The sequence below is a fragment of the Paenibacillus sp. J2R1T-4 genome (assembly GCF_059692235.1).
The window spans coordinates 115344-156612 of record NZ_JCAUBA010000018.1; the positions used below are offsets into that span (position 1 = coordinate 115344).

Genomic DNA, 41269 nt, shown 5'->3' on the forward strand with positions numbered 1-41269 from the left:
GATAAGAAACAAGGAGGAATCGATTGATTTTGAGAACGAGAAAATTGTCGCTAATTCTAGTAATGGGAATGACCCTGTTGGTTACAGTTCCGAGTACAGGGTTCGCCCTGACTGATAAAGAAATAACAGAGCAATTGAATTCGATTAACAAAAAAGCGGCAGAAGCTAGCAAGAAGCAGCAAGAAGCGGAAAAGCAGTCGAAGGACGTGGCTCAGCAAAAGCTTCAAGAGACCAAGAGTATTGAAGCGCTTTGGAAGCAGATTGAGGACCAGAACGATCAGTTGAAAGCTTTCAACGCTCAGACTGAACAAGTTACCGGTGAACTGATGGAAACGAACAAACAACTCGTGCAGGCAGAAGAGCGGGTTTCTTCCAGGGACAATATGCTGAAGTCAAGAATTCGGTTAATGTATACGAACGGTTTCGTCTCCTATCTCGAGGTGCTGATGGATTCGACCAGCTTTGGGGATTTTCTGGATCGTTACCAAGCGCTGAAATCGATAGTAAATCAAGATAAAGAAATATTAGCGGCTAACAAAAAAGATCGTCAGGCGGTTACGGTGAAAAAGGCGGAAGTGGAGACACAGCTTGCCCAAGTGCAAGCTCTCACGACACAAGCCGAACTGCTTAAAGGTACATTAGTAGCAAAAGAAAAGGAAAAAGAAGTTGTCATTGCGAGCTTGAGCAACACAGAGAAGCAGCTTAAAGGTATAACGGATGCGCAACGGCAAGAGTCGGATCGCTTGTACGAGCAGAAATCTGCATTAATCAAGCAACAAGAAGCGAACAGGGCTAAAGCAGCCGCAGCCGCTGCATCATCATCCGTAACAGCTTTCACCGGCGGCATCCTGAATTGGCCATTGCCGGGAAGAACTACCCTTTCATCCGGTTTCGGGTACCGGGTCGACCCTATTAACAAATCCGATGCCAATCATACAGGTATTGATATTCCTGCCCCTGCCGGGACGATTATTTATGCAGCCGAGGCAGGCACCGTTATTATTTCTGGGTATGTGAATGGTTACGGGAATACAGTAGTTATAGATCACGGCAGTATTCAGACATGGTATGGTCATATACGTAACGGAGGGTTGCTCGTGAATGAGGGCGACCAAGTGAAACGGGGCCAGAAGATAGCAGAGGTTGGCTCAACAGGCCGTTCGACAGGCAATCATCTGCATTTTGAAGTGCGTAAGAACAATGTACCGACTAATCCGCTTCCTTATGTTGGCAAGTAATTCATCCCATAATGTTGCGATATTCATATATATTACGGCCTGACTCATAATTGGTACATGCCTGTCATACAATAGGAAAGTCCATCTAATTGAAGCGGGTATGAAGGGCGGTGTGAACCGAGAATGTTTTTGAGAGGCCGCAATCTAGTTGTATTTATAGCGTTTTTGTTGCTGGGGATGTTCGCTAGCAGCATTTTGACGCTGACCATTGTAAGTCCTTCTGGCTTAGCAGACAAAGCTAAGGGATCTCCAGTTGTGAACTCAGGGTTTACAGCCGCTGAGTTGAAGAAGCTGTCTACCACTTATGATTTGATTCAACAAAATTTCGTAACGGAAGTGGACAAGTCCAAATTGATTGATGGAGCGGTCAACGGCATGCTGGCATCGCTAGACGATCCTTATACGACTTATATGGATCAGAAGGAAGCGGAGCAGTTCCATGATGTGATCAACTCCACCTTTCAAGGAATTGGCGCGGAAGTGTCGCTAGAGGATGGCCGAGTTAAGATTGTTTCACCCATTAAAGGATCACCGGCCGAGAAAGCAGGTATTCTAGCGAACGATATCATTCTTTCTGTGAACGGCGAGAAGCTTGATGGCTTGAAACTAACAGAAGCGGTGAGTAAGATTCGCGGTCCTAAAGGCTCCCAAGCCAAGCTGCAAATTATGCGCTCAGGCATGGATGCTATTGAAGTGATCGTGGTGCGGGATGATATCCCGGTGGAGACCATTTACTTCGAGATGCTGGAAGGTCAAGTCGGCAAGATTGAGATCCGCGAATATGTGCAGCATACTGCGCAAAAATTCAAAGAAGCGCTCAAGAAGCTGGAAGACCAAGGTATGAAGGGTCTAATTATCGATGTTCGGAATAATCCCGGCGGATTGTTTCCGGCTGTAATCGAGATGTCAGAGCCGTTCATCCCTGCCGGCAAAACTATTGTGCAAGTTGAGGATCGCGATGGACAGAAGCAATCCACGGTTTCAAAGGGGACGGGTAAGAAGTATCCGGTGGCGGTTCTAATTAATAACGGCAGCGCCAGTGCTTCCGAGATTATGGCAGGAGCTCTTCAAGAAATGGCAGGAGCGAAGCTTGTAGGGGATAAGACGTACGGTAAAGGCACGGTACAGATTACGTTCGAGAAAGAGCTTGGTGACGGAAGTAACATCAAGATGACGATTATGAAATGGTTAACTCCAAACGGCACTTGGATTCACAAGACAGGAATTGCGCCTGATATAGCTGTAGAGCAGCCCGCTTTCTTCAAGGCAGCTCCATTTAGCAAGAAAACAGTATTGAAACAGGATATGACAGGTGATGAGGTCAAGAACCTGCAGATCATACTCGAAGGTATTGGTCAGGCGCCAGGGCGTACAGACGGGTATTTCAATGACAAGACAGCAACGGCAGTAAAAGCTTTTCAGCGTGCGAGCAGCCTGCCTGTTACAGGAGAAGTCGATGAGAAGACCGCGATCAAGCTGGAAGAAACAGTCTCCAAAGAAATTCGCAGTCCGAAGAACGACTTACAGTTGAAATCAGCGGTTGAATACTTGCAAGGTGTTACTAAGAAGTAGAGAAGTCGGCTTTAACTCAAGGGAACAGTTGGAAAATTGCAAGTGAGGGCAGGATAATCAACCATTTGCGTCGAAAATAGGGAAGAGGTCAGAGTGTTCTGATCGACTTCCTTTTTTTTGTTGTAATATGCATGTGTAGAAGGGGATACTCCTATGGATTTGACGTTCACTATTCTCGATCGGCTGTTTCATGCGTTTGTACAAGGATTGATTCAGCCGTTTTATTACATCGGTATTCTCTTTGTTATTTTTCAATATCACAAACAGATCCAGCTAGAACGGAAGCTGTTCTCAACCCGGTTGCATTCGTTGATTGACACGACCTGGCGCACGGTTCTTGGTGGGATTGCAGCTGGGTTCTTGGGTTCGGTTGCAATGGCTTTCGTTGGGGCGACCTTAACACAAGAAGCGGTGTGGTGGATATGGGGCGTTTCAGTGGTTCTAGCTCTATTCCGGATCCGATTTCTCTGTATGGCCTATGCAGTAGGCATGCTGGGTGTACTTCATGTCATTGCAACCTTGTTCTTCGGTGCTGATGAAGGGGGTGCGTTTAGCGGCATCCTACATTCTCTTCAGGAATTACCGATTCCAGCACTCATTGCCCTTGTGGGTATTCTCCATCTTATGGAGGCCGGATTAGTCAAGTGGCAAGGCACTAGAATGGCAATGCCTCTATTCGTGGAGAATAAACGAGGGAGAATGGTGGGCAGCTATCGCATTCAGCAATTCTGGCCAGCGCCTTTGTTCTTGTTAGTCCCATTAGCTGGCGGAGCTTCTGCGCCGTTACCTTGGACACCTTACTTCGGGGGGGACTTGTGGGCAGCGGGTTGGACGATAGCGGCCTTTCCCGTCATTCTCGGCTATGCAGAATCGACACTCTCACGGTTACCGCAGACCAAAGTAGCGGAGAGTGCCAAGCGGCTGCTAATTTATTCGATTCTTGTGATTGGACTTGCAGCACTTACAGAATGGCTTTCCCCTTTGATTGCACTTGCTTCCTTCTTGGTGATAGGTTTGCATGAAGCGATCATTTGGTTAGGTAATCAAGCAGAACGCAAAGAAATGCCGCGTTATGTTCATGGGGATAAAGGGTTAACAATCCTGGCAGTATTGCCGAACGGGCCAGGTGTCGAGATGGGTCTTGAAGCAGGCGAGGTTATTCTCAAGGTTAACGGAGCTCCTGTGAATACACGCATTGAGCTGCATCAGGCATTGAGCTTAAACCCTGCGTATTGCAAATTGGAGGTTCTTAACCTGGAAGGACAAAGTAAATTCGTTGGTCGAGCTTTGTTCACTGGAGATCATCATTTGTTGGGCGTAGTGCTGTGTCCGGACGATAGCGTTCGTTATTATGTTTCCACGGAAGAGAGCAGCTTGATTGGGCTGTGGAAGAGGTCCTGGAAAGGCTCTAGAGCTCGAACGCATTCGGGAGAGACGATTTAGATTAAGTGTTGGTTAGGTGTTGAGGGAAGGGAGACGGGAGTGTCTCTCTTCTTGTTGTTTTTGCTTACGCTTCGATTTGCAAGATAGGTTTAATGAGTGTATAATGGATGGGAACAAACATTCGTAAATGTCCAAATCCAATAGATGAAAGAGTTGACGCCAGGGTGAACAATGATAACAAGGAGATTGTCGTCAATCCCCAGTTGTTTGAACTGATTTCAGAATATGAACCAAAAGGTGACCAGCCCCAAGCTATTGATCTGCTCGTTAAGGGCATACTTGAGGGCAAGAGGGAACAGACTTTACTCGGAGCAACAGGTACGGGTAAGACGTTTACAGCTGCCCAGGTAATAGCCAAGCTGAACCGACCGACATTAATTATCGCCCATAATAAGACGCTTGCTGCTCAGCTATGCAGTGAGTTTCAAGAGTTTTTCCCCAACAATGCCGTATCTTACTTCGTCAGCTACTACGACTACTACCAGCCTGAAGCTTATATAGCCTCCTCAGACACTTACATCGAGAAAGATTCCAGCATCAATGATGAGATAGATAAGCTTCGGCACTCGGCAACAAGTTCGTTATTTGAACGCAGAGACGTAATCATAGTAGCAAGCGTATCTTGCATATACGGCTTGGGATCACCGCAGGAATACAGGGATCTGGTCCTGTCTCTTCGTGTGGGTATGGAACGACCCCGCAATCAAATTCTTCACATGCTGGTCGATATTCAGTATCAGCGTAATGATTTGAATTTTGTTCGCGGGACGTTTCGCGTTCGCGGGGACGTCATTGAGATTTTCCCAGCTTCGCGCGGTGAGCAAGCAATCCGGGTTGAATTGTTCGGGGATGAGATTGAGCGCATCACGGAGATTAATGTGCTTACCGGCGAGATTCTGGGAGAGCGAGATCATGTGGCGATCTTCCCGGCGTCTCACTTCGTAACCCATGAAGATCGGATGAAGCTCGCTCTTGTCGACATTGAGCGTGAGCTGGAGGAGCGGCTTGCCGAGCTGAAGGAGAACGGGAAGCTGCTGGAAGCGCAGCGATTGGAACAGCGTACACGCTATGATATAGAGATGATGCAGGAAATGGGCTTCTGCTCCGGTATTGAGAACTATTCAGGACCGCTCACGTTCCGGGAACGCGGGGCTACTCCATATACATTGATGGACTATTTCCCAGACGATATGCTCATTATGGTAGATGAGTCCCACGTTACATTGCCGCAGATTCGGGGTATGTATAATGGAGACCGCGCACGTAAGGAAGTGCTAGTTGAGCATGGCTTCCGGCTGCCTTCCGCATTGGATAACCGTCCATTGCGCTTTGAAGAATTCGAGAAAAAGATCAGTCAAGCTGTATACATTTCGGCAACACCAGGGCCTTATGAGCTCGAGCATTGCCCGACTATGGTGGAGCAAATTATTCGGCCGACTGGCCTGGTCGATCCGCATATTGAAGTGCGTCCGACCAAGGGCCAGATTGATGATTTGATTGGCGAGATTAATGACCGCATCAGTAAGGATGAGCGGGTGTTGGTAACAACACTCACTAAGAAGATGTCAGAGGATCTGACCGATTACCTCAAGGAGCTCGGCATTAAGGTTCGTTACTTGCATTCGGACATTAAGACACTTGAACGGATGCAGCTTCTGAGAGATCTCAGACTGGGTGTTTACCATGTTCTAATTGGAATTAACTTGCTCCGGGAAGGCTTGGACCTTCCAGAGGTATCGTTAGTCGCCATATTGGATGCTGACAAGGAAGGCTTCCTTCGCTCAGAGCGATCCTTAATTCAGACAACGGGTCGCGCAGCTCGGAATTCAAGCGGCCATGTTATTATGTATGGGGACAAGATTACGGATTCAATGGATAAGGCGATTCGGGAGACCAACCGCCGACGTGCGATTCAAGAAGCTTATAATGAGAAGCATGGGATTACTCCGCAGACGATTCAGAAGAAGGTTCGCGATGTGATAGAAGCGACCAAGGTGGCTGAACAGAAGGCGGATTACTTAGGCAGCTTCAAGGAAGAGAAGATGTCCAAGAAGGATCGGGCTTCACTCATCGAGCGACTTGAGCAGGAAATGAAGGAAGCGGCCAAGAACCTGCAGTTCGAGCGAGCGGCTGAGCTAAGAGACGCCGTGATGGAGCTCAAGGCGCTGCAGGCGTAATTGTTGGATATTGAAAGGATGATAGCTGTGGGACACGATCAAATCGTGATCAAAGGAGCCCGTGCTCATAATTTAAAAAATATTGATATCGCTATTCCGCGGGATAAATTTGTTGTTTTGACCGGACTTAGCGGATCAGGCAAATCTTCGCTTGCTTTTGATACGATCTATGCGGAAGGCCAGCGCCGATACGTAGAGTCTCTGTCCGCTTATGCCAGGCAGTTTCTAGGTCAGATGGATAAGCCGGACGTCGATTCTATTGAGGGCTTGTCACCGGCAATATCGATTGATCAGAAGACAACAAGCCGTAATCCGCGATCTACAGTGGGTACCGTTACGGAGATCTATGATTATCTTCGGTTGCTGTTTGCCCGTATAGGCAGACCGCATTGCCCGACTCATGGGATCGAGATTACTTCACAGACAGTAGAGCAAATGGTTGACCGCATTATGGAGTACCCGGAGAGAACGAAGCTGCAGATCTTAGCCCCTCTTATTTCCGGTCGTAAGGGGGAGCACACGAAATTACTTGCGGACATTCAGAAGCAGGGCTTCGTTCGCGTAAGAGTTAATGGAGAGATCCGTGATCTCTCGGAGAAGATTGAGCTTGATAAGAACAAGAAACATTCCATTGAGGTTGTCGTCGATCGGATCATCGTGAAAGATGATGTGCACAGCCGCTTGGCTGATTCTCTGGAGACGGCCCTTAAGCTGTCTGAAGGACGAGTTCTTGTCGATGTGATGGAGCAGGAGGAGCTGCTATTCAGTCAAAAGCTCGCTTGCCCAGAGTGCGGGTTCAGTATTGAAGAGCTTGCGCCGCGAATGTTTTCTTTCAACAGCCCGTATGGAGCATGTCCAGATTGTGATGGACTTGGTGTTAAGATGATTGTAGACCCCGACTTACTTGTCCCTAACGCAGAGTTGACGATTGATGACGGGGCATTTGAAGCATGGGCAGGCAGCACATCGAACTATTACCCGCAATTCTTGGCATCCGTTTGCCAGCACTACGCAATTCCACGTGACGTACCCATCTCTTCGTTAACAGCCGAGCAAATGAAGAAGCTGTTGTATGGAACAGGCGGAGAGAAAGTGCGATTCCGTTATGAGAATGATTTTGGCCATACGAAGGAAGCGATGGTGCCCTTTGAGGGTATTGTCCGCAATCTGGAGCGTCGTTACCGAGAGACCGGCTCTGACGGGATCCGTGATTATATCGAGCAATATATGAGCGCCAAGCCTTGCCAGAGCTGCAAAGGGCAAAGACTCAAGCCTGAGAGCTTAGCTGTGACTATCAACGTTAAGAATATTGCTTATGTAACGCAGCTGTCGATCGGAGAGGCATCTGAATTTTTTGATTCATTGACACTAACGCCGAAGGAACAGACGATTGCTCACCTTGTATTGAAAGAAATCAATGCACGTCTCGGCTTTCTCGTCAATGTTGGACTTGACTACTTGACACTCAGTCGTGCTGCAGGGACTTTATCTGGCGGCGAGGCGCAGCGTATTCGTCTGGCCACGCAGATCGGATCTAGCTTAATGGGCGTGCTCTATATTCTGGATGAACCGAGTATTGGTCTTCATCAGCGTGATAACGACAGGCTCATACAGACATTAGAGCATATGAGAGATCTAGGGAATACGCTCATCGTCGTAGAGCATGACGAAGATACGATGATGGCAGCAGATTACATCATAGATATTGGTCCTGGTGCAGGCATTCACGGAGGACAAGTGGTGGCCGCCGGAACTCCGAAGGAGATCATGAATGATCCGAATTCCTTAACTGGACAATATTTGTCAGGTAAGAAGTTCATCCCGGTTCCATTGCCTCGCCGCAAGCCGAACGGGAAGTGGTTGGAGATTCGCGGAGCTAAGGAGAACAACTTGCGCGGCGTGAACGCCAAATTCCCGCTTGGGGTGTTCACTTGTGTAACAGGGGTATCGGGTTCCGGCAAGAGTACGCTCATTAACGAGATTCTATACAAAACACTCGCCCGTGATCTCAACAAAGCAAAGGTGAGACCAGGAGAATACAAAGAGCTTAAGGGTATCGAACATGTCGAGAAAGTGATCGATATCGATCAATCCCCGATTGGACGTACACCACGCTCGAATCCTGCTACTTATACCGGATTGTTCGATGATATTCGGGATGTATTCGCGAATACTACAGAGGCCAAGGTCCGCGGTTATAAGAAGGGCCGGTTCAGCTTTAACGTAAAAGGCGGACGCTGTGAAGCATGCCGCGGTGATGGGATCATTAAGATTGAGATGCACTTCCTGCCCGATGTATATGTGCCTTGTGAGATTTGCAAAGGCAAACGATACAATCGTGAGACACTGGAAGTAAAGTATAAAGGGAATACAATTGCTGGCGTGCTTGAATTAACCATAGAAGATGGCTGCGAGTTCTTCAAGAACATACCGCGTATTCATCGCAAGCTGCAGACACTGTTGGATGTGGGCTTGGGGTATATGAAGCTAGGTCAACCGGCAACTACACTATCAGGCGGTGAAGCTCAACGTGTGAAGCTGGCTGCAGAATTGTATCGACGCAGTACCGGGAAGACTTTATACATCCTGGATGAGCCTACGACAGGATTGCATATCGATGATATTGACCGATTGCTAATCGTCTTACATCGCCTTGTAGATAGCGGAGAGTCTGTGCTAGTTATTGAGCATAATCTAGATGTTATAAAGACAGCAGATTATATTGTCGATCTTGGACCTGAGGGTGGGAATAGGGGCGGCTTGATCGTCGCCGCTGGAGCACCAGAAGACGTCGTCAAGGTGCCGGAGTCATACACAGGCAAATACTTGAAGCCGATCCTGGAGCGCGATACTGCACGTACCGTGCAAGCTCAGGGGACTGATTCGACAGAAGCAAAGGCTGCCGCTAGCAAGAAGGACAGCAAACAAAAAGAGAATGCAGTAGTGTAAATTAGCTAGCTTGCGTTCGTCGAGTCCAGTTTGTGTTAGAATTCAAGGAGCCGCAAGGCTCCTTTGCTATATCTCTCATATAAAGGAGGAAATCATGTATATACAAAAGCTTCTACAGGAAGAGGCATTGGAAATCTACAAGTGGAAGTATCCGGGTATATATGCCTTCTATAATTCAAATGAATCCGAAGAAGGATTAAGAGAACTTATGGAGAATTCGTATTATTCTGTTAGGAATGAGCAGGATGGGCTTATAGGGTTTTTCTGCTTCGGATCTAGCGCTCAAGTACCAAGCGGAGTTAGGCAAGGTCACTATACGGGTGAAGATCTAATAGATATTGGACTTGGCATGAAGCCGGAATGGACTGGAATGGGAAGAGGCCCTATATTTCTTGAAGTTGGGCTAAGTTGGCTAAGAGACAATCCTCATCCCCCACACCAGGTACGCTTGACTGTAGCTGATTTCAACGCGCGAGCCAAAGCTCTGTACAAGAAGGCAGGATTTAAGGAGATCGCTTCTTTTGAAAGTAACGGAACCTTATTCCTAATTATGACGCGCAGGTTATAGAAGAAGTGTAACCCTGTCACTGGTGTGAGGAAGAGACATTGAATTTCCGCAGGGCTGCTGTTATAAATATTGGAAGGGAAGGACATCTTATACTTAATGAAAGACGGTTCAAATGGTGACAAACTTGTTAACAATAGAGAAAGGACTTGCAACCGTTGACGATGCAGGATAACATAGATGAAGATGAGTACACTGTGTAATAACTATAAGGGGGTCCCTGGCTATGTTCTTAGCTGAAGAAGCTGCTCAGACAGCAAGCCGTTTCCAGACATTTGATATTTTTGTCATTTTGTTTACGATTGTTCTTGCTATCGCGTTGTTGCGCCTGTTGGCGGCACCGATCAAAAATAAATTTGCCATTGGCTTCGCTGCGGTAAGTTTGATTACGTTCTTAGTGATGGATGTTCTTATGGTGAAATACTGGTTAAGTTAAGAATCATTTTACAAGTAAATCAAACAAGCCTACTGGTAGACGCACTTCTGTGCTATACGGTAGGTTTTTTTGTTTTCTAGGCTGAAAAAATGACACCGCTTTCTATTGACAGGAAACATACAGTAGGTATACTTCAAGCATAGGTATTATACATGTATGATAATAGGCGGAGGTAGAGATCAATGACGGTATTTGAAGCGCAAAGCCAACAGTATAAAGAAGCAGGAACACCTTGCCGGAATTTCAACGTATTAGCATCAGCCGTAATTAAAGACCCGCGGGATGGAAGGGAGAAGCTGGTCCTCTCTAACTTTGCTGCAGGACAGACGGGCAATCTAATCTTCATAGACACCTTGACGGGAGAAGGGGAATCACTTGGATTACCCGGGGACGATGGCGCGTGGGGATTAGTCAATTGGTATGACGAGAAGTTAGTTGTGGGGACTTGTCCTAACCATGCATACTTGCACTGTCTGGATCTAAGAACAAGGGAATGGACGGAATCTCTCAAGGCAGAGGGAGAGAAGTATTTTTGGGATATGACACTAGGTTCAGATGGGAAAATATATGGAGGAACCTGGCCGGGATGTTCCTTGATCTGCTATGATCCAATTCAGCATACATTGGTTAACTTGGGCCGAGTATCTGACAATCCGAACAATCAATACAGCCGTCCGGTAAATGGCAAGCTCCCTGGCTATATTTTATTTGCTGGTGGTTATGATCAACCCTTCTTAAAGGCATTTCATATCGAGAGCGGGACATTCCGTGACTTTGGTACTCCTGGATTTGTGGTAAAAGAGGTTAATGAGAACTTCATCTGTACTTTCAAAGGGGATGAACTGGAATTCTACGATCCGCTTACGTTTGAGAGATTGGCTCATTCAGATGAACTTGCAGAGAAATTGACAGGCAAACAGATTACATTCCCGAATGGGAAAAAGATACGGGCGATCCCTCTATCTGGCGGCCGTTGGGCAGGAATAAGAGGACAGGATTATGTAATCATTGATAACCTGGACGAGGTCCCAGAATTGAAGCGAATTCCAGTACCTGCGCCAGCAACACGTATTCATACGATTATGGCGGATGCAGAAGGGAACATATGGGGAGCATGCGGGTTCGGTCAAACTATATTCCGATTTAATCCTGCTGACGGTTCCTATTGGAATTCTTCCTCTGTAAGCGATTCTGGCGGAGAAGTATATGGAATGCGATTTGTGGAAGGGAAATTATTCATGTCTGCCTACGTTGGCGGCGATCATATTGTGTATGATCCAGCTCTGCCCTGGGATCAAGTGAACAATGTGAATCCGAGAGCCCTTCGGTCTGTAAGTCCGGATTATGTGAGGCCAGAGGGTCGGACAGTCATTGGCCCAGATGGCGGGCTGTGGACGGGTTGGTCAGCTAAATATGGCACATATGGCGGAGCATTGTCTCGTATCCAACCCGATACTCTCGAGGTAAATGTCTGGAAGGATCAGGTCGAAGGTCAGCAAGTTGCAGGAGTCGCGGCAGATCAGCAATTCATATATTTCACGACTAATGGAGGAGCCAGCGGCTTGCCATATCAAGAAGTAGCCTGTCACTTCGGAGTGTGGCATCCTGAGAAGGGACTTGTCCATACCGTTCAGCTGGAAGCAGGAATGCGAACCGGCAATGCAATATTGGCCGTTGGAGGCAAAGTATTCGTAGGCGTCGGCAACGAGATCCGCGTGTTCAATCCGGAGCTGATGGCATTCGAGGAGCAGCGCACGATCCCCGTAGAGCAGCCATGCAGTTGGCTTGTAGCTACATCACAAGGGGAAGTCGGGGCTTTCAGCGGTAAGCGGTTATTATTGCTGGAAGCGTCAAGCGGGATAGTGAAGCGTGAGGTCCAACTGCCTGGCCCTGTAAAGGCGGCTACAGAGCATCCGGATGGGATTTATTTTGCAGTGGAATCGGTGCTTTACAAGCTGGAAGGGTAACTCTTCAGAGACTAAGGGAATAGTAGTGAAGCAAGGAAGCGGGATGCAGGATGTCCGCTTCCTTACTTGTTAAGCCCCAGTTCTTCCGACCGTTCCTTACAAAGGCATACAATCATAGACCGAGCAACCCTTTATAAATACGCAGCACCGTATCGGAATTGCCGCTGTACACCACAATCGCCATCAATACGATGATTTGGGTTATCGCGCAGCGGAAGTAGAAATAGGCGGCAGATACTTTGCGCCGTTGAACGAGTGATTGATGCAGGATATTTTCCAACCCAATCCACAACCCGTGGTACACCCCCCACAGCAAATACAACCAGCTGAATCCGTGCCATAGCCCGATCAGAACCATAATGAGCAGAGAGACACCTGCTGCCGCCCATCGGGAGGACAGCTGCCGCGAGAAGATCATGAAGATATGGTCGCGGAACCAATCCCCCAACGTGGCATGCCAATTTCTCCAGTATTGCGTCAAGGTAGGAGAGAGGAAAGGTTGCTTGAAGTTTTCAGGAATGGTATAGCCCATTAACCGTCCGAACCCGATAGCGATATCGGAATATCCGGAGAAATCGAAGTAGATCAACGCATAAAACCAAACCATCAAGAACAAGCTTCGCATCGGGTCGAGATCTTGCTCAAGCACAGATTTGAACACAACGGTCATGCTTGCAACAAGAACAACTTTTTTGAACAACCCGAGGATGATCCGTTTGACCCCAGCCTCAAAGTCAGCCGCTCCAACGGTATAAGGCTTCTTGGAATCCGCAATAAAATCCCGGAATTTGAGAATAGGCCCGGAAGTAAACGTAGGGATGAATAACAGATAGTTGACGTAATCGAGGATAGGGGCGCGTCCATCCCGTCCAACATAGTAGGCGAAATAGAACGAATCTATTACTTTTAACACGGTATAAATAAGGCCGAAGGTATAGATAACGTCAAAATAAGCATGCTCGAATACACCCATCCACAGTAGCCGGACAGCTACAACCGCACCAATATTGAGCGCTATAAGTGAGAGGAACCAGAACCTGCGCCAAGATCGCACATTACACAGGAATACATAAGCTCCATAGTTAAGTAATGTGTAGGCGATGGAGAAATAGAACAGCTTCTGGCTAAAAACTAGCAAGAAGCACAGATTGAAGGCCAGTACGAGCACCCGTTTATTCGGTTTCCAGAAGCGGGTCAGCATCAAGACGGCGATCATGCCGAACAGAGCGACCAAGGCGTACATATTTAACAAATAGGACATGCAAAAGCTCCTTCTCCATGAAAAAGCAAAGCTGTTTGTGCTTGGCAGCTACTTTGGAACCGGTCAAAGATCAGAATCCTTCATAAATAAACAACCCTTTACCCGTAAAGGCAAGGAGTACAGCGATCAACATAGCCAAATAGAAAATTACTTCGACGAGCTTGCGGAAGACTTCAGCCATGTGTCCACCTCCCGGGTAAATTGCGGGGCGCCGGTTTCCATGTTCAGGTGCACCAGATCGTGAAACTTGTCAGCTGTATAGCGGTCAGAGACATCGAGCAATGGAATATTGGCGGCTTCGGCTGTGCGCCGGATATGCTCTTTTAGCGGATTCCAATAACCCGGATGCGGATAGGCCGGATCTGGATTGATCGGCATGATGACGAGCTTAAGCGGAAGTTGATGCTTCTTGCTATACTCAACGACCCAGTCCAACGCGGCGAGATTATCCTTCATATCATCCAACGTCATCCAGTTAAAAAGCTTTTCGTAGCGTTCCCAGTCAGATCTGAGCATGTCAGGCTTACTTGGCCCGTAATAATGCTCTTTATCAATCCAACGAGGCTCATAGGTTTGCAGGTCAAGCTCGCCGTGTTTCACGCCTTTCCAAGCGTTCACTGCCAGCTCCTTACCTGAGTCTTTGAAATAATCCCGATAGAAATAGACATAAGGCTGATACCAGTGCTTGAACCAGGGATACGTGTTATCTGTGGTTAGCTGATCGAGCATCGTATGAGCGTCAATACCAACAACGAGCTGTCCTTCTACCTCATAAAGCCCCTGGCGGAGAATTTGCTTCAGATCGGTCAGCTTGCCATAGGCAAGCCCCATCTCCACGAGCTGCACCTGAGCGGCCTGTTCTTCCATGTAGGCTCCGGTAACCGCTGAATTTCCATAAAAAACGGGACCCGAACGATCCCATTGGTGGTGATACAACGTCTTGGTAAAATCATTCTTATAGAAACGCAGGGAGGAGGACATCGGATCCCATAACGAGAGCAGCACATCGAACAGCACGAAGCCGGCTAGCAACAGAAGAATAAAGCTGTTTGAGCTAAGCAGCCCTCGTATAGAGCTCCAAACGTTATGCTTACTCTTATTCTCCGGGTCTGGTTTCGCGTTAGGGCCCTTGTCTTTGCCGCTGCTTTTACTTCGGCTGCGGCTTTGAACACGGCTCAAAGTGACGTAAGTTTCCGTCTGATTGCTTGATCCTGCCCCGTTTGGAACGATTGGAGTCGGATCATTATCTGAATGGTTGGACATGGTTCTCACTCATTTATTAGATCGATTTGGATTGCCAAGCCTTGTATTGCTCGCGGAAGGTAACCGGCCAATGCTGCTCCTCAAGACCATACTGGGCAAGGAAAGCGAACACCCATCGCTCAATCCCAAAGCCAAGACAGCCGGTTGTTGCCGGACGTTTGCCTGTCTTGATGTCGAATGCCGTACCGAATGCCGTACTATGGAAGTTAACCGAGCTGCAAGCGATCGACTTGTTGATGTGCGGTATCGTAAGCCTCATCTCGTATTTCATTTCTTGGTTACGTTGGAACGATGCCTTGACTTGAAAATCATTGGTGAAGAACGGATCGTTTGCATTCTCAATTACACAATCGAGCTCCCATTCTTCCGCCAATTGCTTCAGATGTTCAACAGCTTTCAGGCGATTCTCGCGGACAAACTCTGGTTTGCCAACAAAAATAACTTCCCTCATGCTGAAATCCAGCAGTCTTCCAAAGTCCTCATGGTTATGTGATTCATATCGATGGCATTTGGCAATCGCAGTTGCAATAACACCATCCCCATCCAATACTTCGCCCTGCAGACCTTCATAGCAATGATAGCAAGTGGAAGGATTCATAGCGAATTTCGGTTTTGGCATATTCCGGTTCAAATCGAGCTCTGCATTAGGCTTCCAGCCGCCCGATTCCCGAATCGATTGAGAGAATGCCTCAATTACATCAAGATCCTCCCGCAAGTGAGAGAGGAAGTGCAGATGCTCTGGGAAGGAGGTGAAATGATTCGTTTTATCCAGGGTAGTCAGATGAATAACGGCTGGATACGTCTCTTCCTTGGCACCGAAAGCATGCGCGATCTTGGTTACGAAAGAATAATCGAAGAATCGCATCAAGCTGGAGAAAGGCTCACGGAACAGGAATAGCCCCGCCTCTAGAACTTTAATCGTCTTCTTATCCACCAGCTCAGCCATGATGTCGCCTTTGTAAGGCATAGGACCTTTGCGCTCGTATAGGATGTGTTCCTTGAAGCCGAAGTCCCCTTTGGAGAATCGTTCCTTTAACCGTTCCACTTGAGCGACAATGTGATCATTGCCGTTCTCCGAGCGATGTACAATGTGGAGGTCCGTTCCGTCCAGCCAGATTTTCTCAATCGCTTCGTCTACAAAAGAAGAGGCGTATTTAAGCTGCCCGTGTTGGTTAGGATCAAGGCCCTGCAAGGAGACCGTGCATTCCATTTGCTTCGTTTGCTCCATGATGGCCTTACCTCCCTGTCTTTTTCACGATGAACTCGGCAATTTCTCGAATAGTGTTGAGCGAGTATAACATCAGATCTTGATTGGTGACTTGCAGGTTATAGGTTTTCTCAATATGGGCAATTAACGCGGTGGCGCCAATGGAATCAATATAACCGTAGTCGAACAGATGGACGTCAGGCGTGAAGTCACTGTCATCTGCTTCGACCTCGTAACGTGTGCGTATATGTTGTTCTAGCTCGTGCAGGATGGAGTCCATTATTCGTTAATCCTCTTTTCTACATTTATTAATTGTGGTTCTATTCTTTGTGCAACGTGATTGAGGTCATATCACCGAAATGTGTAACGATGTAATTGTAATTATTCTCCGCTTCGCTGGAATCAATCTTCAGATCGTTCCCTTCAATTCGCAGAGGAGTCGGACTGAATATTTTGATTTGCTGCATGCCTTCCGATAAAAGGTTAATTGTCCATTGGCTGTCGCTCTTCTGGATCTTGATCGGCACATTCGATCGCTCTACGTGCATAGTCGGATTGCTCCAGTCTACGGACACGGAAGTCGTTCCCTGCAGGCCGACGTACATCTTCTTATCATTGGTCAACACAATATCAGAGCTGGTTCCAAAAGGGATGTTGGTGTAATTCTTGCCAGGTTCGAACATAACCCCGACTGCATCGCGATACTCCTTCACCATGTCGACAGGCACATTGCTGTTATCGGCCTTCACGGAAAGGGTGAGATGCTTGCCGTTGCCGAATCGGTTCCTGGCTGTGTCGATCAAATAAACGAGCCAGCTTCGACTCACTTGAATGTCACTCTTCATAGCGGCCATTGTAGCTCTAGCCATCTGAGGCTCGGATACGAAGTTATAATCGTACTTCGAACGCAGCTTATCGAAGAATTGAGCGAATTCGGTCAATTCATTCAGCTTAATCTCGTCTTGGTATTCAATATGCTCGAAATAATCAATCGGCATATCCAGCTTGGCAAAAGAATAGAACAAGTCGGAATTATCTTTCTTCGGATCGAGCGGATTAAGTTTAAGCTTCATCCCTGGTGTATGAAGCAGCATCGGGTGCTTGAGAGCCTCATCCTTGAGCAGGAAAGGGAAGCCCCATATGAAATCCTGTCCCCATTGCGGATCGAATGGATCATTCGGGGGCTTAAAGCCGAAATTAAACCAAATGTCAGCTTCATTCTCGTTCCGCAGCGTCTGTAATTGATCGCTGTTATTGATCCGCCATGTATGTTGATTCGTGCCGGTAAGTGTCCAAGGGATACCTAGGGCGGCGAACGCTTTGCGGTGCAGGTCGATTTCTTCCTTCTCCTGCTCGGCGCTTACGTAGTTGTGCATGAACAGATGCGGATACAGCTCCAGCTTGTTCTGCTTGGTATAAGCTATAAAATCATGGAGCTGTTGCTTGAAAGGAAAGTCAGGATCATCGATCGCAACAGGCTTGCTGTATTCCACTTGACCGACTACCAGATCCTCTTTGCCGTCATGATTCAGATCCATCCACACCGGCACCGAGAATTGACCGCCGACAATCGCCTTGCTGCCCATCTGGTTGCTAGTCTTGCCTGCGATCGGCCCTTGCTCGGCCCAACGATCCAATCGGTCGAGTTGTGTATAGACGAGCACGTCGCCTTCACTGTTGCCGATCGCCAAGTCCGGCTTGCCATCGGCATTCAGGTCTTTGATCGACGGAGCGGCGTATTTCGCCGGAATGTCGACGAGCGTGACGCCCGCTTCGAACCGCAGCGGCGAGCCCTTAATGCCGCGGTACAGCGTCACGCGGCCGTTCTGATCACCGACGACGAGGTCGGTGATGCCATCGCCGTTGACGTCGCCGAGTGCCGGCGCCGCGTTGCCTGCCGTCGCCGAGATGGGCGACGTCGCCGTACTGCCAGCGCGCTTCGCGCTGAGCGCCACCGGCGCGGCGAACACGCCGCCCGGCCGCTGCAGCGCGGCGAGCACGCGCCCGTCGGCGCCGCCGACCACGAGGTCGACGCGGCCGTCGCCGTTCAGATCGCCCGCGGCAATCGCAGCATAGCCGCTCGACGCGCGCAGATTGCCTGCGGCGCCAGTGCCTGTGGCTAAGCGCACAGGGGCGCCGGCCGAGAAGGCGTCCGGATAGGCCGCGCCGGACGGCACCTGCTGGGTCGACGTCTTCGCGCCGACATTACGAAACCAAGTGACCGTGCCGTCGCCGCTTCCGGCCACCAGATCGAGCTTGCCATCCCCGTCGAGGTCGGCAAAAGCCGGGTAAGCTCGATAAGGGAGGCTGAGCTTCATCGCAAGCTGAGTTTCCTCTCCCTCCACCGGAGGATAACCTGCCATATACAGCAGTTTATCCCCGCTCAGGAGATGGGTCCCGCTCGAATAGAAAGAGTTCGGGAACTCCCCGACGAACTCAGGCTTGGCGGTAGTGCCTGTATTCAGATGTACAACGATTCCTTCGTACCATTGCCACCAATTGAAGGAGGAACGAATCAGGGAGAAGGATGGGATCTGATTATAGACTTTCAACAGTTCCGCCCAATGAATACCTTCTTGCTTCTGAAATCCAGGCAACGCCTCAAAATGATTCTGGAACGCCATCGCCGGTCGGCCATAAGGACCGTACACTTTCTTCAAGCTATACCCCAAGGTTTCTTTGGATACAAAGGCTGCATATTCGCTTCTAAGCAGATGATTCGCTGCCGCAAAGGAAAAGTTGAAGTAAGGCTGCAGAGGCAATCCGGTTTTGAAATCAAAATAGTTAGCCCTTATGCGTGTCTGGATCGATTCATCGTGAAGCGTTGTCTTCTGGGCAAAACCATCATTGGGGTTCATCCCGCTCTTCAGGTCGAATCCAGTAATGAAATAACGGTTGGGCAAAAAAGCGCTTGTCATCATTACGGTGCCTTGGCCGACCCGATTCAAAGTGACGATGGGCTTGCCCTGAAGAAGCACGATCGGTTCAGCCGTCGTCACAACTAGAGTTTTTCCCCATTTGTAGCCTGGCATGAGGTTTTTCAGGGACATGTTAACCGTAAACACATTCTCTACAAAGCCGTTAGCAAATTCATGGAATACATCCTGAAAGCCTTGCAGATGCTCATCCACCTTCGGGTAAGTAAAATCAGGCTTGTCAATGGTCGGTAATTCAGCTGTACCGGATCCGCCTAACAGGTCGGCTGGAATAACGTCAATAAGCTCATGATCAACGTATAAATGACCGCCTTTCTCCACGTAAGTGCGGAGCATGGCTATATCTTCTTGTAAAGTGGAGCTCTGGATGAGTGAAGGATCGAGTACGATAGCATCATAGGATCGCAGCTTGCTTGCACCTAACTCCCCCAGCTGCCAGCGGTTCAACTTAAGATTGGGTACGAGTGATTGTTCGAAATTGAGATAGGCAGCCTGGTCATAGTCTGAACCACCAGTCGCATAAAGAATGCGCACTTGTTCATCCCTTTGACCGAACACCAGAAACAGACAGGCAGCGGCGAGCAGGATCCCTATGAGCCCTAATATGGCTTTCTTAGAGAATGGCAATGAAATCCCTGCTTCTATTAAGTATTTGTGGTTTGCAATATTGTCATTATAGCATTAGGATCGAGCTTTGTTAACATTTGACGAAATAGAGGAGGATATTGTCAATTGATGATGGTGAGCTTGTAAATGGCTTTTTGCCCGTCTTTTCTGGTACACTAATCTATATAGAAGAAACGGTTTGAAACGATGGAGGCTGTTGAAGTTGAGTACACCAGTTATACGCAAGGAACATATAGAGCTGCTGGCACCAGCAGGAGATTGGGATTGCATGAGAGCAGCTGTCGCGAATGGGGCTGACGCGATCTTTTTTGGCGTGGATAAATTCAATGCTCGCGTGCGCGCACACAATTTCACGATGGACGAGCTACCGGATGTGATGGCATTTTTGCATTTGTACGGGGTAAAAGGGTTCGTCACCTTCAATATCCTCGTATTCGAGGAAGAGCTGAACGATGCCAAGAAGCTGATTGATGCTTGTATCGATGCAGGAGTTGACGCGGTAATTATACAAGATCTGGGGTTAGTGAAGCTGATCCGGGAGATTTCGCCTGACTTCCCGATCCACGGCTCTACTCAAATGACGATTACTTCGCCTGAGGCAGTAGAATTTACCAAGCCTTTTGATATTGAGCGAGTTGTACTTGGACGGGAAAATAACCTGAAGCAGATCAAGCAGATTGGTGATCAGGCCAAGCTGCCGATGGAAGTGTTCGTGCATGGCGCGTTGTGTGTTTCCTACTCCGGCCAATGCTTAACCTCGGAAATGTGGGGCGGGCGCTCGGCTAATCGCGGGGAGTGCGCACAAGCCTGCCGCCTGCCCTATGACTTGATGGTTGACGGTGTGCAACGGCCTATGGGCGATGTAGCCTACTTGCTGTCCCCGAAGGATCTGGCTGCGCTTGAGCTGGTACCCGAGTTAATTGAGGCCGGTGTTACTTCTTTCAAAATCGAAGGGCGCTTGAAGTCGCCTGAATATGTAGCGAATGTGGTGGGCAAATACCGCAAAGCGATTGACGCTTATTTCGATGGTCGGGACCCTCAGCCGTCCAAGGAAGAGCTTCGCGAGCTGGAGCAAAGCTTCTCGCGGGGCTTTTCATACGGCTTCCTTAAAGGGACGAACAATAAGCAGTTGGTGGAAGGCACCTTTCCTAAGAGCCGGGGTGTGTTCTTGGGTCGTGTGAAGCAAATTTTGCGCGACGGTGTGATTGTTGAGCTGGAGGCGCCGGTGAAGCGCGGCGACGGCATTGTATTCGATGCGGGCGATCCTACCCGTAAGGAAGAAGGCGGCCGAGTCTATGACGTGCGCCGCAAAGGGGTGAAGCTCGAGGGTGAAGCCGAAGGCGGCATCATCGAGCTCGTGGCAGGTCGCAACGACGTCGACCTGAAGCGGGTTCATGTGGGCGATCGTGTCTGGAAGACGAGCGACCCGCACTTGGACAAACGTCTGCGTCAGACGTTCGAGACCGACAAGCCGTACCGGGTATTCCCGGTGAAGGTGAAGGTCGTGGGTTCACTGGGCCACCCGTTGAAGACATGGTGGACCGATACAAGGACTGGATTCGTCACGGCGGTAGAGTCGGAGCTGCCTCTGGTTCAGGCGGAGAAACGTCCGATGGATCGGACTTTGTTCGAAGAACAATTCGGTCGCTTAGGCGGTACGGTATTCGAATTAGCCGAGCTGGATGTGGAGCTGCAGGGCGATTTGATCGTGCCCATGCGCGAGCTGAACCAAATGCGCCGACAAGCCGTAACGCAGCTGGAGGAGGCACGTCAGAAGCCTTACCCTTACACGAAACGGTCCGTAGATGTGTATGCCGATGCGATTCATTCAACGAGCTCATCAAGCCTGATAAGCTCGACAAGCTCCACATCAGATGCTCCTTACCTGATTGCCCTTTGCCGAAGCTTGGAGCAGGTGAAGGCTGCAGGGGAGACGGATGTTCCGTGGATTTATGCGGATTTTGAATTCATTAAACAATTTCCTGCCGCTGTAGAAGCAGCCCGTGCTGCTGGCAAGCGAATAGCGCTAGCGACACCGCGCATTCATATGCCTGGAGAGCTGGGGTACTTTAAGAACATATTGAAATTACGCCCAGACGGCGTGCTCATTCGGAATACGGGGGCCATGTATGCCTTCATGCAGCATCGGATGAATCATCCAGATGAGTTCCAGCCTGAGTTGATTGGCGATTTCTCATTGAACGCCACGAATCATAAGACAGTCGATCTATTTGCAGCAGCAGGCTGCAAGCGGATAACGCCATCCTATGATTTGAATATTCAGCAGATGGTCGACCTGCTGCAGCGCACCGATACTTCCTTGCTAGAAGTCGTGCTGCATCAACATTTGCCTATGTTCCATACCGAGCATTGCGTGTACTGCACGTTCCTGAGTGAAGGAACTGACTATACGAACTGCGGCCGTCCTTGTGAGGATCATCGAGCATCGCTGCAGGATCGTGTAGGTATGTCCCATCCGGTGCGGGTTGACGAAGGCTGTCGCAATACGGTATACAATGCGATCGAGCAGTCCGGAGCGGAATATGTGAGCAACTTCCTGGAGCTCGGAGTGCGGGTCTTCCGCATAGAATTCCTGGAGGAAGAGGCCGACAAGGTGCGCGAGGTATTGGATCTGTACAGTCGAGCGCTGCGAGGCGACATAAGCGGCACGCAAGTATGGCGCAAGCTTAAGGCGACGAATCAGTTGGGCGTGACGCGAGGGCAATTAGTGAAATAAGCGAGTGTATAGAGGATTTGCGGTCAAAAAGAGGGCGCTGCTAACGATAGATGACATCATGTCCATCCATCATGAGCAGCGCCTTTTGTTTTTACCGAATAAAAGGACCCTTCCGCCCCGACAACAAATCATCAAACGCCTGCCTTTGCGAAGGGAAAAGATTGTCTGGCAAATCCTGCAAAGCAAAAAACTGCAGCCCAGCGGTCTCCTCATTTATCCCATTTAATTCTCCTTCATATTCATTGCATATAAACATCATTTTTACTAGCGATAGTTGATCTCCATTGGCTAACGTTTTTTGTTGCGTTTGACCGGAATAAATGCCGAAGAAGTCCATGCTTTTCAGCTTCAGCCCCGTCTCCTCGTAAGCTTCTCTGCGAGCCGTTTCTTCTACGGACTCGCCTAACTCCATAAATCCGCCTGGGTGTCCCCATGTATGGCTATCTGCTCGCAGTTGAAGAAGAACACGCCCTTCCTTATCGAAGATAAATGCCCCTGCGGCCACCATAATGATCGGGCTATGACCAACCATGTCTCTAACATAAGTAATATAATCCATCCTCATCAGCTCCTCCGTTCACGTTATCTAGTTGAACCTATTGTACAGGATAGTTAGCAAAAGTAGGCAAATACTCTCCATCTAGTTCATTCACATTTTAGACACATATTTTTAAGCTTATTTTCAGTTTCGTTTAAGGTAGGCTTATTGTTTCGCTTGTATATTGGGTGGAAAGATAGATAAAGAAATAACACAGGGATAGAGATTCAGAGAAACCAGCCATTTCCGGGGATAGCAAAGTAGAACAGGAGGGTGAACGTGTGTTAGAAGTCAATCAAGTCAGTAAGCTGTATCAGAATGATCGCGGGGTCCACAACATCGATTTCTCCATGACCGGAGGCGAGATTGTAGGTTTTCTCGGGCCTAACGGCGCGGGTAAAACGACCACAATGCGCATGATCACGGGTTACCTGAACCCGACCAAGGGTTCGATTCACATCGACGGGTTGTCGATGGCGGAACATCCGCGTAAAGCGCGCAGCAAGATCGGTTATTTGCCGGAGACACCGCCGCTCTATCCAGAGATGACGATTGTATCTTACTTGAAGTTCGTTGCCGATTTGAGGGGCGTACCCGTAAGAGAGCAGAGGCAGCGTATCGGCGAAGTTATTGAGAAGTTAGGGCTGCAAGGACGCGAGCGGCAAATTATTCGCAGCTTGTCCAAGGGATACAAGCAGCGGATCGGCTTGGCACAGGCAATTATTCACAAGCCCGACCTGCTTATTATGGACGAGCCGACATCTGGTCTTGATCCGAAGCAGATCATTGAGATTCGCGCGCTTATTCGGGAGCTAGGCGAGAATCATACCGTTCTGCTCAGTACTCATATTCTGCCTGAGGTCAATGCCATCTGTAATCGGGTGTTAATTATTAATCAGGGACGAATCGTGCTGGATGATCATCCGGACAACATATCCAACTCCATGAGCGAGACATTCGAGCTGAAGTTGGAAGTGCGCGGGCCCAGGGAGGACATTATTCAGGAGCTGCAGAGCCTTTCCTCTATTGGAACAGTGAAAGAATTGGAAGCGGAATCTGGATCAGGCACATTCGTTGATCCCACTATTACTCGCTTGCGAGTAGCCGCGAGCGACCAGACTGATATTCGTGAAGCGGTATTCTTCCGCATGGCGGAACGCGGTTATCCGATTCTCGAGATGAAGCGGGAGAGCTTGAGTTTGGAGGATGTATTCCTTAAGCTGACTACGGATGAGCCAGCGGCTTCTTCCAATGAATCTGTTGAAGTGAACAGCGATTCGGAGGTGGGAGAAGATGCGTAGAACGATAGCGATATGTAAAAAAGAATTGCAGATGTATTTTTACTCTCCTGTAGCTTATGTGGCGTTTGCGTTTTATTTTGTCATTTCCGGCTATTTTTTCAGTATGAATTTCCTTGGTTCACAGGTCGTAGATGTACGGATGCTCTCGGGGAATACAATGGTTGTTTTCCTATTCGTCATCCCGTTATTGACCATGCGGCTTGTTTCCGATGAGCTGAGACAAGGGACCGACGAATTGCTTCTGACTTCGCCTGCCGGTATTGGGGAGATCATTGTCGGAAAGTATTTGGCGGCTCTATTAGTGCAATTGATGTTAGTCGTAGGGAGTCTGCTGTATCCATTTATTATGTCACGCTATGGGGATCTGGACCAGCCTGTGCTGTGGATGTCTATGTTAAGCATGTTCCTCGTCGGAGCGGCGATGATGGCGGTTGGGTTATTCGCATCCTCCCTATCTTCACATCAGATGGTAGCGGGTATTGCAGGTTTTGCCCTGCTGCTGCTGCTCTGGATGATCGATTGGTTAGGGGAAAGCGTTGCTGGGAGCGCAAAGGACTGGCTGATCCAATTCTCGATCGTCGGGCGTTCGAACAATTTCAACAAAGGCATATTCGACTTGGCGGACTTCCTGTTCTTCATCATGTTTACAGCCGTGTTTGTGCTGCTCAGTATTCAAATTCTAGAACGTAAACGGTGGAGATAAGGGGGGAAGACGAGTGAATAAGTGGATACGTGGTACGAACGCAGCAGTGCTGTCGCTTGCGGTAATCGGTATTTTTATTATCGCTACGATCTTCCTTGGCTCGGTCAAGGGTATACAATGGGATCTGACCAAAAACAAGCAATACACGTTATCGGAACAAACGCTCAGCATGCTGAAGAATCTCGATAAAGACGTTAAGATCACAGCTTTTACCGGTGTGCAGTCCCAAGGGGATAGCATCATGAATCAACACGTAATTGATCTGCTCAAGGAATATGAGAAGCGGAATAAGAAAATAACTCTAGAAGAGATTGATCCGATCAAGGAACCTGCCAAAGCGAATCAATATCAGATTGATACGGTTGGTACGACCATCTTTGAGAGCGGGGAGCAGAACATAAGAGTGTACAGCTACGAGTTATTCCAGCAGGGTTCTACGGAAAGCTCCTACCAGTTCTCGGGCGAAGAGAGATTTACCCAAACCTTGTTGAATCTCGGCTCTGACGTCAAACATCCGGTTTATTTCTTATCGGGTCATAATGAGATTCCAGCCGGTCAAATGTCGGTGTTCCGTTCTTCGTTGGAAAGCGCAGGATACACCTTGAATGAATTGAATCTGTTCAGAGAGGGCAAAATTCCGGATGATGCTGAGGCTGTATTCCTTGTTGGACCACAGGCGGATCTGGATGAGAAGGAAGCAACTGCACTCAAGGAGTATGTTAAAGGAAAAGGAAAGCTGTACTTGGCGGTCGGTTATGCTAAAGACTTGGAAAAGTGGAAAAATATCAATGATTTGCTAGCTGCCATCAATGTGAAAAATCCGAATGCGATTGCACTGGAGAGCAGTAGAACAACGTTGACCGACAAGCTGACTATCATTCCAGAATTCGGTTCTCACGAAATTACGAACGAGCTGTCTTCACAAGATCGTGTTACGATTCTTCCGCTTGCGCTTGCCTTGCAGACGGATACCGCTAACACAGAGTACAGAGCGAATGCGCTTCTGGCCACAACCAGTCAAGCTTATGGAGAGACGGATCTTGCCAAATTGACAACAACGAATCAAACCGCCAAGGATGGTGCTGATCTATCAGGACCGCTCGATCTGGCTTATGCAGTCCAAGATAAGGATAACAAGCCTAAGGCGGTTGTGATTGGGAACGCGCAGTTCTTGATGGATCAACTGATTAGTCAACAAGGGAATCGTGACTTCGCTTTGAATGCGGTAGGTTGGTTACAGGAGCAGACTGACATGATTACGATCCGGCCGCGGGAAGAATCGCAAGCTCAGCAAGCTTTGTTGATGCCTGGTGACGGTAGTAAAATTTTTTACGGTTCCGTTATAGGGTTTCCGCTATTATTCCTTGTGATTGGCGGCGCGATCTGGTGGAGGAGGAGAAAAGGATGAAGCGGTTCATTCCAACGATCATCCTGGTCATCATTTGCATCGGGGCATTCTGGTATGCATCCAGCCAGTCTTTCTTCAAGGAGGAAGAGGAGTCGACTGCGGCGAAACCGCTGGCACCGATTATTCCCGACGAAGTGACATCGATCAAGCTTACTGCAGCATCGGAAACAACGGAATTACAGCGCAAAGGCGATCAATGGGCAATGACCAAACCGAGTGCGTTGCCTCTTACGGCTTATGCAGCGGAATCCTGGCTCAATGCTTTTGCAGCCTTGACTCATGAAGGGGAGGTAGATGCAAGTCCGGCCGATTTGTCTGGATTTGGTTTGACGACCCCTTCACAGGAATATGAAGTCACATTGAAGAATGGGTCTGTGAAATCGATCCAAATTGGAGCGCCGCTTCCGATAAGCGGATACTACTACGCCAAGCTCAAGGATTCTCCGGCTGTGTACAAGGTGAGCGATGGCGGTCTTCAGGGATTGGCTTTGGCTCCTATCGATTTCATGCAGAAGCTTCCTGTTGTCGCAACGTATAATGACGTGTTAAACGTGTCGGTGAATTGGAAAGGCGAGGGCAAGACATTAACCAAATCGGATCCAGCAAAAACAGCGAATGAATCGGCCTGGAAGTTTGGGGATAAAGAGCTTGTCGGAACAGAGGCCACAACATTCCTGGATAAAGTAATCCTGATGTCCACACAGGAATTGGTGAAGCCTTCTGCAGAGGTGAAGCAAGACAACCCGGAACTTAAGCTTACGCTTACGCTGAAGAAGGATGGAACGGAATCCACCCATTCCTATATCGGTACAGTAGATGGGGATTCCGTATGGATTGCGAAACAAGGTGATGCTTGGGCCTATTCCATCCCGCAAGCCTCCGTACAGGAAATGTTCGATGCACTGAAATAAACAGGATAAAAATTAATCGTTTAAGAGAGACGAGCCTCCGTATAGGGGTTCGTCTTTTTGGCGTATTTGGTCTTAAATCAGCGCGCTGAAATCCTAATCCGGTTTTTCACATAAAATTGCTTTATTCAATGAATTGTCCATATCTTTTCTTGTAAAACAGTAATATAATACACACTATATATGGAAATAACTCTTATATTGCGTCATAAATAGTTTGATTGTATAATTTATGATAACCGAGCAAAGGAACATTATGAAAATGGGGGTTTGTCGATGAAACGAAACATTGCAATCAGCGGTATGGGCAGAATTGGGAGGCTGTTGCTGAGGAGAGCTTTCTCGAGAGGGTTGGTGAATGCTGAGATTACCGCGATTAATACGACTAGCCCCGTGGAAACAGTGGCTCATTTGCTGCAATATGATACCGTGCATGGGAGATGGCATGGGGACATCAGAGTGGAAGAAGATCGAATGATCATTAATGGTCATCCGATTACTGTAGTGATGGAACGGGATCCCCTGCAGCTTCCGTGGAAACAGCTTGGGATTGATATCGCTGTAGACGCGACAGGCAAGTTCAATGATCGCCAAGGGGCAAGCAAGCATCTGGTCGCTGGCGCAGAACGTGTTATTATTACCGCTCCGGGCAGCGGGGCTGATTACACAGTAGTGATGGGAGTAAATGAAAAGGGCTTCGAGCCGCAGGAACACAACATTATCTCAACGGCCTCTTGTACGACGAATTGTTTGGCGCCGATTCTTCATATTCTGGACGATGCATTCGGCATTGAGAACGGTTGGATGACAACCGTTCACGCCTCAACCAATGATCAGAATCATCTGGACAATCCTCATAAGGATTTACGCAGAGCACGCGCTTGTACACAATCGATTATTCCGACCTCGACCGGGGTTGGGAAAGCTTTAGCCGGTGTGCTGCCGCATCTGGCTTCCAAAATTCAAGGTTTGTCGCTTCGCGTGCCTACACAGGACGTATCCCTGGTCGATCTTACTGCACAACTAACACGTCCAGCTTCTGTAGATGACTTGAAAGCTGTATTCCGTCAAGCTGCGACAGGGGTTTATGCGCCTTATGTGGAGTTCAACGAGCTTCCGCTCGTCTCAAGTGATTATATAGGGAATGAAAAGTCAGCGATTATCGATGGGCTGTCCCTTATGTCAACGGGACATCAAGTGAAGCTGCTCGCTTGGTACGACAATGAATGGGGGTATGCTTCGCGAGTTATCGATTTCATCGACTACGCAGCTCAAGTGGAGATGACAAAAAAGAGCGAAGCGATAGCCACATAGAGGATTTCTCGTCTAAGCTATACGGATTCGCCCTTAATCATTAAGTTAAAACTAGTGACTGGAAGTGTGGACTGCCAGCTCCTTGCGGAACGGTCTCGAAGCTAACGACACGAAACACTTCCTCCACGGTTTGAAGCAGGCTCGTATCGCTGTACATAGCGAAGAACCGTTTGGGTACATAATGATCTCCATCCCATACCCCTTCTGAATCCTTCCCTCCATAAACACCCATAAAGAATAGTCCGTCCGGCTTAAGAATCCGACGAATTTCTTGTAGCACAGTTGGTAAGTCCTTCTTAGGAAGATGAAGCAAGCAATTCAAGGCATACACCCCATCGAAGCAGGCATTCGGAAAGTTCAACTGGCTGTAGTCCATGACGTGGGCGTTCAGACCTTTATTCCTGCACAGGCGTATCATCTCTGGTGACAGGTCAGTAGCGGTAACCGATAGTCCTTCCTGCTGAAAAAACCAGCTGTCTCTCCCCGGACCTGCTCCAATCTCAAGTAAAGTACGAGCCTTTGACTCATGAAGCATCTCCAAATAATGGCTCCGCACGCGTGTCTTCCAGTCACTTCCCTCTATCCCGTCCCGTTCCTCGGCATGTTTGTTATAGGCTTGTATCAATTGTTCTTTTATAGCAGCTGCTTCGCTCATTCTATCCGCTCCTCATATTAAGTAATGCACCTCAATCCATATTAATACGATCATTTGTTCGTGTCAATTCCAACTGAAAATATTTGTATTGCATTTAAGCGTAATTATTGATACCTTTAAAAGTAATTACAAACCATTTTTGAGGAGGAAGAGGTCTAATGTCCCATTATTTTATTGAGCCTGAAAGAGCTGCATTACATGGAACATTCTCACGCGATTATACTCCAGTTCTTACAATTGAGTCAGGGGAAACCGTGCGGTTCCGAACTTTAGATGCTGGATGGGGGCTTGAGCCGTTTCAACCTTCAGGAACTCGAAAAAAAATCCCCAAAGAAGGACCTAGAGACAATGGTCATGCGCTTTGCGGGCCTATTGCGATTCGCGGAGCGGAGCCAGGGATGACACTCGAGATTCAGATCAATGACGTTCGACCGGGTGCATGGGGTTGGAGCGGAGCGGGTGGATTCAAGCATACGGTTAACGATTGGCTCGGGATAGCAGACGGGGAAGAATATCACCTGAATTGGGAATTGGATCGCGAGAAGATGCTGGGAACAAGTGATAAAGGGCATAAGGTGGCACTTCGTCCATTCATGGGGGTGATGGGTATGCCATCTGCCGAGGACATCATACATACTTCATTTATCACTCGTCCTAATGGTGGAAATCTGGATTGCAAGGAATTGGTTGCGGGCAGCACGTTGTATTTGCCGATAGCGGTCTCACAAGGCTTATTCTCGGTTGGAGACGGGCACGCTGTGCAAGGTGACGGTGAAGTTGGCGTTTCTGCGTTAGAATGCCCTATGGATCTGGTAGATCTTACATTTCGGGTTAGAGATGATATGCGATTAACGATGCCAAGAGCCAAAACCTTATCAGCATGGATAGCGTTTGGTATTCATGAGGATTTAAACGAAGCCAGAATGATCGCATTGGCCAATATGCTGGATCTAATGGGCGAGCTGTACGGCTATGAGAGAAAAGAAGCACTTGCTCTTGCAAGCCTTGTTGTGGATTTAAGAGTCACTCAGATTGTGAATGGCACTCAAGGTGTACACGCTGTTCTTCCGCATGTTGCTATTAATTAATCATACTCAGGAATGAAAGGAATGGATTACGATGAACGAAGAAATTCAACTCAATGTCCCCTTTTTACGCAGACGGGTACCCAACTTAACAACAGCAGCACGATCTGTTGGATTAAGACCTGCTACAGTATCTAATTTATGCACAGGGAAAATTCCTATTGGGCGAGCAGAAGTGCGCACACTAGCCATACTGGCCTCCTTGGCGAACTGCACAATGGACGAGTTAATTATCCGAGGCAGCGGAGGCGGGATGTTAGAGACAGGAATCAAGAGCCTGGACCTGTTTGCTCCGTTAGTCCGCGGCGGCACAATTGGGCTGGTAGCTCGTCCCGGTATGGGGCAGCTTGTCTTGCTTCAGGAATTAATGCATCGATTGAAGCCGCTTGATATTGCCACTGTATTCTGGGCGCCTAAGGTGCGGGACAAAGCGATAGAAGAGGTTATAACAGAGGCTGAGGTCACTTGTCAGACGCTTGATGAAGTGTACAATTCCGTTGTTTCTCTTCGTGAAGAACGGGATGTCCTGCTAGGTGCGGATCGGGAAGTCGTCATTTCCGGGGAATGGTTCACATTGCAAGAAAAGCTGAAGGAATCGGGCTCCAGGCACGTCACGCTTATTCTGGTGGATACCCGCGGGGAAGCGGTCGATGAAGAGTCCCCATACGGGCCTCTTGATACGTTATGGAGGTTTGATATGGATCTGATCGGTCGCGGGTATTACCCTGCAATTGATCCTATTTACTCCACCTCTGTCTTATCCGAGGGAGCATACCTCGATACGGCCCATATTACTATCCAGCATAAGGCCAAGAAGTTGCTTCGCCGATATCGGGAGCTCCGCTCACTGGTGCTGGCGCGCGGAATAGCGAAGCTCCCGGAAGCCGAGGCATCCATCTATCGGACGGGAGAAAGGCTGGAAGCGTTTCTTACGCAACCCTTTTTTATAGCAGAGCCTTTTACAGGACGGCCGGGGAATTGGGTACCATTTATGGATACATTGGATGGTGTTCGTCGTATTCTGGAAGGTGCAGCCGACAAAGCGGAGCCTGCTGAGCTTACTTATATAGGACGTTTGGAACCAACATCTACTCTCTCATAAACGGCGAACTCGTATTTATAAGGATTGTCCTTGTCTGTGAGTCCCGGCTCTCGTCTAATTTCAGACCATTCAGACCAGTCAAGAGGCGAGAAATAAGTATCTCCTTCGAATTCATGGTCGATATGGGTGACATAGAGCCGGTCAGCATAGGGCAACAACAGCGCGTAGATTTCTGCACCCCCCATAACGAATAACGTCTCATTCCGGGCTAATCGCAGAGCTTCTTCTATGGTATGTATGACGGTACATCCTTCTGCTTTGAACTGAGGATCGCGTGTAATTATAATGTTGTGCCGGTTAGGAAGCGGTTTTTTGCTTAGTGATTCGTATGTTTTTCTCCCCATTAGGACAGCATGTCCGCTAGTATTCCGTCTGAAATAAGCCATTTCCGCAGGTATCCGCCACGGCATGCCGTTATCCCGACCAATCAGGCTGTTGCGATCCATGGCCCATATCATGTAAATCCCCTGTTTGACATCACTCATATTTAAATCTCCTTACTCTTCGATATGTTATTTTAGATATCGTTGCTTTTCTGTTCTCATTCGCCCAATCATTCCCTATTCGAACCTCGTTGTCTGTCCAATACCGTCATGGTGCCTGTTCTGGTACGATCCTCTTTGTGTGTTCTAGCCACCTTTTCAGAGGACCATGTACTCTTACATTATAGCAGGTAGAGATGATTGTAGGTAAGGGCCGAGGGTAGTAGCGGGATTTCCTGTTACTCTCTATGCACGAGGTCTGTTTTGTATTACGATAAGAAAAGCTGTGCTAATAACCCCGACCATGGTCTAGGAATACGACCGACTGGGGTCCGTACCTTAAAGAGCGATTATTCGATACAATAGAGACAGATCCTAGAAGAGGGGATGAACATCCATGACCAAATTATATAGATCGCGCACGGACTCCAAGCTGTTCGGCTTGTGCGGCGGATTAGCCCAGATGATCAATGTGGATTCCACGCTGCTGCGTGTCATTGTAGTCGTGACTGCCTTTTTTTCCGGAGGCACTGTAATACCGCTTTATTTCATAGCTTGTCTAGTCATACCTAAAGAACCGGATTTTGACTTCCCTGGCAGTCCGGGTCAAGGTCCTTATGCGAATGGTCCTTATTCGAATTCAACGTCGAGAAACAATGGATATTATGGACAAAGCTTTGGGCAAAGCTCGAATACCGGGTCGTTTCATTCCAATCCAGGTCACTCTACGGGGTACCAACCGGGTGGATCCAATCAACAAGGCTATCAGACTCAAGGTTCTCAAGAAGGGCAAGGTTACAGAGCCCCTCAACCTACTCCGCCGAGTTATGGACCAAGCGCTCCGTCAGGACAGAACGTGCCTCCCAAAGAATCGACCGTCGATGAGATGATGAGGGATATGGAGAAGAAGATGCTGCAACGAGAAATTGATGAGCTGCGTGCAAAGGTCGCTCAATACGAACAGCAGAAGACTCGTCCTGGCAATAACGAAGAAAGCTAGCAGACCGGTAATGACTAAGAACGAATGCGTGAAGCCTTTGGTATCCAAATTTTTTGGGTGTCGATGGCTTTTTTTTGCTGTAAAATATTGACTACGAACAAATGTTTGGTATAATGGAAATAAGAACAAGTGTTCCTAATTTGAGAGGGGTGCGTATATATGATGGCTAGTAAGATCAGATTCATTGAAAGAGATTATTATCGGAAGGTAATGCTTGATAACAGTGAGTTTATGACTAATAATCAGGTTGAGAGGATTCTCGACAACGCGGTAACCCCATGGGAAGATTTGACCTTTAAGTTTTTTGACAACGGCACGCTTGAGATCATCGACAACAATACGGAGCAGGTTGTTCCGATCAGCGAACTTCGCGGTGCTGCATATGACTTCTATGTAAGGGAAAGAATCCGTTACATCCGTTTACACCTTCAGGCGAAGATTCTACAATCCGCTTAATCATATACTGGAACGTACCATAAGGAGCAGAAGCAGGGAGGTTGTACAACTCGGTGCTTCTTTTCTATTAGAGTTAGAATTGTTAAGAATGGGATATTTGACACCCCTAACGGACTGTCTTAGACTGAGATAATAAGACCAACTACAAGTGAGGTAGTCAAGTTGAGGATCGATATTAGCCGTTGGAAGCATGTATTTAAGCTGGATCCTGATCGGGACATTACGGATGAAGCTTTGGAGCGGGTCTGCCTCTCCGGGACACATGCTATTATAGTAGGAGGCTCTACAGGCATAACGTTTGAGAATACGGTCGATCTTCTTGCGCGAGTTCGCCGTTTCGAACTTCCTTGTGTGTTGGAAATATCGGACTTGGAGGCGATCGTCCCAGGATTCGATCTGTACTTTATTCCTATTGTTCTGAATGCTGCCGATCCCCGGTGGATTGTAGGCAAGCACGTCGAGGCAATCCGTGAATATGGCCCGATGATGCATTGGGAACAAGTAGTAGCGGAAGGGTATGTCATTCTGAACGAATCATCTTCGGCAGCGCAGCTGACGGAAGCGAATTGTGAGTTAGAGGCAAGAGACGTAGTTGCCTATGCAAAACTATCAGAGCGACTGTTCCACCTCCCTGTTTTCTATATGGAGTACAGCGGGACTTTTGGAGATATGGAGCTAGTGCGACGTGCAGCATCTGCTCTCGAGAAGGCTCGATTGTTTTACGGCGGCGGTATCGATAGTCTCGACCGAGCACGCTTGGCTGCACAAGCAGCTCATACGATTGTGGTGGGCAACATTATTTATGAGCATTTAGAGAAAGCGCTAGAAACCGTTCAAGCTATACAAGAGAGCACCCATGAATCCGGTAAGAACGGGGCATAATCAGATTAGAAAGGTTGTTCTTCCTATGAATCCTCCCATTGACATACATGAAGCAGTTTCCAAGTTAAATCCACAGCAACAGAAGGCAGTACAGGCTGTTGAGGGCCCTGTCCTGATCATGGCCGGAGCGGGCAGCGGCAAGACGAGAGTGTTGACGCATCGTATCGCTTATCTGATCGCAACTCGCAAAGCGGCTCCATGGAGCATACTGGCTATTACATTTACGAACAAAGCCGCTCGTGAGATGCAAGAACGAGTCTCGAAGCTGGTTGGTCCTTCCGCAGGCGACATCTGGGTCTCGACCTTTCACTCCATGTGTGTACGCATCCTGCGCAGAGATATAGAACGAATCGGATATTCGTCCAACTTCACCATCCTGGATTCGACTGACCAGCTCTCTGTAATTAAGAATTGTATGAAGGAACTGAACATAGACACGAAGAAGATAGAACCGAAGGCCGTCCAAGCGGAGCTAGGGAATGCTAAGAACGAGTTGATCACCCCGGACCGCTATGAGCAGAAAGCCGGAAGTGATTATTTCTTAAGCCGTTGCGCGCAAGTTTACAAGTTGTATCAGAAGAAGCTGCGCAGCAACAACTCGCTTGATTTCGATGATCTTATTATGAAGACGACCGAGTTGTTCAAAGAGGTTCCGGAAGTATTGGAATTTTATCAGAACAAGTTCCAGTACATTCATGTGGACGAGTATCAGGACACGAACAGAGCCCAATATATGTTATGCAAAATGCTTGCGGACAAGCATCATCGCATATGTGTCGTAGGGGATTCTGACCAATCGATCTATCGCTGGCGGGGGGCGGATATATCGAACATCCTGAATTTTGAAGAGGATTATCCGGAATCGACCGCTGTATTTCTAGAGCAGAATTATCGGTCCACATCGAACATTCTGGATGCGGCTAATGCGGTCATTAACAACAATACTGGCCGTAAGCCGAAGAAGCTATGGACGGACAAAGATGGCGGCGATAAGCTTAAGGTATATTTGGCCGATACTGAACATGCAGAAGGATATTATGTAGCGAACGAGATTATTCAGAATCGCAATCGGGGAAGATCCCACTCGGATCACGCCGTCCTTTATAGAACGAATGCAATGTCGCGGGTGATCGAGGAAATTTTCATTAAATCCGATATTTCGTACCAAATTGTCGGCGGTATCAAGTTCTACGATCGTAAAGAAATCAAAGATATATTAGGGTATTTACGGCTTATTTCCAATCCCGATGACGATATAAGTCTTAATCGGATTATCAACGTACCTAAGCGGGGAATAGGTGACACCACCGTAGATAAGCTGGCGGAAGCAGCCGGAAGCCGCGGCATTTCGATATTCAGCGTGCTGGGGCAAGTGAATACGTTGGATCTAAGCGCCCGATTCAAGGGTTCCCTTACCGAATTCTACAACACGATGCGCAACCTCCACGCGATGGTTGAATACTTGTCTGTTACCGAGTTAACGGAGAAGATGCTGGAGATGACGAAGTATCGGGAAGAGCTGCAACGCGAGAATACGATTGAATCCAGATCCAGACTGGAGAACATCGACGAGTTCCTGTCAGTAACGATGGAGTTCGAGAAGCGCAATGAGGACAAGTCGTTAGTTAGCTTCCTGACAGATTTAGCGCTTATTGCGGATATTGACTCCGTTGATAAGGATGAAGAAGCCGAGCAGGACAACGTGATTCTGATGACGATGCATAGCGCCAAGGGATTGGAATTCCCCGTAGTCTTCATTGTGGGCATGGAGGAGGGTGTGTTCCCGCACAGCCGGGCTTATGCCGATAACGAGGAGCTGGAGGAGGAGCGGCGCCTCGCCTATGTCGGCATCACCCGCGCCGAGAAGCAGCTGTTCTTGACCTGCGCGAGGTCACGCACCCTGTATGGAAAGACGACGGCGAATGCCCCGTCGCGTTTCCTGAAGGAAGTGCCCGAGTCGCTGCTCGAATGGGTTGGCGCCGGAGGGCGCGAGGGCGGCTCAGCAGGCTACGCCGCCACAGGCAGCTACGGCGGCGGCTACAGCCGCGCCGGCAGCCCAAGCGGCGGACCCGCCGCCGGGAACGGCGCCCGAGGCACCTACGGCTACGGCTCCGCCTATGGCGCGAGCGGCCAGCCGGCCGGCAGCTTCGGCACCGGCGCGTCCGCTGCGGCGCGCGGGGTCGCCTCGGCGCCTAGCGGCACCCGCGCGGGCGCCCCTGGTGGTGCCGGCGGCGGCCCGGCACCGGCCTTCGGCAACGGAGACAAAGTGTCCCACGGGAAGTGGGGCACTGGGGTGATCGTTGCCGTGAAGGGCAGCGGCGACGACATGGAGCTGCAGATCGCTTTTCCCGCGCCTGTGGGCGTGAAGCGTCTGCTCGCGAAGTTTGCGCCGATTACGAAAGTGTAAGGGACTAGATTTATCATGAACGAGAGGAACGTGATTGATTTGTCAGAAGCGATGGAATCATTGGACACGCTCAGCAGCATGAAGCAGCTAATCGAGGAGATTAGCCGACATAATCACGCTTATTATACATTAGACAAGCCTTCTATCAGTGACAAGGATTACGATGCGTTATATGACAGGCTCGTTGCAATGGAACAGGTAACCGGGATTGTTCTGCCCTACTCTCCTACCCAACGTGTAGGCGGAGAGCTGTTGGATGGGTTCGCACCGCACAGACATCGGGCAAGGCTGTGGAGCTTGGATAAAGCTCAGAATGTCGAAGATCTGATGACATGGAATGCTAGAGTGCACAAGCTCGTGAATGACTTCAACTCGCGTAATCCGGATCATCCGCTGCCGGAGCCTTCCTATGTCGTGGAGCTGAAGTTCGACGGCCTGTCACTCAACCTTACGTATGACGGCGGGCAGCTCGTTCAAGCGTCTACTCGCGGGAATGGAGTAGTCGGGGAGGGAATCCTTGCGCAGGTGAAGACGATCAAGTCTATCCCGCTGGAGATCCCTTTCAAAGACGGCCTGTTCGAGGTTCAAGGTGAGGGCATGATGTTCCTCTCTGTACTTGAAGAGTACAACAAGACCGCGATCGAGCCTCTTAAGAATGCTCGGAATGCAGCAGCAGGAGCTCTGCGTAATAAGGATCCTAAGACGACTGCAGAACGTAAGCTGAATGCCTTCATCTACAATGTGGGCTATTCTGAAGGAGTAGAGTTCGCCAATCATGAAGAAATGGTCGGTTTTCTGATCGATAATCGCTTCAAGGTTAACCCGTATATCCGATTTCTGAAGACGATCGAGGAAGTTGCTGCTGAGCTGGCAGAGCTGGAAACGATTCGACATACATTCGATTACTTGATTGATGGCGGCGTTGTGAAACTGAATGATATGCGCACGCGAGAAGTGCTCGGCTATACAGATAAATTCCCCCGTTGGGCGGTAGCCTTCAAGTTTGAGGCAGAGGAAACGACTACGATTCTTGAATCCGTATCATGGGAGATCGGACGCACCGGCAAGCTTACCCCGGTAGCTACGGTTGAAGCGGTTGATTTGGCAGGCGTTACGGTACAGAAGTGTACATTGAACAACATCGGAGACATTGAACGCAAACGGCTTAAATTTGCTTTGGGTACCTCAGTATTCATCCGCCGATCTAATGATGTAATTCCTGAGATCCTTGGGAAAGTTACGGATGAAGACGATGGCGGTGAGATTACCGTTCCTCAAGTATGTCCTGCGTGTGGATCGGAGCTCGAGCAGCGCGGAGCTCATCTGTTCTGCCCGAACCGATTAGGCTGCAAGCCGCAGATGATTAGCCGCATTGCGCATTTTGCATCACGCGATGCGATGGACATAGAGACGTTCAGCGTTATGACGGCCGAACAGCTGTATGATGAGCTCGAAGTCCGTGATCCGGCCGATCTATATGATCTGCAGTACGAGGATTTGATTAAGCTCGGGCGTACCGGGGAGAAAAAAGCAAGGAAACTGGTGGAAGCATTCGAAAAGAGCAAAGGGCGCGATCTTCCTTCCTTCTTGTTTGCTTTGGGCATACCCAATACAGGAAAGACTACTACAAAGGTCCTGGCGGAACATTTCGGAAGCCTGGATAACCTGTTAGCCGCTACTGTCGAAGAACTTACGACCTTGCCTGATATTGGGGGGATTGTCGCCGATAGTATCGTGTCATTCTTCACCGATCCTGTTATGCGCAGTAGTGTTGAACGGATGCGGGCCGCCGGTATTAATCCGATCATTGAGCGCTCTTCAGCGCCGATCAATACGGATAATATTTTCTACGGAAAGACTGTCGTACTCACCGGCACCTTATCCACGATGAGCAGGGACGATGCGGCTAAGAAGCTCGAAGCGCTTGGCGCCAAAGTAAGCGGCAGCGTGTCCAAGAAGACTGATTTCGTCATCGCAGGTGAAGCGGCTGGTAGCAAGCTGACCAAAGCGCAGGAGCTTGGAGTTCGCATCATTGATGTTGAGGAAGAATTGAGACAATTGCTAGAGGGAGTTTGATCGTCAACGATTAGTTAGTATAGAAGGCGCCGTTCATTAGGAACGGTGCCTTTTGCGTTCAAAGACGCGGCCTTCCTATATTTAATCTAGCCGAATCCTTCTTTTTCAAGTAAAATATACGTGTTGCATACAGGTAGTTTATAAAACTAGGGGTGTGAACTTATGGGCTGGGAAGCAAGCAAGTCTACAGAGAAGGAAATTCCGTGGTTTGAGAAACCACTACGCATTTTGGATTTTATACCTCCAGGTCCGGGGCAATATGAGAAGGTTGATATTGCTGCAGAAATGAAGCATAGGGCTGAGCTTGGGTTTAATGCAGAGCATTTGGAGGTAATGGACATTGCGACTGGCGCCTCGAATATTTTTTATTTCCGTTCGGGTGAAGCGGTTGAGCAACGCAAGGATTTACTTGAGACCTACACGCAAGAATGCAGACGCAACAATATTCATTCCTTTGTGTATGTGAACGTGCATTGGGCAGCAGACAATGTGGTTGCCCTATATCCTGAATGGGTAGAGCGGAATCCCGACGGTTCTATCATTCCGATCAGCTATGGGGTCGGAGCATATCATTGCGTGAACAGCAGCTTCAAGGAATCTACCGTTCGTGTTGTGCAGGACTTGGCTCAATACGACATTGATGGTATTTTTCTCGATGGACCGATTTTTAACGAAAAAGGCTGCTTCTGCAGCGCATGTACTAGCAAGTTCAAGCCTTTGTACGGCTATGAGCTGACAGATGAGGTCTTCACAGACCGTAAGAAATTCATCGACTACATTCAGTTCAAAAAAGACTCCATTGCCGAATTTGTCCGTGACTGCTATGTTGCCCTCAAAGAAGTAAACGAGAACATGGTTCTATATATGAACAGTGTCGGCTTGAACCCGAACAAGCATTGCAGCCGAGATAATAACTTAACGATTCGTTACCAGGATATACTTGGTGCAGAGGGCGGATTCTTGGGCGGGAACTTGACGCAGCTTCCTATATTCAAACCGGGTCTGTCCGCGAAGCTATTGGAAACCCAAGCAGACGGTAAGCCTACGGTCATTTTTATTGCTGGCAGAATGGGCGGCGGCTGGAACCGTATGTTGCTTTCACCCGTGGAGACTGAGATTGTCCATGCTGAATCCGTAGCGAATGGCGCTAGCACCTGGTACGGTGTATACATCGAGAATTCCTACGACCCACGTATGCAGACCGTTCAGAACTTATATCGTTTTCTTGAGGATAATGAAGCTTACTTCACCAAGACCCAATCTGCAGCGCGTATAGCGATGGTTTGGTCGTATGCCACAGGCAACTACTATCACTCCTCTTCGGAAGAGACAGACTTTACTGCAGCCAAAGGCAGAGTGGAGGCCGATGAGAAGTCAGATGCGCGAGCGTCGCTAGTTGGCTGGTATGATATGCTGAAGCGCAATCAGATCGTGTTCGACTTAATTGATGATTACTATACCGAGCATAAAGATCTCAGCAAGTACGAAGTTCTTATTCTACCTAATATAAGCTGTATGTCCGATCAGCAGATTCACAAAATCAAACAGTTCGTAGAAAACGGTGGCAAGCTGATCACTACCTTCGATACTTCTATGTATGACGAGCTTGGGGTAAGACGTGAGAAGCTAGGATTGCAGGATGTGTTAGGCATCGAGCAGGTTGTCCGTAAAGAGTTATTGAAAAAAGATCATATTCAAGTAGAGTCAGAAGATGTGTATTTGAAACAAATCGACGATTCCTTTATCCCAGCTCCTTACTATAGTATGTATGTGGAGCCAACTTCACACGCGGAGTCCCATCTCAGCTATCGCGAGAAAATGAAGTCTGTCTATGCGGACGTGCCCGATGCTCTCCCTTACCCAGTTGTGATCAAGAATCAGTATGGTCAGGGGCAGTCTCTGTATGTTGCTGGTACGATTGGACAAATGTATCATGACTTTCATCTAATTCCTTTTAAAAGAATGGCAGCCAATCTGATTGATGACCTAACTAGCCGCGATGTAATTATAGAAGCAGAAGTGGATTCCGTGAATATTGAGCTTCGAGTCAAAGGGAACCAACTCCTGTTGCACATGATTAACTATACAGGCGGGATGGCGCGGCCAATTGATAGCATTGTGAAGCTGCGAAATGTAGGAATAAGAATGCTTCGGCAAGTACGATCTGCGAAGTCTTTGCGGACTGGTGTTGAACTTGTGGTAACTAACGAAGCAGCCGGATCTTCCCTTGTACTCCCAGAGTTAGGTGTATATGATGTCATCGTAATGGACATGATTTAAACTGGATATTATTACAAGAAAAAGCAGCTCAATAAAAGGGTTGCTTTTCTATTTCAAACCTGTTAATATAAGTTCTTGTGACCGACAAACTTCGATAAATTATGCGGGCTTGCCGGGACTAAAGTTCCTTGAAAACTGAACAAATCAATGACGAATGATAGCACTGATATTGTGCTTTGCATTACAAGCTAGACTCGTTTTAAGAGCAAGTCAAATTTCTACCTTTATGGAGAGTTTGATCCTGGCTCAGGACGAACGCTGGCGGCGTGCCTAATACATGCAAGTCGAGCGGAT

The 41269-nt window shown here is 48.5% G+C and carries 30 protein-coding genes and 1 rRNA gene; 23 read left to right on the top strand and 8 right to left on the bottom strand.

The features are described from left to right. The first annotated feature begins 29 nt into the window (after positions 1-29). The 8 genes from AC58QD_RS24985 to AC58QD_RS25020 all read left to right on the top strand — a co-directional run bounded on the left by AC58QD_RS24985 (position 30) and on the right by AC58QD_RS25020 (position 12347). Positions 30-1238, top strand: a complete 1209-nt coding sequence (locus AC58QD_RS24985) for a murein hydrolase activator EnvC family protein (RefSeq protein ID WP_497337737.1) — start codon at positions 30-32, stop codon at positions 1236-1238. Positions 1239-1361: 123 nt separating this feature from the next. Beyond that, a complete protein-coding gene (locus tag AC58QD_RS24990) occupies positions 1362-2810 on the top strand; it encodes a S41 family peptidase (protein WP_497337738.1) in 1449 nt (482 codons plus the stop codon). A gap of 153 nt (positions 2811-2963) precedes the next feature. Beyond that, positions 2964-4253 (top strand): PDZ domain-containing protein, encoded by a 1290-nt coding sequence (locus tag AC58QD_RS24995; protein WP_497337739.1) that lies wholly within the window; start codon positions 2964-2966, stop codon positions 4251-4253. A 164-nt stretch (positions 4254-4417) separates the two neighbouring features. Beyond that, positions 4418-6430 (top strand): excinuclease ABC subunit UvrB, encoded by a 2013-nt coding sequence (gene uvrB, locus AC58QD_RS25000; protein ID WP_497337741.1) that lies wholly within the window; start codon positions 4418-4420, stop codon positions 6428-6430. Positions 6431-6448: 18 nt separating this feature from the next. Continuing rightward, positions 6449-9379: an excinuclease ABC subunit UvrA gene (gene uvrA / locus AC58QD_RS25005; protein WP_497337742.1), complete on the top strand. Its 2931-nt coding sequence runs from the start codon at positions 6449-6451 to the stop codon at positions 9377-9379. Positions 9380-9473: 94 nt separating this feature from the next. Next, entirely contained in the window at positions 9474-9947 is a 474-nt protein-coding gene (locus AC58QD_RS25010; RefSeq protein WP_497337744.1) for a GNAT family N-acetyltransferase, read from the top strand. 223 nt (positions 9948-10170) lie between these two features. Further along, positions 10171-10380 (top strand): hypothetical protein, encoded by a 210-nt coding sequence (locus AC58QD_RS25015; protein WP_497337746.1) that lies wholly within the window; start codon positions 10171-10173, stop codon positions 10378-10380. 182 nt (positions 10381-10562) lie between these two features. Beyond that, entirely contained in the window at positions 10563-12347 is a 1785-nt protein-coding gene (locus AC58QD_RS25020; protein WP_497337774.1) for an NHL repeat-containing protein, read from the top strand. A gap of 112 nt (positions 12348-12459) precedes the next feature. Here AC58QD_RS25020 and AC58QD_RS25025 read toward each other — a convergent pair whose 3' ends face one another. From AC58QD_RS25025 to AC58QD_RS25045, 5 genes are all read right to left on the bottom strand, one after another. Beyond that, a complete protein-coding gene (locus AC58QD_RS25025; RefSeq protein WP_497337747.1) occupies positions 12460-13608 on the bottom strand; it encodes an MBOAT family O-acyltransferase in 1149 nt (382 codons plus the stop codon). 147 nt (positions 13609-13755) lie between these two features. Then, a complete protein-coding gene (locus AC58QD_RS25030; RefSeq protein ID WP_497337748.1) occupies positions 13756-14871 on the bottom strand; it encodes an SGNH/GDSL hydrolase family protein in 1116 nt (371 codons plus the stop codon). A gap of 16 nt (positions 14872-14887) precedes the next feature. After that, entirely contained in the window at positions 14888-16099 is a 1212-nt protein-coding gene (locus tag AC58QD_RS25035; RefSeq protein WP_497337749.1) for a class-II aminoacyl-tRNA synthetase family protein, read from the bottom strand. Positions 16100-16106: 7 nt separating this feature from the next. Beyond that, positions 16107-16358, bottom strand: a complete 252-nt coding sequence (locus AC58QD_RS25040; RefSeq protein WP_497337750.1) for an acyl carrier protein — start codon at positions 16356-16358, stop codon at positions 16107-16109. 40 nt (positions 16359-16398) lie between these two features. After that, a complete protein-coding gene (locus AC58QD_RS25045; protein ID WP_497337751.1) occupies positions 16399-19641 on the bottom strand; it encodes an FG-GAP repeat domain-containing protein in 3243 nt (1080 codons plus the stop codon). Between the two features lie 268 nt (positions 19642-19909). Between AC58QD_RS25045 and AC58QD_RS25050 the strand changes: the two genes are divergently transcribed. Further along, complete coding sequence (locus tag AC58QD_RS25050; protein WP_497337772.1) at positions 19910-22378, top strand: U32 family peptidase; 2469 nt, start codon at positions 19910-19912, stop codon at positions 22376-22378. A gap of 91 nt (positions 22379-22469) precedes the next feature. Here the strand turns inward: AC58QD_RS25050 and AC58QD_RS25055 are convergent, their stop codons facing one another. Then, positions 22470-22937 (bottom strand): NUDIX hydrolase, encoded by a 468-nt coding sequence (locus AC58QD_RS25055; protein ID WP_497337752.1) that lies wholly within the window; start codon positions 22935-22937, stop codon positions 22470-22472. A 260-nt stretch (positions 22938-23197) separates the two neighbouring features. Between AC58QD_RS25055 and AC58QD_RS25060 the strand changes: the two genes are divergently transcribed. The 5 genes from AC58QD_RS25060 to gap all read left to right on the top strand — a co-directional run bounded on the left by AC58QD_RS25060 (position 23198) and on the right by gap (position 28550). Continuing rightward, positions 23198-24217: an ABC transporter ATP-binding protein gene (locus AC58QD_RS25060; RefSeq protein WP_497337753.1), complete on the top strand. Its 1020-nt coding sequence runs from the start codon at positions 23198-23200 to the stop codon at positions 24215-24217. Next, positions 24210-24920 (top strand): ABC transporter permease subunit, encoded by a 711-nt coding sequence (locus AC58QD_RS25065; protein WP_497337754.1) that lies wholly within the window; start codon positions 24210-24212, stop codon positions 24918-24920. Before AC58QD_RS25060 ends, AC58QD_RS25065 begins: the two co-directional genes overlap by 8 nt. Positions 24921-24933: 13 nt before the next feature. Beyond that, complete coding sequence (locus AC58QD_RS25070; protein ID WP_497337755.1) at positions 24934-26328, top strand: GldG family protein; 1395 nt, start codon at positions 24934-24936, stop codon at positions 26326-26328. After that, complete coding sequence (locus AC58QD_RS25075; RefSeq protein ID WP_497337756.1) at positions 26325-27239, top strand: DUF4340 domain-containing protein; 915 nt, start codon at positions 26325-26327, stop codon at positions 27237-27239. The genes AC58QD_RS25070 and AC58QD_RS25075 overlap by 4 nt, the downstream gene beginning before the upstream one ends. 273 nt (positions 27240-27512) lie before the next feature. Next, positions 27513-28550 carry a type I glyceraldehyde-3-phosphate dehydrogenase gene (gap, locus tag AC58QD_RS25080; RefSeq protein ID WP_497337758.1) on the top strand — a complete coding sequence of 346 codons (1038 nt, stop codon included), beginning with the start codon at positions 27513-27515 and terminating at the stop codon, positions 28548-28550. 40 nt (positions 28551-28590) lie between these two features. Here the strand turns inward: gap and AC58QD_RS25085 are convergent, their stop codons facing one another. Then, complete coding sequence (locus AC58QD_RS25085) at positions 28591-29205, bottom strand: class I SAM-dependent methyltransferase (protein ID WP_497337759.1); 615 nt, start codon at positions 29203-29205, stop codon at positions 28591-28593. Positions 29206-29363: 158 nt separating this feature from the next. Here AC58QD_RS25085 and AC58QD_RS25090 point away from each other — a divergent pair, with 158 nt between their 5' ends. Continuing rightward, the gene (locus AC58QD_RS25090; RefSeq protein ID WP_497337760.1) at positions 29364-30293 is read left to right on the top strand and encodes an acetamidase/formamidase family protein; all 930 of its coding nucleotides are present in this window, start codon (positions 29364-29366) and stop codon (positions 30291-30293) included. A 31-nt stretch (positions 30294-30324) separates the two neighbouring features. Then, positions 30325-31392, top strand: a complete 1068-nt coding sequence (locus AC58QD_RS25095) for a P-loop NTPase family protein (protein WP_497337761.1) — start codon at positions 30325-30327, stop codon at positions 31390-31392. Here AC58QD_RS25095 and AC58QD_RS25100 read toward each other — a convergent pair. Then, on the bottom strand, positions 31353-31877 hold the full coding sequence (locus AC58QD_RS25100) for a dihydrofolate reductase (RefSeq protein ID WP_497337762.1): 525 nt from the start codon (positions 31875-31877) through the stop codon (positions 31353-31355). The two genes, AC58QD_RS25095 and AC58QD_RS25100, sit on opposite strands and share 40 nt — an antisense overlap. A gap of 394 nt (positions 31878-32271) precedes the next feature. Here AC58QD_RS25100 and AC58QD_RS25105 point away from each other — a divergent pair, with 394 nt between their 5' ends. The 7 genes from AC58QD_RS25105 to AC58QD_RS25135 form a co-directional block, all read left to right on the top strand. Beyond that, complete coding sequence (locus AC58QD_RS25105) at positions 32272-32874, top strand: PspC domain-containing protein (protein ID WP_497337763.1); 603 nt, start codon at positions 32272-32274, stop codon at positions 32872-32874. Between the two features lie 159 nt (positions 32875-33033). Further along, positions 33034-33330: a hypothetical protein gene (locus tag AC58QD_RS25110; protein ID WP_497337764.1), complete on the top strand. Its 297-nt coding sequence runs from the start codon at positions 33034-33036 to the stop codon at positions 33328-33330. Between the two features lie 162 nt (positions 33331-33492). Beyond that, positions 33493-34212, top strand: a complete 720-nt coding sequence (pcrB, locus tag AC58QD_RS25115; protein ID WP_497337765.1) for a heptaprenylglyceryl phosphate synthase — start codon at positions 33493-33495, stop codon at positions 34210-34212. 25 nt (positions 34213-34237) lie between these two features. Next, positions 34238-36619: a DNA helicase PcrA gene (gene pcrA / locus AC58QD_RS25120; protein ID WP_497337773.1), complete on the top strand. Its 2382-nt coding sequence runs from the start codon at positions 34238-34240 to the stop codon at positions 36617-36619. Between the two features lie 15 nt (positions 36620-36634). Next, the gene (gene ligA / locus AC58QD_RS25125) at positions 36635-38695 is read left to right on the top strand and encodes an NAD-dependent DNA ligase LigA (protein WP_497337766.1); all 2061 of its coding nucleotides are present in this window, start codon (positions 36635-36637) and stop codon (positions 38693-38695) included. A 162-nt stretch (positions 38696-38857) separates the two neighbouring features. After that, complete coding sequence (locus AC58QD_RS25130; RefSeq protein WP_497337767.1) at positions 38858-40975, top strand: beta-galactosidase trimerization domain-containing protein; 2118 nt, start codon at positions 38858-38860, stop codon at positions 40973-40975. Between the two features lie 223 nt (positions 40976-41198). Next, positions 41199-41269 (top strand): 16S ribosomal RNA (locus AC58QD_RS25135); the annotation flags it as partial.

Bases quoted from the DNA above. Each gene is read 5' to 3' on its own strand.
- AC58QD_RS24990 (WP_497337738.1), top strand. From the start codon at position 1,362: ATGTTTTTGAGAGGCCGCAATCTAGTTGTATTTATAGCGTTTTTGTTG.
- AC58QD_RS24995 (WP_497337739.1), top strand. From the start codon at position 2,964: ATGGATTTGACGTTCACTATTCTCGATCGGCTGTTTCATGCGTTTGTA.
- uvrA (WP_497337742.1), top strand. From the start codon at position 6,449: ATGATAGCTGTGGGACACGATCAAATCGTGATCAAAGGAGCCCGTGCT.
- AC58QD_RS25010 (WP_497337744.1), top strand. From the start codon at position 9,474: ATGTATATACAAAAGCTTCTACAGGAAGAGGCATTGGAAATCTACAAG.
- AC58QD_RS25015 (WP_497337746.1), top strand. From the start codon at position 10,171: ATGTTCTTAGCTGAAGAAGCTGCTCAGACAGCAAGCCGTTTCCAGACA.
- AC58QD_RS25020 (WP_497337774.1), top strand. From the start codon at position 10,563: ATGACGGTATTTGAAGCGCAAAGCCAACAGTATAAAGAAGCAGGAACA.
- AC58QD_RS25025 (WP_497337747.1), bottom strand. From the start codon at position 13,608: ATGTCCTATTTGTTAAATATGTACGCCTTGGTCGCTCTGTTCGGCATG.
- AC58QD_RS25030 (WP_497337748.1), bottom strand. From the start codon at position 14,871: ATGTCCAACCATTCAGATAATGATCCGACTCCAATCGTTCCAAACGGG.
- AC58QD_RS25035 (WP_497337749.1), bottom strand. From the start codon at position 16,099: ATGGAGCAAACGAAGCAAATGGAATGCACGGTCTCCTTGCAGGGCCTT.
- AC58QD_RS25040 (WP_497337750.1), bottom strand. From the start codon at position 16,358: ATGGACTCCATCCTGCACGAGCTAGAACAACATATACGCACACGTTAC.
- AC58QD_RS25050 (WP_497337772.1), top strand. From the start codon at position 19,910: ATGAGAGCAGCTGTCGCGAATGGGGCTGACGCGATCTTTTTTGGCGTG.
- AC58QD_RS25055 (WP_497337752.1), bottom strand. From the start codon at position 22,937: ATGGATTATATTACTTATGTTAGAGACATGGTTGGTCATAGCCCGATC.
- AC58QD_RS25065 (WP_497337754.1), top strand. From the start codon at position 24,210: ATGCGTAGAACGATAGCGATATGTAAAAAAGAATTGCAGATGTATTTT.
- AC58QD_RS25075 (WP_497337756.1), top strand. From the start codon at position 26,325: ATGAAGCGGTTCATTCCAACGATCATCCTGGTCATCATTTGCATCGGG.
- gap (WP_497337758.1), top strand. From the start codon at position 27,513: ATGAAACGAAACATTGCAATCAGCGGTATGGGCAGAATTGGGAGGCTG.
- AC58QD_RS25085 (WP_497337759.1), bottom strand. From the start codon at position 29,205: ATGAGCGAAGCAGCTGCTATAAAAGAACAATTGATACAAGCCTATAAC.
- AC58QD_RS25090 (WP_497337760.1), top strand. From the start codon at position 29,364: ATGTCCCATTATTTTATTGAGCCTGAAAGAGCTGCATTACATGGAACA.
- AC58QD_RS25095 (WP_497337761.1), top strand. From the start codon at position 30,325: ATGAACGAAGAAATTCAACTCAATGTCCCCTTTTTACGCAGACGGGTA.
- AC58QD_RS25100 (WP_497337762.1), bottom strand. From the start codon at position 31,877: ATGAGTGATGTCAAACAGGGGATTTACATGATATGGGCCATGGATCGC.
- AC58QD_RS25105 (WP_497337763.1), top strand. From the start codon at position 32,272: ATGACCAAATTATATAGATCGCGCACGGACTCCAAGCTGTTCGGCTTG.
- AC58QD_RS25110 (WP_497337764.1), top strand. From the start codon at position 33,034: ATGATGGCTAGTAAGATCAGATTCATTGAAAGAGATTATTATCGGAAG.
- pcrA (WP_497337773.1), top strand. From the start codon at position 34,238: ATGAATCCTCCCATTGACATACATGAAGCAGTTTCCAAGTTAAATCCA.
- ligA (WP_497337766.1), top strand. From the start codon at position 36,635: ATGAACGAGAGGAACGTGATTGATTTGTCAGAAGCGATGGAATCATTG.
- AC58QD_RS25130 (WP_497337767.1), top strand. From the start codon at position 38,858: ATGGGCTGGGAAGCAAGCAAGTCTACAGAGAAGGAAATTCCGTGGTTT.